This window comes from Aquimarina hainanensis, assembly GCF_042684685.1.
GTDB lineage: Bacteria > Bacteroidota > Bacteroidia > Flavobacteriales > Flavobacteriaceae > Aquimarina > Aquimarina hainanensis.
The window spans coordinates 115,343-173,013 of the sequence record NZ_JBHULX010000003.1; the positions used below are offsets into that span (position 1 = coordinate 115,343).

Genomic DNA, 57,671 nt, shown 5'->3' on the forward strand with positions numbered 1-57,671 from the left:
GGGAAAAGATAGAAAAAAGGGGAAAAATCCCGATTGACAAGCTGTAAATAACTGATAACTTTGTAGTACCTTTTTGAAAATAAGGAGGAGAATACTCATTTTTTTAGCATAGCGTCTAAACCACTTCGGAAGATACATTATATAAAAAATGATTTGTAATTCCGGCGAATAGTATCCCTGGAGTATATAGCATTCAGTGATCGAGTAATTATTGATATAACTAAAAAAATATGGCTACACTTACCACAACTGATATCTCTATAGGGGGTAGCATTATTACTTCCTATAAGGAATTAACAATTCATCAATCACTAGGGGCGCATCATCAGCTCACTCTCTCATGTAGAACAGATGTATTAGAACAACTCTCAGAAGAACTTATTGGAGGGAGTAAGGATTTTCTAGGAGAAGTGATTACAGTTCGTATTGCAGCATCAGAAAATTATCGCCGGTATAGAGAATTTCTTTTTAAAGGGGTAATCACAAGAGTAGAAACCCTAAAACAACACCACCAATCTGGCAATCATATATCCCTTACCGCCATGAGTACCTCGATTCTGGCAGAAGATGGACAACATACGACATCGTATTTAGAGCTGGGATTGACAGCGATTCTTGACACTACCTTTAGCGGTTATGATGTCGGTAAACTCGAAACGGCGTTTGCTCCCAGACAATCGGATACTGTTCATTATAGTGTGCAAAAAAATGAAAGTAACTTTGCTTATACTGCACGATTAGCAGCAACTACTAATAACTGGTTCTATTATGATGGGGTAAAGCTGGTTTTTGGAGAGCCTTCTAATGAAGAAACCCATTTGATTTACGGACAGGACTTAGCACATTTCGGGATCAGCTTAGAACCCTTACCCAATTCATTTAGTTATCAGACTTATGATTATCTAACAGGTGAATATTATCAAAAAAATAGCAGCGAATCTACGAATCTCCCTTCTGGGTATCACTCCCTGACCACTAATAAGGCTACTGCGCTTTATCCCAAAGTAACAAAACGATACCATCATCTATATACTGATGATCGATTACAACAACGATTTGACAATCAGGTAGAAAACCATAGTCATGCTATTACAGCCAGACAGGTAATTGCTAGTGGAGTAAGTGATAACCCGGGAGTACAATTAGGTAGGATTATCAATGTGGAAGGATATGGACGCTTTAGAGTTATTAGTCTTACCCATAACAATATAGAAGGAGGTAAATATAGAAATAGTTTTGAAGCTATTGCTGCGGATATTGATGTATATCCACTGATGAATATATTTGATATGCCAGCAAGTACGATCGAAATGGGAGAAGTAATTGACAATGTTGATCCACAGGGGTTAAGTAGAGTAAAGGTACGGTTCCCCTTTCAACAGCAAGGGAGTAGCACTCCATGGATTCCGGTAGTTACTCCTTATGCAGGAGCTGATAAAGGATTTCACTTTATTCCAGAAATTGGAGAAACTGTCGTATGCCAGTTTGAAAACAACTGTGCAGAACGCCCTTATGTAACAGGAAGTATCTATCATGGTCAGGCCCAACCTAACAGTTATCAGAGTGATGCTAATAATATCAAAGCCATCAGAACCCGTAGCGGTCATACCATCGAACTCAATGATACTAAAAACCGGGAGATGATTACTATAACAGACAAAAACAGTAATATGATCACTATTGATACAGCGAATAATAATATCGAGGTTTCTGCAATGGAGAAAATGACGTTGAATGCTAAAAATTTTGAATTAAATGTTCAAGAGAATGCTACATTCAATATTGGAAAAAACACAGAAATTCACACAACAGAAAACTTAGATGTTTCTTCAAAAAACACAAATGAAATAATAGAAGGAGAAAAACATACTCAGGTAGGAGGCGTTTTAACACAATTATCAGCAGAAACAGAGATACAAAGTGATGGAGATCTTACGATATCAGGGGGAGGATCAGCTTCTTTCAATGGAGGAAGTGATGTGAAAATCAGTAAAGGATAAAAGGTATGTCTAGGCGATTATTTGATTTTACAATAAAAGAATGGCAAGGCTCTTTTCCAGAAGAAGGCGAGTACAATTTTGTTTTTTCTGCTACCATTGATAAAGAAAGTAATTCGGGTACTACTAAAAAAATCAAAAGAGAATGTACCGTTTTTTGTGAATCAAATGATGATAATGGATTCTCTAGAACAGTAAAAATAAAAACAGCTACTCTTACTATAGAGGCAGGCTCAAAAACTTCTTCTACAAGTATCCTATTAAACAAGTTCTTTTCTATTTATAACAATAGTACATTAAAAGTAAAATTTGACGGAACAATTATTGGGATAGAAAATTATTTAAGAATCAAGGAAAATTGGGAAATACTAAAAGAAGAAGTCGAAGAAAATTATAAAGGAAGTAGTATAAGGCGATTTATTCGTTCTGTGGATAATAGATTAGAAACAGAAGAAAAAATGATAGTAGATATTTCTAGTTATGAGAATTTCGGATTGTTGTTTTATGGGATTTATGGAAAGTATGATAACCTATCTCCCGTTAATCGAAATATTAAATATCTAGGAATTAAAAAACTTTTTTCTATTCAAGAAGATAGTACGCTTACAGAAATTAATGATACCAGTATAATTATTACACTAAAAGGAAATATAAATACGACCAATGAGTTAACCTATTCAGGAGTATATCAAATAAATAATACGAGCCAATGGATAGAAAAAGCATCGATAACTACTACAGAGTTTTATAATGGGATAGAATTTTTTAGCGAATTTTATTTAGAACAAAAGAAATAGCTATGGCAGAAAAATATGTAATTGACGGGGCAAAGATTAAGTGCTCATTATGCACTAAGCCAGAAGGTAAGTTAATGGTGACTTCGAATCAAATTAAGTTACAAGACAAGCTATGGGCTACTGAGGCAGATAAAGGAAAACCAAATCTAATGTTCCAGGGCAACTGTACTAAATTCAGTAACAATCCTCCTCCTTGTGCAGGAGTAATTGCACCCATTCAATGGCAAAACACTGCTATGGGAATCACAGTTGATGGAAAAAAAGCATTGCTAGAAAGTTCTACCATAATGTGCGCTACAGGTGGTGTACCGATTACAATCGAGGATACTGCTCAAAAGGATACTCCAACAAATATTCCGCCACTGGCTCCATTGGAAGATGTAAAACTGGTCGTTGGAGTTGATGGTCCTTTTATTGTCGAAGAAAATAAAGAGGATAATGAGTAAAGAAGTAATAATTGGTAAAGAGTATGTTTTCAGTGTTGCAAAGTTCAATAAAGATCTAAGTAATGCAGACAAAGAAAAAGTAGAATGGGCTTGGAAAAAAGAAGGAGGAGAAATACAATACTTCGAAAAACAAGGGTATATAGATGATAAGGGAAATGTTTCAAAAAAAATATCATTTGATAAGAATCTGGCAGGAGAAAAAATATATATCATGCCTTTTTTAGAAGAGCCCGATCGATCGGTTAGTGTAATTGTCCAAGTACTGACACCCGTTTTAGCAAAAGAAATTATTATCATTACAGGAACAGAGAAAGAATCCGAAACATTTGGTAATAAACTGATGTTTATGGCGCAAACAGTAAGAGAAGTAAGAGTAAATTATTCTAATCAAAAATACCTTACTGTTTTATATTATCCGGATGATTACTCTAATGAGCAGATTGATGCATTTAAAAAAGCAATTTTAAGTTTCAATGATAAGACTGAAATTATAGAAATTGACACTCGTCAGAAAATGATTGATTATATTAATACCAAAACTATTGATGCAAGTAAAAATGACCGGGAACTTCCTAATGATAATAATGATCTTGTAAAGATTGATACGATTAAAATTTTCTCCCACGGTATGCCAAGTCGTTTTACGTTTGGGTTGGGGTGGCCTTTGGTACCCGTTGAAATAAACAATGTGGATCAGGAGTTTAATAAAACTCACGTTTCTTTATTACAAAAAGAAGCCTTTATTGCCGAAGCAAAATTATATTCGTTTGCCTGTCGATCAGGAAACAATAGTACACAACAGTCTTTTATCGGTCCTGGATACAATGTAGTATATTATCCTATAAACCCTAGATCTTTAGTAACTACAACTAAGTTTTTTGAAACCAGAACTGAAGCACAACGTTTTTTTGATAGTAAGAATTCTGGCATGATTAACAAGGCTATTAGGATAGAAACTGTTCCAACACCCTTTGAACAAGCAAAACCACAAGAAAGTTTAGCACAAGACATCGCCAATCATTTAGATATTAAAGTCTATACTTACCTTGTACGATCAAATTATAGTAATACTTGGAACGAAGGAGATGATCAAAAATATCGTGATCAATACGAACATTATGAAGATGAAGATGCTCATAATCCGATCAATCCAAAAGATTGGTATAGAGCATATAAATCAGGAGGTTGGGATGAGGTAATATGGAATCCAAAGGGAGCATATGGACCTGTTAAAGCGGGAGAAACACCAAAAGGATTACCCAGAAAACTATACTTATTTACAAAAAACTCAAAACCCGTACCTCAATGAAAAAGATAACATTAATATCATTTATAGGTTTAATTTTTTTGGTTCTATTATATTGGGGAGTATCTGTCTTTTTTACGAGTATTACCTTTTCTTCTCAAATGGAAGTATCAGGAGATCCTTCGGTATATGAAAAAATACAATATGAAAATTGCTCAAGAAAAAATCAGCAAAGTAAAGATCTAAAAATCAGGTTTTCCTATAAATATCCCCTTGTTCGTTTTAAAGGAAAACTAGAAGTGATTGACAGAAACGACACTATTAACAACCCCGAAGGAAAACTTTTGTTCTCAGGTAAATACAACAACAAAATTACGATTAAAAATCTTTGTTATTCAGTAGATGATGAGGCTAGTCTATATAAAGGACTAGAATTCAGATTTAGTGATAAAGAAACCGTTTGTTGGTTTTACGCAGATACTGGAGGTAAGGGGTATCCTTTTCTTCAATACGATGAAGTAGAAATAAAAATTGATTGGTTCTCTATACATCCAAGTAAGCCATACCAAATGACTCCAATAGAATGAAGTATAAATTATTGATAGTATTTGGTGTTTTGGTCTTGATCTTTTTGGGTATTAAGATGATTAAAAAAATTAACGTTAATACCAAATATCAGGTGGGGCAAGTGATCGACAGCCTACATAATGTAAAGGTGTATTATAATGGAGGAGTATCACATACTGATGGAAGAAACCTATCACCAGATGGATATAATTTGGGGATTAAGTACCAATGTGTAGAGTTTGTAAAAAGATATTATTATGAGCACTTAGATCATAAAATGCCCGATACCTATGGTAATGCCAAAGATTTTTTTGATGAAGCATTAGAGAACGGTACTTTAAACAAACAACGGAATTTATGGCAATATCATAATGGAGCTATTATAAAACCAAAAGCAAATGATATTATTGTTTTTAGTAGCAGTTTCTGGAATCCATATGGTCATGTAGCAATCATTGCAGAAGTAACCAAAGATAGTGTTACTATAATCCAACAAAACCCGGGACCTTTTGGAGAAAGTAGAGAGCAATTAGTGTTAAAGTATGAAGAAAAAAAATATTATATTGATAATGATCGTGTTTTAGGATGGTTGACATTGGATAGATAGAAAACATACCTGTTTATAAATGTATTATAGAAATGAGTCAAGAAGCAGAAAAAATAAGTAATTACGAGAGCGAAGCCGTCCAGAAAAATAAAGCTGCGATGAAATCTAAGTTTGCTGAACGGTATCAACGTATGCAGGACAGAAAAAATGATCGCGGTGTAGCCCCTAATTTTAATACGTTTGTGACCAATGCTGTAGAAAAGGTTGATTTAGAATATACAGGAAAGAATGAGGTTTTAAAAATACGGCTATTAGATCATAAAGGGGCAGAAATAAAATATGGAAAAGAAATCCATAACGATCAAGAATATACCTATGAAGTCACAAAACTTGATGAAAAGGATACGGATAATATAGAAAGAGATTTAAAAAAGGTACGATGGTGTTTTTGGATACCAGATATTAAGGGGTTCGATAGTAAACAGGCAAAACATTTAATAACTATAGCCAATAACCCTGAATCTAAAGCTGATTTTTTATCCGGAAATGATACAGCAAAAATGAATGCCATAAAACAGCATGGTATATTATATGCAAAAAAAGAGATTGTAGAAAAAAACGGTAAAAAAACAGCTCTACTCAAAGTGAAATTTTCTAAGTGGCTAGATGGTTATAAAATAAAAATGGAGGCATATCTTAGTGCCAAAAAAGGAAAAGGAGATACTGTAGCTACCAGACTGCTTACCGCCAACCCTGAAATAATCGCAGCCCATTGGCTCAATGCAGCAGGTAGAAAAATAACCTATACCGGATACCAACAAGAAGTATATTTATACCTCAAAACTTTGGGACTACAAGGCAAAACATTAGAAACACAAGTGTTTGATCAGGATATACACCCCAACCCTGTACCACGAATAGGCACAGACGATCAAGTAGAGTGGAAAAACAACAAGATAAAAATAGAAAGCCGTGAAGTCATCAAGCAGTTTAAAGTAGGTAACAAAAACAGATACAAAGAAGCCCAGCAAGACGAAGCTGTAGAAGAAAACCCTTTTATAGGATTATACGATTTTAAAAACAAAATAGGATATAACCTAGAGTTATATATACATATTGCCAATAGCGAAGCACTAGATATTGAAGGGGTAAAACCCAAATACGGGCAATTAAACCTAATCCCCGAAGAAAAGATCATTACCGCCTTTTTTGCCGAAACCGAAATCGAAAAAGTACAAGCTGATGCGCCAGAGGTAAAAGATAAAAAGACTGGTAAAAGTAAGTTACCTCCCAAAGCCAAAGTACCATATTACAAAAAAGTAAACGATGGTGTGATAGGACAAAAAATACAACTCGTAGCAGAATGTGCCAATCTTGAAGGAGAAGAAGTAGTGTTTAAGATATATGAAAAAGAACCGTTGTTAGTAGAAAAAGGAACAGCTCTACCTGTATTGCAAAATGATGCAGAAGTTACCGAAATTAAGGCGGTAGTAACAGATGGGTATGCGGTTGTGGATTTAGAATTAAGACAAAAAAGTGATGATGATTTTAAAAAATGGCTAGCCACTTTAAAAATTGATGGAAAACCAGAGGACAGAAAGAAAACACACTTTTGGGTTAAAACTCACGTAGAAGACGTAGAAATACCCATTAACAAAGAATTTTTGAAGCGAAGTGCTTTTCAGGTGATTAGTACTAACTGGCATGAACCGGTTGATGATCCACAGATTGCTATATATAATCAGCATGGTATTAAAAAGGCAAAAAGTAATACTTTTGGTTTGGGAAGAGGAAGGTTTCACTCTGGGTTAGACATATTTTCATTGGAAGGGTCAAATGTATATGCCTGTTTAGATGCAGAAGTTTTTGAAATACAAAAATGGGCAAGTAAAGACAAAAGTGGTTATGGACATAATATAACTCTGAAAGTAAAAAATCCACAAGAACTTAGAAACAGAAAGAGAGAATATAAAAAAGCATTTTCAACGGATTTAGATAAAAAATCTGGTTTTGATGAAAACTCAAAAACCTTTTTATTAAGATATGCTCATTTGGAAGATATTTTGGTGAAAAAAGGACAATTCGTAAAAGCAGGAGATATTATCGGTAAGTCTGGAGTTTCTGGTATTGCAATTGGGACTCACGACCCTCATTTACATTTTAATATTTACAGCTCGATAAAAGCTGAAAAATATCTGGTTAATCCTGCATATTATGTTTATTGGAAAGAAATAAACGATTTAACCGAAGCAGATAAAAAAATTCAAGAAGACAGAAAAAATGAAAAGTACAAGCCTAATCCTATTCCCAAACTTTCTAAATTAAAATGATAATGAAGTATTTATTTATTTGTTTATTTATTTATTTGTTCGTTGGGTGTAGCGAATTAAAAAATACTAATAAGCATAGTAAGCAAGAAAAGACTATTTCAGAAACTACAATTGTTACTCCTGATTCTTTAAATATAATAAAATCTAAGGCAGATTCTAAAACTGTCGATACTTTACAAATAGGATCTACATTTTTTAAATATGATGCTTTTGTTGGTTATAAATATATAACATCAGAGCCCTATGAATTTATAGAATTAAATAATGAAAAGAATTCTACTCAAATAATGATTTATTTAAATTCTAATAAATACTATGCGATTTTAGTGTCTGCTGAAGATAATGTAGAAAAATATGATTCGGATTGGGAAAAAATAAGTAAAACAGTTGTTGATATAGTTTCATACCAATCAAAATATGAGTTATGTTGGTATCTTTATGATGGAAATACCCCTCCCGCTGGTAGATTTGGAATAGGAATAAAAACTAATGAAACTTCAAAATTAAATGAATATTCTAATTGCCAGTTATATAAAAAATATAAAGTTTTTGATGTAGATTATAAAAAAGGCAAGATTAAAGAGGTAAATACAAACGATTTTACTTTTTGTTGCTCAGATGGGTACTAAATCTATTATTATGAAAAATGTCTTAGTCAGCTTATATATATACTCTTTTTTACTCCTTTTAGGTTGTAACAGTAAAGTTGTCAATAAGCTGATGCGCCAGAGATAAAAGATAAAAAGACTGATAAAAGTAAGTTACCTCCCAAAGCCAAAGTACCATACTACAAAAAAATAAACGATGGTGTGATAGGACAAAAAATACAACTCGTAGCAGAATGTGCCAATCTTGAAGGAAAAGAAGTAGTGTTTAAGATATATGAAAAAGAACCGTTGTTAGTTACTAAAGACAAAGAGTTATCAGTACTACAAAACGGTACAGAAGTAACTGAGATCAAAGCTACAGTAACGGATGGATATGCCGTGACAGAGGTAGAATTGCAAAAGGTAAATCAGGGTAAATATAAAGATTGGGATAAAATACTAGATCCCGATACAGGGGATTTGAAAACCACCTACCTTTTTATAAAAGTAAGTTGTGAAGGTGCAGAATTACCTATTGTAGATAAACGTTTTTTGAATAGAAATGGTAGGGAGTTTAAGTTAAGAACAGCAACTCATTTATATGAAATATGTAGTAATGGTCAAATCACAAAATACCATAGAAATGAAGCCGGTAAAGGACGATATTATTATATAGATAACTCAGATACTAAACATTTTTTAGGGCGATATATTTATAAGAAGATTAAAAGTAAATATTATTATAAGAGTAAAAAATATGGAGATAAGTATGTCAATCTAGTTGATTTTAGAAATGTTAAAAACTATCACAATGGGAATATTAAATTTAAAGTTACTTTAAACACAGAAAGACCATATTTAAATGAAATCACCCTTGCAAGTGTTTTTGGAGCAATGCTTGAGTGTGGATATGATGATTTTACTTATAATGGTTTTAGTCTTAAAGATGGAGCCCCTGGAATTAGTAAAAGCCATAAAAATGATTATAATGGGGATTTTAGATATTTAAGAAAAGATAAAAGTGGAAAAAATGTATACCTTAATAAATCAAGTGAGAAAGGAGATCCATGTGGTTGGAAAGGAATGGACGAAGTAAGACAAAATAAATTTAATGATGCTTTGTACAAATTTGGATGGAAAGATATGCTCTCTTGGAAATACAATAATAAACTACTTAAACACTGTAAACATTATAAAAACCATCATCATCATTTGCATGTACAAGATTATAAACCCAACTTAACTATTAAAAAATGAAGAACTTTTTTATAATCATATTAATAGTATTTAATGGCTGTAAAGAAAAAAATAGAGTTACAGCAGATAACATTATAACTGAAAATTATTCCGATTCTTCGAATAAGGAACTTGAAAAAGAAATAGACCAAACAAAATTCATTGATACATTATATGTTACTGCAAAAAATGGTTTGATTATTAGAGATAAACCTATTATAGAAGGAGTGGAATTAGGTGTTTTACCTTATGGTAAGGAAGTGTATGTTCTTAGTAAAGAAGGAAAAAAAAAATCTATTAATGATAATGGTAAAAGGATTTTAGGAAAATTTATTCCAATCTACGAATATGTCTCTGATGATACAAGTTCAACAAATAGAAAAGTATATGTATTTGATGGATTTCTTGGAGAAATAAAAGATATTAAACTTGATAATTCCATGCTGTGTGACACCAATTTCTATAGCTATAATGGAATTAGTTACGAAGAGAAATGCGTTAAAAATTCTGATCTTGAGTTAGAAGTTCTGATTAAAAATAGTGATGACAACACACACACATTTAATTTACTTGATAGCACAGTTATAAAGAAAGTGAATGGTGTATTGAAGATTCCAATAGACGGTACAAAAAAATACGTCACTTTTGTAGACAATAATGTAGACAATGATGGTTTTAGAGAATATACATATTACAGTTTCTCTAAATCCCTAAAAAGGCATATTGTCCTTGTTACCTATTATGAAGGCGGAGAATTCTTTTTGGTAAACCCTGAAAATAGTGAAGAAAAAATAAAGTTTATTGGATATCCTTTTGTATCAACTAAAAATCGAAGTATCGTGACTTTTAATGCAAATCCTTATGAAAATAGTGGTGATTTAGAAATATTTAAAATTACTGATGATAAAAATATAGTAAAAGTTTTTTCTGGTAGTTTTAAGAATTGGATGCCAGTTGATCAAGGAAATATTGAATGGATTAAAGATAACAGTATAATTATTAAAGTTTCACATTCAAAAGTGTTTTGGGATGCATCAGGAGATATTAATACAAAAAATATTCAGTCGATTAAGATTTCTTGGTAATAGAAAATACTTAGGTATTTTTTTGCCGAAACCGAAACAGAAAAAGTACAAGCTGATGCGCCAAAGGTAAAAGATAAAAAGACTGGTAAAAGTAAGATACCTCCCAAAGCCAAAGTACTATACTACAAAAAAATAAACGATGGCGTAATAGTTCCAAAAATACAACTCGTAGCAGAATGTGCCAATTTTGAAGGAAAAGAAGTAGTTTTTAAGATTTTTGAAAAAGAACCGTTGTTAGTTATTAAATACAAAGAGTTATTAGTACTACAAAACGGTACAGAAATAACTGAAATCAAAGCTACAGTAACAGATGGGGATACGCTTGCGTGGACGGAAAAATAAAAATGCACAGAATGACAAAAAAATCGGCTGGTTTTAAAATAAAGTTGGTAGGTAAGTATAAGGGAGAGCATATTCGTTTTAATTATATCCATTTAATGCAGTTTGAGAAAACTAGATTTAGATTTTACAATCAAAATAGTAACGGAAAACTTGGAGATCATGGATGGTTAAATTATAATGATTTTGCTACGACAAAACAATTTACAGATCCAAAGAAAAAGGAAACCTATACCATACACTATGACAATGGAATCTTAAAAATTGATCAAAATGAAATTGACGTAGAGTTAGCATTAAATATTAAGAATGAATACGATCTTAATATCAAAACTTTAAAAGTAAAAAAAGGTCAAATTATTGGGTATACAGGTTCTACGGGAAATTCTTATCAGGGTAAAAAAGCTAATCACCTACATTTTAACACCTATATTAATTACAAAAGTGTACTGCCTTATGAGGAATTTAAAGAATATTTTAATTTAGATATCTCAGGAACTGAGACAAGCAAAAAACAAGATGGGGTTACCCCAAGTAGTAAATGGTAACAGTTGAATTATGAGAACGTATTATATATTATATATCGTATTTATTTTTCTTGCAAGTAGTTGTAAAAAAGATAAAAAACAAGCATTAAAGAATGTATCCGAATCGGTAAAGGTTGATTCAACGATCTCTCAGATACAGGAACTGCAAAAAACTAAATCCTTAAAAGAAAAGCTAGTAGGGCAAAATTGTAAAGATGCACATGATTTAGCAAGGGTTGAGGGACATTATATAACTGGAGGTTTTTTAATTGGAAGTACTTTCAATGAAGAGCATATTGTGGATGGAAAGACGTTTAGTATTACTGGAATCAGAGGTAAAAAAGGAGAAAAAAAAAATCACAGTACATATTTAATGTTAAAACAATCTTATGAAGATGAAAGTTCCTCTTGTAAAATTGTTGATATCTTAGAGGTAGAAAAAGCTACTGATATATTTAAGAAGTATCCCGATAAGGATATCGATATTTTTTCAGATGTTTTACTCAATGGTAATAGAGCACCAGAATTACTTGCTTTAGCAGAATATGAGGAAACAGATATAATGACCAATGTGTATAAGGTTTGGCGTGCTAATCGTAAGACAGGTAAATTTGAAGAAGTAAAGGACATATCTGGTATTACAGTTGTTAATGAGGATTATTAAAAAAGTTAAATGAAATCATCCACTTTATTATTTCTTTTATTCCCTTTTTTGTTTCTTACAAGTTGCAAATCTGATAAACAACAATCACTTAGTCCCGAACCAGTTGAAAAGGATACTAAAAGGTCAGAAAAAAAATCCTATTACCAAAATGGTAAATTAAGAACGGTAGAAGTATTAAATGATGATAAAAGTCAAGTTATTGAAACTAAACTTTATGATTCAATCAATGGCAACTTGCTTACCGTTTTAACTCCTGCATCTGCAAAGACCAAGCTTAATGAATGGTATGAACAATATTTTAACCAAAATGATATTCTTCAAATAAAATATGGTGATTTGAATAATAATGGTATCGCAGAAGATGCAATTGTATTAGTAAATCGAGATGAGTCAAGTTATGTAGAGTGTTTTGTTTTTATCAAAAACAAAAATGGAGGTTTTATAAAAGAAGGGCAAAACTTTGATATTGCTATTCATCGTGATTCAATCTCTACGGAATTTTTAGAGCAAGGTTTCAAGTTAAATACGAAACATAGTTTTGAACACCAATGGGAACGTTCTGTTTCATTTAAAAGAGAAGGGCAAAAATGGTATTTGGATAAAGATGTATTTACCGATTATAAGGACAAAAATTATGTTTTTATGCCAAAAGAGATAATAGAATTAACTGATTTCAACCCCAAAAAGAATCTTCCAAAAGAACTAGGCATTAATCTTGAAAATGAAAACGAAGAACGTGAGGTGGTTGTGGTTTCTTCTGTTGAGGAGTTACTAGATGGTATTGATAACTATACTACAATATATTTAAGACCTGGAGAATACAATTTATCTACAGTAAATGATTATAAGAGAAGAACAACTGAAGAAGGAATTGTAGATAATCAAATTAGATCTATCGAAGAGCCTGTTGATGAAAATAGAAAGAGTAATAGTCAACTTTTTATTTATGATGTTAATAGCTTATCAATAATAGGTTTGGGCAAAGTAAAAGTTACTACAGACCAAGATCATGCTAGTGTTATAGAATTTCAAAACTGTTATAATATTCTATTAAAAAATATAGAGTCCTACCATAATGTAGAAGGATATACTTGTAGTGCTCCCGTAATTTCTTTTAATGAAAGTAAGGATTCTAAAGTAAGTTATTGCCTTCTAAATGGAAGCGGAGAGACAGGAATTGCATTATACGGTTCAAAAAGTATAGAGGTAGAAAACACAATAATGACTAACTGCTCTAGAGAGGGTATTTATCTTAAAAATTCTAATGATTGTTATTTCTATAATTGTAAAGTCATAGAAAACAATACTAAATCTGATGGTAATATCATCGATTCTCAAAGTAGTAATAATATAGTTTTCAAAAATTGTGTCTTTGCAAATAATAATTTGAAACAAGGTGCAGCTCTTGAAACGAGAAATGATACACTTGTTTTTGACAAATGTGTTTTTAAAAATAATATTTCAGGGATGTTTTTAAATATTAAAGATCGAGATCATGAATCCCCATCTCGAATGTTTATGGTACACTCAAAATATAGGGATACTACGGACTACAAAGAATACATAACAAAAATTAACGATTCTTTTTCCGTTTCCGTTAAGCAAAATGGAGAAAAAGTGAAGATTGTTGATAATGTAGTTATGTTAAAAAAAGAGCCTTTTGATCTAGAAATTTATCAACCTAAAGATTTATTAATTCGATTAAATATTTCTTCAAGTGATACTATATTTAATATTCTTAAATCAAACAAACATTTTAATCAGGTAGAAAGTTTAAAAGTTCCTATTTTACATTCGATGACAGTTGATTTTTCCGATCAAAACTCATTATATGTTAGTGAAGATGGTTTTATGAGTTTGTTTTATGATAATTCCGAAGAAAGTACATATTCCAAAAAAGCTATCTTTAATAATAACCATTATGTTTTGACTAAAATTGTTGATTCTTTTTATCCTAATGATAATTTGGATAAAAAACTGTCAATATCGGAAATAGATAAGGATTTATTTTTATCTTTTATTTATCTTATTAAGATATCTAAACAACCTAGTTATAAAGGTTATATTGAAGGTCAGCGATTTTTCTTAAATATAAAATGGATTAACTAGGGTGTCTTAACGCTGTAGACTAGTTTCAATAATCAAGACAATTAGAATAAAGAATTAAATGTGACACAACTCTTGAATGCATCACTTTGCTATTAAGTTACATTGTTGTCTTAGTGTGTTTTATACTTCAAAAGGACATTTTTTTAACACCCTAGTTTTACTATTTTCTATGATAGATCTTTAAATATGTTATTTTTAAGTTCATTATCAAATTTGTAGTGGTAGAAACAATGTATTTAACATGAAATTATGTAGTAGATTTTTAGGGTTTGATTTAACCTTAAAATTCTTTTTAAAATCCAAAACTGTATGACTCAGAGAAAGGTAAAATTGAAAAAGCTGAAAAAGGTATCAAAACCTCTAGTCTATTGTCTTTGAAAAAAGGTGATAATGATTTAATAAAAGTATTTTATTCGGATCAATTCGGAAAAGAAATTGATTTATAGGAGTAACCAAAATTTGCTCTTGCAAATAAACGATGGCGTAATAGTTCCAAAAATACAACTCGTAGCAGAATGTGCCAATTTTGAAGGAAAAGAAGTAGTTTTTAAGATTTCTGAAAAAGAACCGTTGTTAGTTATTAAATACAAAGAGTTATTAGTACTACAAAACGGTACAGAAATAACTGAAATCAAAGCTACAGTAACAGATGGGCATACGCTTGCGTGGACGGAAAAATAAAAATGCACAGAATGACAAAAAAATCGGCTGGTTTTAAGATAAAGTTGGTAGGTAAATATAAGGGAGAGCGTATTCGTTTTAACTGTATCCATTTAATGCAGTTTGATAAAACTAGATTTAGATTTTACAATCAAAACAGTAACGGAAAACTTGGAGATCATGGATGGTTAAATTATAATGATTTTGCTATGGCAAAACAATTTACAGACCCAAATAAAAAAGAAACCTATACCATACATTATGATAATGGAATACTAAAAATTGATCAAAATGAGATTGATGTAGAATTAGCTTTAAAAGTTACAAGAGATTTAGATGTGAAAAAAGGTCAAATCATAGGGGATACAGGTTCTACAGGAAATTCTTATCAGGGCAAAAAAGCGAATCACTTACATTTTAACACCTATATTAATTACAAAAGTGTACTGCCTTATGAGGAATTTAAAGAATATTTTAATTTAGATATCTCAGGAGGAGAAACCAGTAAAAAGCAAGACGGGGTTAGCCCAAGTAGTAAATGGTAATAATTTTTGATATGATGAAAAATTCTTATATAAAAATAGACCAGAAGTACTAAAAAATGTGGTTGATAGTAGTATAGATTCTCAAAAGAAGAGAGTAAAAAATATGGGGCTTTGTTTTATAGGTGGTTTAAAGTGTAAGTTGAAGACTTCCTGAGACCAAACTCACATGACAGCAATCCATTCCTACGGTATAGTTACTATAAATAACTTCTTGGTTGTTAATAAATCCTTTGAATTGAAGGTGTCGTTGTTGATGTACTCCGAGAACTCCGTCTTCTACTAGTGGATATTGTCCAAGTTCCTTTGCCGCTGAGAGCTCAGAAGGAGAAAGAGATAAAGTCATGTCTGTTCCATCGATTCTATTGATAACCTTAAAACTATCCAGGGCTACAGGATTTTGATGTTCATCTGTGATGGATACGTTAATTCGTATAAATATAGCAGTACAGACTATGTTTTCACAATTAGTATTGGCATCATCATCATCGTTATTACAGGAAAATTGAGAAAGGATACTTAGTGAGCATAGTACAACAATAAATAGTTTAGGTAATTTAATCATGGTTTATAGTATTTATTCTAAAGATGGGTAAAACGCGAAATGGTTGCGTTAATAGTATCGAAAGAAGAAGTGGGAATTATTAATTTTGTGTTTTCTATGCTAATAAAATAAAAACGTTTATCGTCTGGGGTGCGTTGCTTTTATTTTTTCGATTCGTATGCTAACTGCGCTCGGATGTATGCATTCAGATCGGTTCTTTTAACCTCAAGATTTTTTTCGATAGCCCTATAATAATTGTCATCAGTTACTCCGCTAGACATTAGATCTTTTAATGAATCCCATCCTCCTTTTTCCCATATCTTTTTTGCAATAAGCCCTCCCAGAACGTAATGGTAAGAGGTTTGATGGTCCAGATTTGTCAACTTAAGCATTTCTTTCAGGTCTATTTCCGGATGTTGTTGCAGATAGCGATTCGTACGTTTTATATGCCAGCTCAAGTCTTTTCCACGACTACCTCCCAGAAAAGTAGCAATACCTTCAGAGGTCCAGAAATGCTTATCAGGAAAATGTTGGCCAATTTGAAGATGAAAAACTTCGTGTACATAGTATTCTCCCAAACCACCACAATATACCTTGTCATCAGTAGCTTTTCCTCCGGGAATTGATTTTCCCCCCATGCCAAGGTAATAATCGATCCCTTTTAATACCTGGATTTCGTCATAATCATCTGCGAGAAAATATTCGAAAGGTTTTATGGGAACAGCAAAATGCTTACAAATAGCAGTGATGAAATTTGTTAATTTTTGGGCTTTTTGGTAATTAAATGAGTGGTATTTGGGGTAATAAAAATCGACAACCCCAACAGTTGTACAATTCCATTGTTGCTTGTTATGAGAGAGAGCATTGTAAAGTTTGTACCTTCCGTTTTCTTTTTTAGCGATGTAGTTTACTATTGCCAGAATATATGGAGTTCCATCCTCTTTGTAATAAGAAAATTGAACTTTAATCTGACAGACATCATTTTTGAATTTTATGCTCAGAACATGTACAGGAAATCCCATATAAAGCGAAGGGGTAAATTCACTTTCTAAAAAGTCAAAATTTTTATGATTCAGTTGTTCTTCTGTATTCCAAAACGGGTTTTCTTTTTGATCTTTAGAAGTCGAATTCAGGTAGTTTTCAATTAAAGAAATGACTTCTTTTGTTTCTGTATCAGTACTATCTACAATATGATTATAGGTCACTTTTTGAGCAAAAACATGAGTGCTGAGAATAAAGGAAATAATTGTGATTCTGAACAGGTTCATTTTGTATATGAAAGGTGTTTTTAGTGGTGTTTTTGCAATCTGTTGGTTGCATAGGAGGAACTGTTATTGATTTACGCTCTTATCTTTTTCTTATTTAGTTGGTCCAGGATTCTTTCTCAGAAACATTCATAAATGTTTTCCCATCATAAAGGCTGATACCTTCCCATGTACCAAACCAAAGTTGCCCTTTAGCATCTGTAAAAATGCTTTGAATTGTATTTGTTGCTAATCCGTCTTTAGTGGTGAATTGAGTAAAAGTTGTTCCATCAAATTTGTATACTCCATGGTTTTCAGCAGAGAACCATATATTCCCATTTGTATCTTCAGAAAAATTATAGGTTTCCATACCTTCAATCACTCTATTTTTAGTATAATTAATAAATGATTTTCCATCATATTTGCTAATTCCTCCAAAAAAAGTGCCTATCCAAATATTTCCTTCACGGTCTTCAAAAATGTCTGCCACGTGATTGTCTGCCAGACCATTTTTTTTAGTAAAGAATTTAAAGGTTTTTCCATTAAATTTACTAATACCATAACCATCAGTGGCAAACCAAATATTTCCTTTTATATCAATGAGAATATCGCAAATTCTTTTTTCTGATAATATTGGTTTTGTATTAGGAATATGAGCTTTTGGAACTTCAAAAGTTTTAAAAGTCTTTCCATCAAATTTACTCACACCTCCTACAGAACCTACCCAAATGGTTTGATCATTATCTATTGCTATTGTCCAAACTTCAGAATCGATCAACCCTGCTGTTGTATCATAAGTAGTAAATTTTTCTCCATCGTATTTTGTCAAACCTCTCGAAGAGCCAAACCACATAGTACCATCTTTAGCTTCGATGATGCTTCTGACAGCAGTACCAATTCCTGTTTCTTCTGCAAATTGCTCAAGAGTTTCTCCATTGTATCTTGCTAACCCATCTCCGTTGGTTCCAAACCATATGTGTTGCTTTTTATCTTGATACATTACCCTAACAAATTCACTGACTATCCCTCCTAAATTAGCATGTGTTTGTGGGAAAACACTGCTTCGATGGTATGATGATACAGCTGGTTGTTCAACTGTCTTTTGTATAAGTGAGTTAGCTTCTTTTTTTTTGCAGGAAACTACTAATAGCAGAAAAATAAGACCTGATAAAACCCACTTAAAAAATATATTACTTTTACCCGTAATACTGCTGAAATTTTGCATACATATTATCTTAATAACACAGATTAATGAGGTATCTGCACATTTTATTCCTTCTAAACTTATAAAAAAACAATTTGTCTGCAAAAAGAAAAAACATACCACTAACGAATGCCTTAAGTGGTATTGTTGCCTACTTCGTAGCTAGGTGATTGATAAATTCATTTATAAAATACATCATTTGTTGTATACATTGCTTAGTCAAACAGTTTATTTACATTCAATTTGTACATTTTTCCTATAGGGATGATGTGTTCACCAATAAAAATTCTGTTTCCTTCAACACTTTTGATATGTTTAATAGCAACAGCAAAGGACTTATGTACCTGTAGGAAATGACCTTTTGGTAATGATAAAATCACATCAGAGATTTTTTCTCTCACTGTGATCTGGTCATGACGAGTAATTACTTTGGTATAATTTCCTGCTGCTTCTATGTATAAAATACTATCAATAGTTACTTGTGTATGTTTTTTACTACTACGAAGAAAAATACGTTCATTTGTTTTTTCAGTATGATTTTTTGAGTGTTCATTTACCAGGGGAGGAATCATTTTATTTACAGCTTTTAGAAAGCGTTCAAAACTGAAAGGTTTTAGCAAATAATCTACTATATTTAGTTCATATCCTTCTAGAGCAAACTCAGAATAGGCAGTAGTTACAATAATTTTGGGAGGAGTTGATAAGGTTTTTAAAAAATCAAACCCCTTTAGTTTGGGCATATTTAAATCCAGAAAAATTAAATCTACCGTATGCCCGTTTAAATACTGTAGTGCTTCCAGAGCACTGTAACAGTTTTTCTGTAATTGCATATTGGGCAACATATCGCAATACTCCATAATAATTTTATGCGCTATATGTTCGTCGTCTATGATGAGGTATCGTATCATATTACTGCCAAGGAGAGTTTTACTGTATATTTATTTTTGGTTGTGGCAATCGCTAGCATATGTTTATTCGGGTAGACCAGCTCCAATCTTCGTTTTAGATTTTTTAGTCCGATACCTTGTTCTTGTGTTGCCTCTGAAAGATCAAAATTATTTTCGATATCAAAGATAATCTCTTTCTCATCAGCGGTTAGTTGTACATAAATATAGGCATCTTTTTCCAGAGTCTCCAATCCATGTTTATATGCATTTTCTAAAAGGATAATAAACAATAAAGGCATGATTCGGGATTCCTGATTAATTACTTTATGATGGAACCGGACATCCGTTTTTTTATGATACCGGATTTCCTGAAGGTCGATGTAATTTTCCAGGTATACGATTTCTTCTTCTAGGGTTACCCATTCTTTTTGACCTTCGTAAATACTATATCGCATCATATCGGATAGTTTTAATACCATCATCCGTGCTTGAGAATTTTTATCCATTATTCCGTATAGGTTGTTGAGGGTATTAAAGAAAAAATGTGGATTTACCTGGCTTTTTAAATGAAGTAATTCTGTTTTTTTCTTTTCATGTTTGAGTTTGATAATACTTTTTATTTGTCTGAATAGCCAACGACAGCTTAAAAAACATAAAAGAATAAAATATAAAAAACTAAATAGAACAAATTGCTCATTATCGCCAAAGGCATCATTAAAAATAAGGATGAGCAAAGCTGTAAGTATCAGCAATGTTCTGGTGACCCATTTCGGAATCGATCGCCAGATATTCGTAATAGAAAAATTCATCTTCAATATTAGCCAATAAAAGAACGCTTAACAAATTAGTTGATGAACATATCATTTTCGGGGATCAACGTCATCAGAAGAATTATCAAGGTTTTTTAAACACGCTGAAGAGATGTATATCGTCTTAGAAAAGATGTTGATCACAATTAGTTGAGGAGGGGAGATGTATGGGGTAAGTTCGACAAAAAATCAATTAATATGAGTGAACTTATTATTTCTAAACTATCTAAAACATATCCAAATGGAATTAAGGCTTTGCAGGATATTTCATTAGAAATTCCCAAAGGGATGTTTGGACTCTTGGGACCTAATGGTGCGGGAAAATCTACTTTGATGCGAACTATTGCAACGCTTCAGGAGGCTGATCAAGGTACTATTACTCTGGGAGGAATAGATGTTCTCAGGCAAAAAAATGAGATCAGAAAAATTCTAGGCTATTTACCCCAGCAATTCGGGTTGTATCCTAGAATAAGTGCCGAAACATTATTAAATCATTTGGCAGTGCTGAAGGGAATTACAAATAGAAGTGCACGAAAAGAGATGGTAGATGCTCTTCTGAATAAAACCAATCTTTATGAGGTAAGAAAACAAAACCTCAGTGGCTATTCTGGTGGAATGAAGCAACGTTTCGGAATTGCACAAGCATTATTGAATAACCCTCAATTGTTGATTGTAGATGAACCCACTGCCGGATTGGATCCTGTCGAAAGAAATCGTTTCTATAATCTATTGAGTGAAGTAGGAGAAGATACTGTTGTGATTCTTTCTACTCATATTGTTGATGATGTAAAAGAATTGTGCAATCAGATGGCAATTATTAACCAGGGTCAGGTTTTACTAAAAGGGAATCCCATAGCGATTATCAAAGAGTTAGAGGGGATGGTTTATCAGAAATCGATAGAAAAGCAAGAACTGGTACAGTATAGGCAAGAATATCAGGTACTAAGTGAGCGGTTGTTTTTAGGAAAACCAATTATTCATATCGTTAGTAATCAACACCCTAATAATGGCTTTACGGCTGTAGAAGCGGCTTTGGAAGATGTGTATTTCTCTAAAATTAATTATTAAACGATTGGCTATGTTATACGAAATATTCAAATTCGAAATAAAATACCGAATAAAAAGAGCAGATACGTATATCTTTTTTGCGTTTGTTTTTCTCTTATCACTTGTTGGGGTTGATTTTGTTTTTCAAGGAGTAGAACTAGGAGGAGTTAAGAAAAATGCCCCATTGGTTATAGCCAAAACGATGGGGGCAATCACAGGACTTTTAATGATTGTTACTTCTATGATTACAGGGGTTTCTGTCATTAGGGATTATCAATATAATACAGAAGCGATACTATACACCAATCCCATTACAAAGCGCGATTATCTGTTGGGAAGATTTTTAGGTTCCCTTACTGTATTATTATTTATATTTAGTGGAATGCCTTTTGGAATGGCACTGGGGGAATATGGACCCTGGCATCGCGAAGAAGACTTGTTGCCATTCCAGTTTATTTCGTATTGGCAATCTTATGTAGTAGTAGCGCTACCAATGATATGTTTTGGAGCGTCTTTATTTTTTATTAGTGGAGCTTTGAGCAAAAAATTATTGGTGGTGTATACTCAGGGAGTTGTGTTTTTTGTCTTGTTTATGCTTACAAAAGCGATTACTAATGAAGATCTGCAAGCGATCTTAGACCCTTTTTCCTTAACAACGTTAACCAAAATAACAGCATTCTGGAGTGTTTCAGAACGAAATACCACATTGATTCCACTTACAGGAGTGATGTTATACAATAAATTGCTGTGGGGATGTCTGGGAGTTGTCATTTTTGTAGTAGGATATCGTATTTTCAATTATAATCTAGTAAAAGAAAGAAGAAGTAGCAAAAAGAAAAAAGAGGTAGATATCAAACAAGTGCATAAAGATTTCTCCAGTACGATCATTCCGCAAGTTGAAATTGAACAAGGAGGAAAGAGCCTATGGATACAGTTGCTGGAGAGTACCTGGTTTTATAGCAGATCCATTCTAAAAGAAACGTCATTTTGGACCATTGTTATTTGCGGAATGGTTATCATTTTGATTAATTCCATTAGCCTGGGAACCGTATATGAAGTAGATAGCTACCCGGCAACCTATTTTATTGTAGAAGAATTACTGGAGATGTCGATCTACTTTTTTGTAATTATGCTGGTATTTTATTCGGGAGAATTGATTTGGAAAGAGCGGAGCAACAAGATCAATCTGATATGTGATGCGACACCTGTAGCGAATATTGTCTTATTAGCAGGAAAATACCTCGCTCTTTTATCTCTTTATACGATTATTATATGGTCTCTTATTATTTCGGGAATTATTTTTCAGGTTTCCAGAGGGTATTTTCATTTTCAATTAGAAGTTTACTTCTATGGTTTTTTTATTGAGGTTTTTCCTTTTTTAGCACTTTATACATGTATGGCTTTTTTCTTTCAGGTATTGATCAATAAAAAATTTGTTGCAATTGCTGCCGTATTGCTCTTTTTTATTTTAAATATCTCTTCTACATATTTCGGGTTTACACATGATCTATACAAATTTGGAGGAAGCCCTTTACCTTCTTATTCGGATATGAACGGTTATGGGCATTTTTTGACCCCATATCTGTGGATAAAAGCATATTGGTTAGTATTCGGGTTGCTGCTACTTATTATAACTTCTGTTATATTGGTAAGGGGAGGAGAAAGCAGTTTGCGAAAGCGAATAAAAGTAGGGAAAGCACAAATCACGAAACCTCTTTTGCAGTTTTTTGTAGGGAGTACTTTTGTTTTTATATGTCTAGGAGGGTATATATATTATAATACTAATATGCTAAATGAATACTGGACAGATGATGAAGAGCAGGCATTTAGAGTAGGGTATGAAAGGACGCTCAAAACGTTTGAATATATAGAACAACCTACTATCGTTGATGTACATTTAGAAGTCGAGCTATTCCCGGAAACGAGACGTTATTCTATCGAAGGGCAATACATGTTGGTAAATGCGAATGATACGCCAATCAAAAGCATTCATGTTCAGAAATTAATTGCAGCAAATGTCGCAGTTGATAACATTGTAATTGATGGAACGCGCCATGTATCTAGTACATATGAAGCGTATGGGTACTATATCTATGAATTGACAAGACCGATGCAGCCGAATGATACGGTTTGTATGACTTTTACACAAACGTATCTCCCCAAAGGTTTTAAGGCAGAAGAAGCTAATACCAGTGTGGTTCATAATGGAATCTTTTTCAGAAATACTCATATCCCAACCTTAGGTTACAATAGAAAATATGAAATACAGGATAATGATATTCGAAAAGAACTGGGATTATATCCGATTCGTAGCAAAGCGAAAAGAGATCATATATACGAGTTGAAAAATGCCAGAACGGGAGGAGATTCTAAGGGGATACATTTAGAAGTCATTGTAGGAACATCTGCAGATCAGATTGCAATTGCTCCGGGAGATTTGATCCGGGAGTGGAAAAAAGGAAATAGAAACTATTATCAGTATAAGACAGCGGAGCGAATTATTAATTTTTATAGTTTGCTTTCTGCCAGGTATGAAGTCGTTAGGGATGTATGGATGTCAGATGATACAGAAGTAGATTTGGAAATCTATTATCATCAGGCACATGCATACAATTTAGACAGGATGATGCTCTCCATGAAAAGATCATTAGATTACTTTAGTACTCATTTTAGCCCGTATCAATACAATCATTTACGTATTATGGAGTTTCCGCGTTATGAAAAATTTGCGCAGTCATTCCCCGGAACTATTCCGTTTTCAGAAGCGATTGGTTTCATGTTGGATATAGATGATACAAAAGACGTAGATATGGTATTTTATATTACAGCTCATGAGATTGCCCATCAATGGTGGGGGATGCAGGTAGAGGCAGCCAATGTTCAGGGAAAAAATATGATTTTGGAAACCCTGGCTCAGTATTCGGCATTAATGGTATTAAAAGAACAATACCCTAAAGAAAAAGTACAGCAGTTTTTATCTCAGCAATTAGAACAATATCACAAAGGACAATTAAAAGAGAAAGAGAAGGAGCTGCCATTGAGTTTAGTAGAAAATCAGGAGTATCTCTATTATAATAAAGGAGCTATAGCGATGTATATATTACAGGAAAAAATAGGAGAAGCTCATGTAAACCTGGCATTGCGAAACTTTATTCAAGACTGGCGTAGCCATACCGGGAATATCAAGCAGTGTAGTTCTCAGTATGCCACTACTTATGAATTACTGGAGTATCTTAGAGAAGCAACACCAATTTCACTATCTTATCTTGTTTATGAATTGTTTGAAACGACAAATGCACTTACTATAGATGTTAATTAGGGATCTTATATATTGAGGTATAAGCTTATTCGTTGGTTCCTGTTTTGCTGATCATTGATGTATCATCCAATACGAACATACCATAGAATAACCAGGGAAGGAATGTCATTCCATAAGCATATGCCTTCTTTTTTTGATGTTGCTTGCACAATTTGACATTGATAAAGAATCTGGGAATCATTCTGATAAATGGAATGAGTAATACAATAATCCACCAGCTAGGTTTTTTGGTAATATCTAGAAAGACGAGGTCTTTTAAAATTGGAATTAAGGAATACACTCCTTTTTTGTTATAGTACTCAAATAAAACGTACGAGCTATAATAAAAGATAACCAACATCGATAACATACACTGTGAGCCTAGGAAAGCGTATACAAAGAAATCAAAATGTAGTCCATAGAAAATACTTTCGAACAGATACCAGATGCTATCGATAGGTGATAAGAATACATCATCTATAATATTAAATGAAGGATGTCCTAACATGCTGAAATCCATAAGGCTTGCCAAACCCCTGGTTTCCTGTGATGGACTAGCTGGATGTATGATGTTGTTCAGGTAATGAAAAAGCAAGTCATTACCATATTTCAATACATAGTTTATAACGATAAAGGATAACAGGGAGATTAAAAAAGCCTTGAAAGGCTGGTTGGTTTCCCTGATTTTGCGAATTAGCATAACCAAACAACCTATAAAGATAATTGCAGAGGTAAAGGGATTGAATAATAGTTGAAAGTATCCCGCATCTCCAGCGTTTTTGATATTAAAGAGGAGATAACAACATTTTTGTAAAAATGAGGTGAGTATAATAAAAATCAAACTGTATTTCAGAATGATATTCAAGTTGATCTGTAAAGCGGCTTCAATTTTTTTGCTTTTCGAAAGCAAAAAAATCAAGAAGATAATCGCTATAATCTCCAGTATGATGAAATCGACATATTGAGCATTTTCCAGTATGTAGATAAAAACCCAATTGTATATTTTTTTTATCAACGCTATGATTGTAATAAAAATAAGGCTGTATCTCAGTATGTTCGTACCATTCATTGTTTTTGTTTTTTTATAACTTTTAAGAGTATGTTCCTTTTTCGTTTATGAATAGGATCTTAAGTTATTAGGAGCCAGTATGGTTGTACAAGATACTTTAATTACCAGAAAAAAGAGCGATTTTTCTTTCAAAATAGGAAAATCCGAAGCATTTTCTTATTCGGCTAATCTGTCAATAATCATGGATGAGAAATAATTGACTCCTGTTCTAATACAATTGAGATCAACGGAGAAACTAGGAATGTGTGGCATTGAGATGATTCCTTTGGCAAAATTAGAACCTCCTAAATAGAAATATACGCCAGGGACATGTTGCTGGAAATAAGCAAAGTCATCACCCCGATAATCTGGCATTTCTCCATATAAACGAATTATATTTTCAGCTCCATACCGTTGAGCGATACTAGCTAGAGATTTTTGTGTAAGTAGCGTATCATTATTGACAGTAGCCCTTTCATAAGAAAAAGATACATCTATTAGATGTTTGGCAAATTTAGAAGTACGAATTTTTGATGTAACCTCCTGTATAGCATTTGTTAATAAGGTTGCATCACTAGCACCGATATAGGCTTCTATAGAGATTACTTTATCAGTCTTGGTTACTTCAAAGCTTTTAGGATTAACGAAGCGATAGTTTGTGAATATCGTATTAGGGTTAGCAAGACCAATAGTAGGGTCAGATATGCTTTTCGGATTCCAGAACTTATCGTCAGGAGCTACATTTTGGAGGGTGGAAATAATTTTTTTACTGAAAGCGATAATGGCATCGTTTTCTTCCGAATTCCGAAAAGAAACTTTGATGGTTTTATAATCTGCAAATAACCATTCAGGTTTGGTTGCGATCATTGTTGTTTCCATAGGAGCTAAATGAGCACCGTAGATTTCATCCGGGCTAATTAGTTCGAAAAGCCCATCATCAATCATAGCTTTAGCTCCCTTATAAGTTTCTTCTGCAGGTTGAAAAATAAAGGAGATAGTCCCTGTTAATTGGGATTTAATACTGGTTAGTACGTTTGCAATACCTAATGCAACCGTAGTATTCACATCATGTCCGCAAACATGGCTGGCTTTTTTATTAGTTGATGGATGTCCTGTTTTCTCATGGATATGTGCTGGGAGGGCATCTATATCCGCTCTCCATGAAATGTGTTTTCCTTTTTTACCAGTTGATAGTATTCCAACGACTCCATGACCTCCGATATCAGTTTTAACTTCAAGCCCTAGTGATTGTAAATGTTCCGCGATTTTTTGAGAAGTTCTCTTTTCGTTTCCGGAAGGTTCAGGATGTGTGTAAAAATCATTACGGATATTGACTAGTTGCTCAAAAATTACATCTGTTTTTTCTTGTATCTGATTATGGATAGATGGGGGAGTAGCTATATGTTGACCAAATGAGAGAACCCCCAAAAACAAGAATTGAATTGTTACAACGAAGTTGCGTAAGGTTTTACTTAATATCATTTTTACTTTTTTTGATTACTAGAGCAAAGGTATGAAATACAGTAAGTTACTACCTGACACATTTGTGACAAAATTATCTTTTTGAAATTTTGCTCCTGATTCTACTCAATGATTGTCTCTCTATCCCGAGATGAGATGCTAAGTGTGATAGGCTAATTCGGTTGATAATATCTTGATTCTGTGCAATAAAATCTAAGTAGCGTTCTTCGGCGTTTTTGAATAAAAAGCTTTCGACCCTGTCCGTTTGTACGGTCAATACATATTCAGCGATGAGCCTTCCGTACATTTCACTTCTTTTGAATTTGCGATACCCTTCCTGAATTTTTTCATAAGGTAGTTTTATGATAATGGAAGGCTCCAGGCATTCGATATAATACTTAGAAGGTTGCTGTCTTATAAAAGCAGGATAGTCTGTTGCGTATTTGTTTTCATTGACAAAACCTGTTGTTATTTTATTACCTTTTTCGTTGATATAATATCTTCTCAAGAGCCCTTTACATACAAAACCAATTTCTTTTTGAACTTCTCCACATTTAAACAAAAAAGCTTTTTTTGCATAGGTTTCTACCGTTAAATATGAACGCATGAAAGCCAATTCTTCCGAATTTAAATCTGGAAATGATTGGAGAAATGAAACTATATACTGGTCGAACTCTTCTTGCATGTAGTTTGTGTTAGTTGTTTTATATATAGTTGTTTATAGTCTGTTGTGAGCGTGTATGCAAATATAAATGAAACTAAAAACTTTACAGAAACTTTAGAAGAGTTTTAAAGCGAATTTCAGTTTCTTTTCTCCTTTATATTGACCATGTAAAATACAATGTTATTGATTGCTTTTTTTCGTTGAATTTTTTATGAGATTGATACAGTCAATATACACTTTTTCAAATGGGATATCACCTTTGGGGTCATATTCAAACAATCGCTTATAAACTTCTTTTCTGATATCTTTGCATCTCTCGAGAAAGAAATCGTTACCTGCGTTGTTTTGATCAAATTTTTTCATCATTATCGCCTGAATGGGACCAACAATCATATGATCGACCTTATCCATAATTTGAATATCACTGCAGTCTGAACAGATTATCTTGTATTGTGCTAAATCACCAATATGTTTGTTGAGTAGTTTATCTGTAAAAAGGTGAGAGGTTTCGTGATATAAAATACCACGTCTATCGTTATTTAATTCCAGAAACTCATTACCCATATTTGATTTTTCGGGCATTTCGCAAATATTTCCTAAAATATATGCTCTTTTTTTAGAGTTGTATTTGTCATAGAATGAAGTTGCTCTGTTATTGGCATTGTTGGTTAATTCTACAAAGACATGCAATTCTAATCCGGTGCCATTTTGTTGGTAAAAGCGCATTACTTTATCAAAAATTTTTTCTTCGGAGACCTGTTTTTGAATTTTTGATAGCGCCTTAGCGTAATAACTCTTATTGTCGTTAAAGAACTTATTAAAGTTTGATTTTTGATAGAAATCGATCATAAACGGTGTTATGGAATCCAGAGTTTCTTTGCTTAGTCCGATAGATTGTAACTCTTTGTTATAGATAGGGTTAAACTCAAATTGTTTTAAGTCGTTAAACATCAAACCGATAGCAGAGAAATCAATTCCTATTGTTTCATCTTCATAGATCCAATTTATTATAGGGTGTTCCTTAAAGGGGAGAAATTGCGCATTGACTCTTTTTAAATATGCTGTGTGACAAGGTCGAATATCTTCTGACAGATCATCCTGAACAGCAATGTTGAATATTGTTCTAAAAAATTCAGTTCGCTCGTCTATTTTGAAAACCACTTTGTTCTCTGTATCAGTTTCTGTTGGTATTGTATTGTTTATTTTTTTCTCTTTGCAACCAAAGAGGAATAAAACAATTAAAAAGTGGAGTTGTACGTATATTTTTTTCATTCTTAAGCTTTTATTTTGTTTTGTTTACCCAACTTAGAAAATCCAGGAAAACATCATTCCAATAGTCTTTAAATCGACCATGCTCTATTTCTAATCCAAATGCATGGTCCAGACCAGGGTATACTTTAAAAGTAAGATTGTTTTTCTGGTGTCTTATAAATTCGATTGGAATTAAGTATGCAGATTCTATAGCAACAGCTTGATCTTTTGTTCCGATAGCGGCAAATATTGGTTTCTCTATACGCAATAAATTTTCAACCGGGGGTTCTGAAAAATGACTCCATCGTTTGTAACTATTATCTTTTCCCTGCCAGAATTTATCCGTTGCATTTGGGTTTGACATGATATCTTTTAAATCATTGAATAATGAATCTATTTTTGTGATGGCTTGTTCTTCTGTCAAATTTCCTTTGTCAACGTCTTTTCGTATGAAAGTTACAAAGTCAATAAACTGTGTATTTCCCCCTCCAGACCAATATCCAAAATGGGTGATTTTTTTATTAATAGTCCCTAACTTGGCCGTAACATCACTTCCTTCTGAATGACCAAGCACGATTATTTTTTCTATTTGTTTGCTATATGTTTTATATAAGTCATTGATTACTAAATCAGCTTGGTTTGTTCGGTACTCGAGTGTTTGATTTTCAAAATATGATTTGGGAATGGAAAAAGGAGGATCTTTTTGGGTTAAAAAAGGGAATCCTTTACGAGAGATAACAACGAATAAATAATCCTTCGGGATTGTAGCAAAGTCAAACGGTATTGTGGTTCCAATCGCAGTTTTTCCATTTCTCTTTTTGATTTGATATAAGGATTTTGCACTTGATCCTTGTAGGTATAAAAAGATGGTATTTATGGAGTCTGTATGTTGTGTTGAGTAGGTGTGATAATGTATTGTATCATTCTCGGTATGTATAGAATAATGCTTATAGCTATCTAATATACTATGTTTTTGTGCTAACAGTGTTATATTGTTAGCCATAAGCATTATAGCCAGTATTAATGTTTGTTTCATTCTCAAAAAGGTATGCTAATGTCTACTATATCTGTCCTGACTAGACAAAATGTTACCTTTTTTTATAGCTGTTTTTTATTCCAGATTTAAATTAAACTGATAGTTGAACACTGTCTCTGTTTGTTTTTGTGATGGATTCCAGAGGATTGTAAAGAATTCCGTTTCTTTTGAAGGAAATACCCGTTCATTGGTACAATGATAAATCATGGTGATTGCTGCCTTATCAAAATACCCTAGTTCGATAGTATCGGGAGCCTTTGATATTATTAGTTCTAATGTGTTGATGCCAGATTTTAATTGTTTTAATTCCAGATTTCTACCAAGCCGTGTTGTTTCATTGTCGAATTCATGAATGACGGTCCCATTAAGTTTAAGGGTTCCCACAAGCCCTGAGACTGTTCTCACTTCTATTTGATGATATTTATAAGTAGCATCATTTTTTGTTTCTACCTCAATAAGCTGAGGATCAGATTGGGCTGAAGATGTAATTTGCATAAGTGTAAAGAGTATGATTGATATTGTTTTTAACATATCGATTGGTTTATTAGTAATTAGGTATTGAATAAAGTTTTGTACCTGTTTGATGTAGTATGATTTTTTAATGGATCTTTTTTTTGAATAGTAAGGAGTTATAAAGAACCTACATATGGGGACTATAAATATATCATTTCTTTTCTTTTCGCATAATTTTTTCCATTTTACGCCCTTTTGCTAGTTCATCCACTAGCTTATCTAAATATCTGCATTGTCTATACAATTCAAACTCATCTTCTATTTCCTCTATTCGATACCCACAAATAACCCCTTTAATCAAGTGTGCATTGGGGTGTATGTTTGCTTTTTCAAAAAATGTTCTAAATGTCACTTTTTCTTCGATAAGTATTTGTAATGTATTTTTATCAAAACCAGTTAACCATTCTATAACCTGATGGAGTTCTTCTTTGGTTCTGCCATTCTTTTCTAACCTGCTTACATAATGAGGATAGATCGAAGCAAATATCATATTAGCTACTTTTTCATTTTTTTCAGCTGTAACTTTCATTTTGTTTGATTTTGAGTTCATTGCTGCTGACGTTATTTTATACACGTCAGTTAGGGCTAATAAGTTAGTATTTTTTCAGTTAGTTTTGGAGTAAGGTGATAAAAAAACACTTTCTGAATTATGGTTCCGTATTCAGTTTCTATTTTAGAAATACCGTTAGTTTTATTATTACTGATAGAAATCTCTGCACCTGGTACTGATATACCTTTCCAATAGTCAATAACCTTAGCACCAGTATTGTCAAATAAAACAAACTTATTCTCAAGGAACTTACTATTTGAAGGAGCTATTACCGCTAGCCCCAAGCCTAAATATATTTGTTGACTAGCGACTACTTTACGGGCTTTTTCATACAATTTATTTTCATCCTCTTTTAGTATCGTACTATTCCCTTCTGCCTAAAAAACTATTTTGCACCGGCTTTTGCTTCTGCGATACTTTTATCAAATAAATATTGATTTAATTTCGAAGTGTTTTTTCTGGTTTCTGTTATAACATCATTTTCGGTTTCTTTGTTGTTTAATCCTTTAAGATTATCTAATGCAGAAATAGAAGCAATCCGAACAGTTTCGGAATTAGATTTTTGAAACGGTACTCTATAGGTACCATATAACAATGTCGATCCCAAAACAAGGCTATATAAGGGTTCCTTTTTTTACTCTTTAGATTAATTCACCATTTTGACTATGTTTGTAGGCCATGGGTCTTCGAATTCATAACCATCTCTCCAAAGTGCAATTTCTTTATCCGTAAGAAAGCAAGATTTTAGTTTATCGGTAAACTGATTTACCTGTGTCTTATTTCCAATAACGGTCAGGTCACAGTGTCTATCACCAAAACGACCTGATTCTTTGGCAAGCTTTTCTTTTAGTAGTTTTATCTCCATTTCGGAAAGACCGTGATTCTCATCTTCAACAACTCCTGATCGCCATGAGCCAATTAATTCCAAACTAATTCCTCCTGCTGCCTGATTCCATAACAGCGAGTGCTTATCACGACTGGCGAGCCAGAAAAAACCTTTACTGCGATAAATCCGCTTATCGAGGTATTGATGGCAGATGTCCCAAAGGCGTTTGGGGTGAAATGGACGATCATCCCTGATAACTTTTGTCACTAAATCATAAGGTCGATCGGCTTGCTCTTCGGATTCTAATATAGGAGTTATCTCCTCAATTAACTGAGCTACCTGAAAATAATTGTAGGGCTCAAGCTCAAACAGAGATTCGATAGCGAGTTTACCAAAGAGTACGGAATGTGTTGAAGCCAACGGATTAATTTCCTGAATATATGTGGCGATATCCTGTAGCTTGTTTTTTTCGATTCTATCGGCTTTAGTCAGGATTAAATGACTGCAAAACAAGATTTGTTCAACCAATAAATTTATGGGGTCTCTTTTGCCTTCCATTAAATTCTGCTGCATCTGAGGAATCAGAGTTGCTCCATAATTAAAATCATGTGCCAGCATTAAGCTATCAACAAGTGCGAATACTCCTGTCAACCTAACTTTCGTTTGCCCCTTGAAATATTTAATAAGTGGCATTGGGTGACAACTTCCAGAGGTTTCAATAATGATTAGTTCTGGATTTTGTTTTGATAGCAATTTGTGGATTGCCTGATCAAGTTTTTTGATTCCTGTTTTGCTACTAAGAACACAAGAATGGATAGATTCTAAGGTGCTGCTATCATCTTCTACGAGATCTGTATATCCTAGCAACTCTCCATCCACATCTAATTCACTCATGTCATTTACAATAGCACAAGCAGCTATGTTCTTTTTTTTTGATTGCGATAGCAAGCTTCTAAAAAGTGTTGTTTTACCTGATCCAAGGAATCCATTAAGGATGACGACTGGTACTTTTTCAGATGTGCTCATTGATTTTTGTTTAGAGTGTTGATAGCTAATTTATTTTTTCTAATTCTTTATATATAGCAGTTGCTATTTTTTAATAATATGGAACCTTTTTTGTCTGTTACATTTGTTTTATGAAAGGAGCCTATGAAATACACAAATTGTGCTTATTGCAAAAGTGTTGCTAAAAATAGGCATATTTTATACAAGGACTTAAAATTTATGAATAAAAGTAGTCGAATCATCTTCTATTAAATAAATCAGAGGCTAAAGAATTCTAGCAAATACCTAAGAGAAGTATTCTCCCTGGATTTTACAGCACTGCTTTTGATTTTTAACTTTTGAAAGAGAGAAGAAATGTGTTTAAAGTGATTTATCTCTTGCTATAAGCTTATTAGTACAGGAATACCAAATTGCATCTTTGCTTCCAGGTTCATAAGGAGCAAGTCTATCGAATTTCATTCCAATTTTTTTCATTACGTTGATCGAAGCTGCATTTTCTTTCATCGCTATTGCAATAATCTTTTCTAATTTAAGAGTATCAAATCCGTATTGTAGAATGGCACGAGCTGCCTCTGTTGCTATTCCTAATCCCCAATATTCGGGTAAAAACCTATAACCGAGGTCAATTTCGTCAAACTCTGGCAGGTATGCTAATCCTGCCCAACCGACACATTGTTGTTCACTTTTCAGGATAGTAGCCCACCTGCCAAATCCATATCTTTTATAGTTACTAATTCTTCCCTTTATTGCTTGTACGATTTCTTCCACAGACTGTACTACAGGTTCTCCCGTATACTGTTGTACAATTGGATCAGCATGTAGCCTGAATAAGGCTTCCTTATCATCAAGTGTAATCTCTCTTAATACTAACCTTTCTGTTTCTATTAAAACGCTCATTTTATTATTTAAGTGGGGTATATGCGTATGAGGACATAAATTAATAATTATTTTCTTAGCATGGATTATCTTATTATACAGAGTTCTTTAGTATATGGTTTATGATTTTTGCAGCTTGTACTGGTTTTTCCAATGGAAATAAATGCCCTTCGTCAAGTGTAATCATATTAAAATTCGGGAACTTTCTTTTCCACCATTTGGCATCTGATTTTCTAAACATATTGCTTTTGCTTCCATAAATAATTGTTCCATTTAGTTTTTCTATCCCTGCAGGAAGTTTGGTGTATGTACTTCGATATATTGCTGATTCTATTTCTTTCGAAAAAGCCAGCTCAACTCCATTTTCTGTTTTTTTTAACCCATATTGAATATAGTCAGCCAGGCAATTTTTATGGAGTCCCTGAAATATACTTTTAGATTCAAAATACTCTTTGGCTTCATCTCTTGATCGAAAAACAGATTTTCTCTTTAAAGTTCGTTTTGCAGGACCGATGTAGCTGGATAACCCTATTTTTTTCATAATGACTATTAATCGTCTCTTCCAGGGGTGATAGAGAATAGGTTCTAAGACGATTATTTTTTTGAAAAGATGGGGTTTTAAAGACGCAGCAATGAGCATAAGAACACCCCCTGTAGAATGTCCAATACCAATAATAGGTTCGTTATACTTTTTTTCGATTGAATCAATTAATTCTAAGGCTAGATTCTCGAGGTTTTCATCTAACTTAAATTGGTTATGTCCCATGAGGTCAACATAATGTATATCGGCACTTTCAATCGAATTGAAAAGGCAATTAAAGCATTTGGCAGGAAAACCATTTGAATGGGCAAACTGTATCAGGTGTCTTTTCATTTTTATAGTCTTCTGGATATATTGATCTTATATAAAAGTAGTAACGAATTTATTTCTTGTTACCCATAGCTTTTATTTCATCAATTTCCTTTTCAATCAATTTTTGGTTAATTATGCTTTTCTCAATTATCACTTTTTGTTTCGTTTTTTTCCAAAAAGGAAATATGCCGTTAAATGAAACACTTAATTCAGAAAACTCTCCATTTTTACTTTCGATTTCAGTTTTGGTCTTATAATGAAATTTACCTTTGTAATATTCTGTGATTCTCTTTCTTTTTGTGAGCGAATTTAATAATAGGTCTATAATTTCATTAATATCATGAAATTATGGATTAAAATGCAGATGAGAAACTCCATTCCCAATAGTCAACTCTCTATCATCACAAGAAAACCAAAAATTAGTGCCTGTTATAGAAATATAGGTTTCTTTATATCCGTCATCATATTCCTCAATAGTTATATTTAACTTGCCACCCAGATGCTTTTTTAAGAATGCCTCTGTTTTTTTGAAGATGACTTGATGCATTTTTAATTATTTTTTAAACTATTCAACAGTTTTTTCCAGTTGTATTTTTCTTTATTAGCATTATTCCATTGTTCCAGATCAGAAAGCATTGTATCAATTTTATTTTTACTAATCCATTGGCCATTGACAAAGACTCCTGAAATTGTACGGGTATGACTAATATCTTTTAAAGGGTTTTTATCAAGTAAAACTAAATCAGCGAACTTAGCAATTTCTATGGTTCCTATTTTGTCTTCAATCCCAAGCCATTCTGCACCTAACCTTGTTGCAGAAACTAACGCTTCTTCATTGGTTAATCCTGCTTTTACTAAGAATTTGAGTTCATCATGAAGAGAAAAGCCCCAAACAATTCCCGAAATACCGGCATCAGTTCCTGTTACCATAGGCACAGCTGATTCTTTAAAGGCTTTGATGATAAGTTTATGAAAGTCAGCTTGTTTTTGGAAGTGTTCAATTAATTGTGCAGAAGCTCCTTCAAATTGATTTGCAGTCAACCATTTACTTTGCATTAATGGGTGTACATATTTTAAACTAGTTAAAGATGCGACATTGTTCAGGGATTTTGCCTGTGCAATAATAGATTCCATATTGGTTAAATTAGGAATTAGCCAGGTGCCATTTTCTTTAGCCAGTCGAGCAAATTCTTGAGCCTTTTTATAACTATAATCATCAGTTTGTTTAGACAATTCTTCAGCATGAGCGATCAGACCAAAGTGCGGAATAAAAAAATCTTCAGCTGGTTTTCCTTCAAATGCCACTGGAATATGTCCCACAACTTTCATGTCTTGCTTTTTGGCTTCATCTATAACTGCTTTAAAGGTTTCTTCATTGAGCCAGGTATATACTTTGATGAATTCATATTGCTCTTCTTTAGCAATGCGTACTGCATTTCTTCCATCAGAAGGGGTATTAGCTGTTGTATTTGATTTTCTTCCGCCAATTACTTTGGCCAGAGCTATTCTCGGACCGATTACATTACCTCGTATAATTTCATTACGTTGCCCTATATGTTCTGGTCTTGCACCTAAATCAAACACTGTTGTAACACCATTAGCAATATACGGAGTCATATTATTTTGAGTGTCATAGCTTACTAATGGTCCTTTTGTTGGGTATAATACAAAAGGACTTCCATCAGCCAGAGAATGTACATGCATATCGATCAACCCGGGAATAAGCCACTTTCCTGTTCCGTCAATTATTTGCGAATTTGCAGGAATAGTCCCGTTGATTGACTGTATTTTTTGATTGTGAATTACAATAGTTGCATTCGGGATGATTTTATGGTCAGTTGTCATAGGAATTATATTCACATTTTTTATGACATAAGCAGGATTCTCTGATGGTGATTTGTACTGTGCATTTAGATTAGCAATGAGAAATGCTAAGATTAGGAGATTTAAATATTTCATTTTGATTTTTTGATTGATGATCATATCAATGAGACGGGGAATTCTTATTTTGGTTACACTATAAAAGACGAAAGTATTTAGTACTTCAGTGCTTTTTAATGTTGTTTAGGGGTTATTTGTAATTGTTGATCCTTTGCTCTTTTCTTTGAATTGATTGAAAGGGTTGATTTCTTTCTCATATTCCTATTTGCATATGATCTCCCTTTTTCCATCCCTCCGTCTTCAACATAGTTATGAGAGGAGAAACTAGGAGATACGGATTGTTATTTCTGAATCAATGTATCAATTTTGGGAGTTCCTGTTTCGAAATCAGTTTGAGGAGTGTCATCCAGGAGTCGTAAAATGGTTGTATTAATGAATTGTATCCTTTTATTAGCAAGTATCTACTCTAGTTTTTTAAATACTACTTTTACGGTGCTTGCTTTTGAATTTTTTAGATTTTTTTCGTTCCATACGGGAGGGAAATGGTATGCTGAGAATTGACCTTTTTTCTTTTCGATGATCAGATATCTATAGATTGTATTCCTGGGCTCAGAAGTATATCCGGGGATAACAGGTTTTGCTCTTAGCGTTAATGTATCATTTTTTATATACCAGTTCTCTAAATCTTCTTTCATGTTATCAAACAATTGAAGCTTTTTATCTACGTATTTTCCAGATCCCATGATTCCTGTTCCATCCATATTCAATTTGATAGAAAAGACCCAACCAGAGAGGCTTGGCTCTGTAACCCATTCGCCTGTGAAAAAAGCAGTTTTTTCTTGTCCCAAAAGCGGATGTACTATGGTAATAATAAGAGCTGATAGAAATACTTTTTTCATGTTTTTTATTTGATTAAATCTTTTTCCAAAATGAGCATATGTTTGCATTGTATTTCGTTTTCGAAAATTGGGTTGGGATACTTCTCGACAAAAAAGTTTTTCAGAATTCTATCTATTTCAAATCCAACTTTCTGATAAAGTGTCAGCTGTCCGATGCTAGAGTTTCCTGTTCCTATTATCAATTTTTTAAAGCCTGAGTCACGACTTATTTTTTCGGCATACGCCAATAGTGCTTTTCCGTATCCTTTTTTTTGTTGAGATTCCTTAATCGCTATATTTTTTATTTCAATGGTAGTCGCATTTATTTTATGAAGTACAATAACTCCAATGGTTTCCATATTAGACACAGCAATATAACAAGTTCCGGAAGCTAGGTAAGATTCGATTTGAATTCTCGATGGGTCTGCTAATTCAAGTAGGTCCATCGGGATTTTTTCTGAAATTGTTAAAGGTCTAATGTGTATATCTAATTGTGGCAATTTTTGGTTGTTTTTTTAATTGGTTTAAAATTTTAATTCTATGTATGCTGTTTCATGGGGTTTTCCCGGTGCAATTAAAAATTGAGGGTTTTCTGATAGTACATAAATGACACTTGCATAGGTGTATGTGTTGCTTAATACATCATATCCATCATGATCTTTGGAACTGAGCACTTCTTTTATTTCTTCAATACCGAACTCATTATTTTCTTTATTAAATCGTTTTTCAAATGATGGTAATCTCTGACAGAACCCTTTTGTATCGAAAAGAGTAAAACCATTTTCTTCCAAAGCTTCCAGGTACCAATTACTATAATCATTATTACTAAGAGGATGATTGGTGTGATATGTGAAATTAGCTTCTTCATATGGTTTGAATTCTTCGATGGAATTTGCTGAAGATTCTAAAGACGTTACCTGATGCAATCCTCCAATAAGATAATTTTGACCTGAGGCATGTTTAACTGTCTTTATCCAATTGATAGCTTCTGAATATTCATTTTTATCCAGAACACCTCTTACAATTGAACTAACAGGCAATCCTTTTGATTGAGAATTTAACTGCATCAGAATATTACAGTTTATAGAGACATTAGAATTATTCATACCTGTGATACCGATATGCCCGGGAATTGTTAATATCATTAATTCCTTGCCAGTTTCATCGGTAAAATTCATAACTGTTTGATACCCGTGAAAATAAGTAGGAATGTCCATATTTTGAGCAGCAAGAGTTGGATGGCTATTACTTTTATTAATTCCGATTGAACTACATTTATGAGCAAAGAGATATTTCGTACTAAAGAAGAATTCATCTCCAAGTTGGTGCATAAAAATAATTTCATGAGGAATCCCAGATCCATCAGAGATTCCTTTAATTTCTTCTAGAAGGTTTGGAGTCCATTTCTTCATAGAGGAGACAAAATTCGTTTTACTTAAAAATCTTTTTATAAAGGTTAATGGTTCCTCCTTGGTTGTTCTTCCAATGTCTGCTAATAATGAATCGGTTACTGTCTTTATTTCATCTTTTAGTAAACGACCGTGCTGAACCCCCCTTTCATATGGAGTACCCGAAAGATGTAAGATTTTTAATTTGCCATCAGCAACAATCTCTAACGGGGCAACTGTTTCTGCTGTGGTTTTCTGTTTTGTTTTATTATCTTTCTTATCCTGGCATTGACAAGAAGCTAAAAGGATAAAAACCAGAAAGATTATTTTATTCATGTTAATTGTATCTGTATTAGTGTTAGCGGCTATGTAAAAGTGTTTTAATACTTTTTTACATAGTGTTTGGACTCGTTTTTTTCTTGTTGATTAGTTTTTTAATTATCAGAATTTGACCTAAGTGATAATTGGTGTGTTCTATCATTACGTCAATATTGCGTTTATAGGTTCCATATTTCTCATAAACAAAACATTCTGAGAGTTTATCCTCTGTCATTTCTCCCACTATGGAGATTAATTTTTCAGCATCAGTACAAAATCGATGTGTCAACTTATTCCAATCTTCTTCGGATGTAATAGGAGGAGCATCAAAACTAAAGGCATCCCTTATTTCTAGAGGACCTCCTTGTAATACTTTTGTTACTCCATCAATATAGTAATGGATATGGAAAGTGAGTTTGGCTATAGAGTTTAAATCATAAACAGTTTCTATTGCATCTTTCCAGTCGATATTCAAGATTTGTTCTTTGAAGTTTGTTCCTGTTACCCATTTTCCATCAGTTAAAACTTCTCGTAGACGATTTGCTAAATACTCTGAAGTCTTCATGTGTTTACTTGATTACTACCAACGTTTACTATATGTTACGCAACAGGTAAAATGTTACCCGGTTTTCTGATTTTCTTTTGTGTAGGTCTTGAGTCTTTATAAAAATACAATAATCATTCGTGTGATGATAATTTTCTAAGTAGATAAGAACCAGTAATTATTTATAATAGTATTATAACTTATTTTGTTTAGCGTTTTGTTCAAACTCTAATTTAATATATTCATCTGATTTCCCTTTAGGGATTGACGGAGAATGCCATTTTTCATTCAAAATCATTTTTCCAATAAAAGCAATTTGACCAATATGATATGGATAATGAGCGATTTGCCGTGTTATGCTCTCGATTAATTTAACTTTTTTATTTCTAATTACAATTGGTGTGTGGAAATTGGTTTTATTAATACTGTTTAGGGCATTAAAAAGACAATCCCATCCTTTTTCCCATCGTTCAATTAATTCTGAATAGTGCAAGTGCTGGCTTGAAAATTCACGTTCACGATCTCTCCACTCTTTTTCTCCATCGCTTTCAAAAAAATCGGTCCATCGTGATAGCATGTTTTCCGACATGTGGAGTATGATGCATGCTATATCATTACTTTCTTCATTGTATTTCCAATACAAATCTTTTTCTGTCAATTGCAAAATTGTTTTATCCGCTACTTCTTTATAAGATCTAAATTGTTTTTTTATGTTTTCTAAGTATTCCTCTACCACTTTTTGTATGTTTTACTTCGCTATAACGGAGAGTATATAAATTGAGGAGATCCAAAGGAACTATACTTCCATATACAGCGTTATAGAATTGTTTCTGTTTTGTTTTAATAGATTATTTTTTCTTGTTTTTTGCCTTCAGTAGCCCTTGTTTCATTTTTTGATCAAAGTTAGCGTTTGGATATTTAGTAAGTCCCTGGTTAAAATATTTAATTGCATTTTCATAGTCTTGGTGCTTTAAATAAAATTGCCCGAAACGATGCTGCCAATATGCCGAAGCATATCTTTCAGTAGTTAATACATCTTTGAATTCAGTCATGAAAACATTAAAATATTTAAAATTATCTCTCTTCCAGGCTAACCAGATCAATCCATTTTTGGTGTTATCATCGATTTTTTTATTCCCCCAAAATCTTTTAGCGCGTTCGATAAAATAAGTAGTCAGGTAATCCATTCCTCCTAGATCTACATACTGCTGAATGCTCTCAAAAACCAGTGAGTCATAATTGTGATAATAATATTTCAACCCTTTGTACATTGCTAAATGTGCCAAAGTTTCATGTACTTCATCGTTAAACAAGCTGTATTTCCAAATAAGATTTTTAGGAGCACTCTTTTTTAATATTTTATGGAATGCTTCAGTTGAATTGATATAATAGATATCTTTTCTGGAATTCGCCATATATAGATAAGTATCTCTATCTGAGGTAATTTTTTTGACTCCTTCTTCTGAAGCATAGCCTCCATCAGTTATAATTGCTCCATTGAAGATATCATTCTTTTTTAAAATCAATTCACTTGTATAATAAGCAGCAGCTTCCCAACCAAAAATGAGCCGCTCATTAGTTGTCCTATAATTAGAATCGATAAAGCGAATAACTTCATTCACTAAAAAGTTAGTAAACTTTTGACTATCCTCTCCAAATAATGACCATCTGGATGAATCATTATCGTGAATACCTACAATAATCATTTCTGGAATTGCTCCGGGGGTGCGCAATGCTTTTTGAATTGATACTCCGCTAAAAAAATACCACTGTCCATCTAAGATATAAAATACGGGATATTTCTTTTTTGAATTCAAATATCCGTCAGGGGTGTAAATTTGAATTGTTCTATCCTCATTTAAGACAGTAGATTTAATGGTATGATTAATTCCGATTGTAATTGGTGAATTTTCCTGTGCACTACCTACTATATATATAAAGCAATAAATGATAAAAATTAATGAATGTTTCATGCCCTTTACTGTTTTATTTTGTTCATAGGTTTGGGTAAATATAAGTAATGGTTTTGTATAGCTGATCCGTTGTTCTTTTTTGAGCGTAAAAAACATTGGTTTTTATGTTTTTATCGTATTGCGGTCTGTTTTTTTATTCCAAAACCCTTCCCATCATAGAGCCGGCATTAAGTATGCAATGAGCAATAATTAGTGGCCATAAGTTTCGACCAAATTTTACATAGGCTATTCCCATAATTAGACCAATTATACCAACGGTAATTGATCTTTCAGAAAAATCATTAGAATGTCTAAAACCAAAAATTACAGCTTGTAGTACCACAGCAATTACAGTAGCGATAGATTTCGCAGAAAACAATTTTTCAATCCAGTTCATTAAAAAGCCTCTGTCTAACAATTCTTCTAACATTGACTCCAGTAGGATAAAAGGGATGATGAGAAAAAAATGCGACCAATTTCCTTTGAGATTCCCAAATTTAGAAACAGCACTTTCTGATGAGGTATCTGCTCCTAAGGAAAACGGTAAATGGTCTATTAAAATATTAAATGCGATTAATGAAATCATGGTAGTCGCAAGAATTAAAATTACAATTCCTAATACACCCCATAAGTTATTTGGTTTTCGCAAGCCTAATTCTTTCCAGGTAACATTTCTTGCTTTCATTCTCCATGTTGCTATCGCTAGGGTAATGAATGACCAAAAAAGACCATTGGCTATAAACCCGACCTGTGGGAGATAGATTTCTCTAACCAAAAACATTATAGAAATGTATACTACCAGATCAAAAAGAAACCCTTTGTAATCGGTTGGTTTTGTTTCAGTATTGATAGTATTGAGATTCATTTTGCTGTTTCATCTGTTGGTTCTTTATTAGACAACGTTTTTTCAAATTGTTACAATTCTAAATTTAATGCAGATTAACATGCAGGCTGTGAAGTGTAGAAACAGTTTGATAAGGTAGCTTTATACATTATGACTATTGTAGTAATCTTCACGGAAATGTAGCCTAATATGGGAATAAATATTATTCGCCAAGTTTGCTAAATTTTGATTTTCTAAATGTTCTTAGCATCTGTTTTTTATATAGGGGTCTGTCATTCGTCATATTTATTATAAAATCATATCCGTTTAAATATGTCCGATACATATTTTGCTCCATTATTTGTTTGTTATTTTGATAGATTTTAAGCGTGAATACTTCAAAAGGAACCCCGTCGATGGTTTCTTTATTAGAGGTAGAATCAACTGTTACCTCTTGTGCATTGAAAATATCATAGATATGCTTTTTAATCAAGGGGTACTTATCGTGCCACTCGTTTTTATAACTTTCCTTAAAGGGAATAATAGTTGATTGAAATTTTGAAATAGTGTTTTTGCGAAATGTTATTAATTTAATTTCCTTTCCTGTAATATTAGGAGTGATTCCTGATTCTTTTATCTTTTCTATTCCTTCTTTTATGTCTTTATCTAAATTTCTGGAACTTTCAATTTCCCAATTATCTATAAAAGCCATAGTCCAGCCTATTTCAGGAGTTGTGAAGGTTTTATTTTGTTTTGAACAACTTATAAAAATTGTGATTGCTATAGGAATTAATATTGTTTTAAATTTCATAAAGTTTAGTTTTACTCACCAAGTGAGATGCAAATGCTACGATATTTGTTGTGTCGAAATATTTTATAATAATTTCCCTTGAATGCTTTGTGGACTTCCTTCGGGGAGTTGCTTATGATATTATTTTGCTTTTGTCAGTGCCATTTTTACAGCAAGTCCGGTTAATATTGATGCCATAAACCATTTTTGAATCCGCAACCAAATAGGCTTTTTCGAAAACCAGGTTGCCATTCTAGCGGCAGAAATAACAATCAATAGATTTACTGTGAAACTTATAAGTATTTGAATAATGCCTAATTGAAAGCTCTGACTCAAAATAGTCCCATTTTCAGGTTTTATAAACTGTGGAAAAAACGACAGATAAAATACAGCCATTTTAGGATTTAGAACATTGGTCATAAAACCAATATTAAATAGTTTAATTGGTTTGTCAGCTTTTAAGTGCTGATGAACGTCAAAGATTTTATTTTCAGATTTTATTGCATTATACGCTAAGTAAAGAAGATACCCAACACCGAGAAATTTTACCACAATAAAAGCATAAGGAATCGCAAAAAATATAGCTGTTAAACCAAATGAAACCATCAGAATATGAAACAGGAATCCACTCATGACTCCCAAAAGAGATACTATTCCAGCATTTTTGCCCTGGGATAGGGATCTTGAGATCAAGTAAATCATATTTGGTCCAGGCGAAAGTACCATTAGTAAGGCTGCGAATCCAAATAAAAGAAGGTCATTAAACGGGATCATATTATTTTTATTTATTTCAGTTTTTTTAAACAGGATACATCTACGTTTTAGATTTGTAGGTATTCAATTTGTCAGCAATATATTTACTCTTTTTAAAAGGAATATGACCACTAGGTTTTCCATTTTTAGCCCACCATTCCTTATCTTGGATTTCATAGTTCAAGTATTCATCATTCAGTAGTCGTAACTTTTCTGTCATCGTCGCATCCGCACTTTGATCAATTTTAGTTCCGGAAATAGACCAATCCATTTTAATCCCCATTTCCAGTAACTCGCTTATTAATTCATAATTAGATTTAATTTCTGCCTGATATGTTGTTGTTAGATAATTTTGTAAAGGATATCGACCTTTATACATCTTATTAATATCTAATTGTAACTCTTCAACTAAGTAGTGAATAGTTGAGGCTTTTTTTGCATAGAGAAGTAGTCCATCCGTACTACAACCTTGTTTCAATAGAAAATCTAGCTTTAGTCTATCATCAACATATTTTTGTGGAATATTAGGATATCCATCTTCTGGCGGTTGTATATCTCCATAAATGGCAAAGACTTCTTTAAATCTTTGTAATCCCAAATCAGGATCATTTGGAGTGTAGTAAAAGTAATATTGAAATATCTTATTATCAGAATAATGAAGTTCTTTAAAATCAAAATCAGGATCATATTCTTCTTCATACCAGGAAGCAATGGTGAGTGAATTGAAAAACTCAGTAAATGAATTGGTATTGATTTTTACGATGCCATCTCCTCCAGAATAGTTTGCAAAATAGATCTGACCGTATTGATGCTGTTGCAGACTCATGAAATAGATCCCTCGATCGCCAAAAGCAAAAACCAATATTTCGTCATTGTTGAGGTTATGAGGAACAAAGTCTTCTGCTTCAATGTCATGAAGGGTATAGGTCATTGGATGTTTTTTCTGAATGATTATATCTCCAATGCTTAGAAATCGTTCAATGGACCATAGTTCAGCATCGTTTTCCGAATGTATTGTAGGATGGTTAGGGTAGGGGATTCCTCCATTATATTTAAGTAAAAAGGATTTAAAATCACTTGGGAATTTTTTATTCCATAATTCTTCTGCATCTTTAATTTCCCGAAGGGAAATGGTTGACTCCTCTTTGAATATTTTAATTTCTTTCATTTTCAACATGATGAAGGTTAACAGTCTTTAGTATGAAAAGCAGTGAATTTTTAGGGACTTATTTTTCTGATCAATACTGACCTTAAATTTATAAAACTCATTTTTATTGAAGTAGGTATCGTCTTATTTTTTATATGTGTAATGGTTGTAGGTTTAGGGTTTCCAAAACAAATCATTGATCTGTTGATGATATTTCACATCTGAAATTTTTAGAATCTCTTCTAACAAATCTGTTGAAATCGGTTTAGAGTTTGGATATTTAAAGTTGTTTAAAAAGTTTTTTAACGCAAGGTTCAGCGTGTTTTCTCCAATGAGTTGACTTAGTTCTACAAAGACAATAGCTCCTTTATTATAAGCAATATCGGTATGTTTTTTTGTAGCTTTTATTAGGGGAGTAGGCGCATGAAAACCTTTCTGAGCCTCGTAAATCTGCTTTTGTACAGCAAGACGTTCTATCATCTTATCATTTCCATGCATTTGTTTATAAATCATCATTTCGGTGTACATAGCCAAACTTTCGGTAAGCATGGCATATCCTTCTCGGTAGTCAGGGGCAATTTGATTGTTTCCCCACCAAAAATGAGCAACTTCATGACCCGCTAATTCATTAATCACGTCTTGATTATCACCTGCTTTTACATGGGCGTGAAATGCCATATTCTCTGTCATAAAAACAACTCCGGGATAAGCAGTTCCATTAAATCCCTGAGAAAAAGAAGAAATCTCAGCAAAAACAATTGAATCAAACGGATATAAACCAAAGTTTTTGTTGCAATACGCTAAGGTAAGCATAGTGTTCTTGATCAGTTCATCTACATTCTGATCGTGTAGAGGATTATAATAGACCTCAATAGAAACTCCTTTATACATTGCTTTTTTTACACTATATCCGGCAGAAGACAACGCAAAGCGAAATGGAATATTCTCGGCTTCATATTGAACATAGGACCTTCCGTTTTCGTGCCATTTTTTATGAAGCATTCCTGTACCGATAGCAATTTGGCTGTCATCCACAGAAATTTGCATTTTCAGATCGATAAACGTATCTATATAAGTTCTTTCGGCTTCCAAGGGTTTTATATCAGTCACTTTTCCTAAACCATATTTTTTACGGGTATCTTCGTCTTTAATTTCACGGTCTGCATCATAGCCGAAAAAGGGAAAATATTGACTGATCCGCATAAATGAACCATTATCAATAATTGCATTAAAAGGCTGGTGCCCGTTAACTGGCAGCCATTGATAATGAAGTGTAAACGAAAGTTGAGTGGAATCATTTGGTTGTATCGGTTGTTCTAGTATCAGTAGATTATCCGAGTTTTTTAACCGAAGTGTTCGATTTTTGGTTTGGAAGATCATAGATTGAATCTCGAAATCCTTTGGGATAGAAATCAACAAGGAATCCAGCGGAACAGCATGTAGATTTTTAATCAGATACTGTCCCTTGATGGTATAGGATTTTTTTTCTGGAAATAAATCAATTTCAGTGATAACATTTTTAATGGTTGGTTGTGGTATAGTTTCAAATTTTCTGTACAATTTTTCATAGTTTGCCATTTCAGATAAAAGAGTTTCCTTATCCTGTAAGTTGTAGCCGTTCAAATAGGATTTTGAAGACACAAGACCTATACAAAGCATGAGAGAAAGAAGGAGTAATCCAATCCATTTTTTTCCTGTATGTTGTATAAGAAAATGAGTTATAAATAGAACACTGAGCATTGAAAAACCAAAGATCAAACGCAATCCAAAAACAGGTAAATACGGACCGTATCCTATAAAATCACTATACGTACCGAGATAACCTGATAGGAATCGAAATAACGAGTTATGGAGGATGTAGTTTGAGATAGGCGTAGCAAAGAAGAAAAAGAATAGTATAGAAATGACTAATGCCAACGTTTTTGTAGTAGCCAAATTGTTGATGAATAGTAAAAAACCAAGCAGTAATAAAAGTGGAAATGTATTATATACAATCACACCCCAATAGGCATTCCAATCAAAAACAGGGTAGTTGTAAATGAATTGAAATAGGATGGCTTCAGCTAAAAGTAAAACAGTCAAAAAAGTAACTAATAGGGTGAGGCTACCAAAATGGCCTATCAATTTTTGATTGGAATAATAGGTGGTATCCTGAATAATAGAGAACCCCGAGGCTTCACTACACCAATAGGTATCATTTACAAAATACACCAAGACCAAAGCACCAACTGGATAAAAAATGCCATTAATGGTTTGCGCCAAAAGTCCTGAAGAGGCATAGTTCTCGGGAAATCGAATCCCCATATCAATATCGGAATATAATTCTATTCCAAGATAGAAGAGTAGGAGTACCGAAACGACTATCAATGCTGTACTTTTGAATAAGTATAAGGTGTCTATCTTAAAAAAAGAACCTATGGATTGCCAGGTTGATTTGATACTGAAAATGGGGTTTATTGGAGTAAAAGAAGAATGGATATGTGATAGTACTGCTCTTCTCATTTTTCTAGATACCTTGTTTTTTCTTGTAGACTTAGGAACAAAAGAAAATGTTCTGCAACTAAAGTAAATACCGATAAAAGAAAATGTTAAGTATAGTAAACGGTTTATTGCAAAGTAATGAGTAAAAGGAACTACCATTGTACTTCGCTGTGCAATGGTAAGATCTTTACTTTCCATAAAATAGGCAGATAGTCCAAAGGGATCTGTAAAGGCTGAAATCTTTTGCGCAAGTAGCGATTGTGGTAATGCCTGTGCCATAAAAGGAGCATTAGAAAATAGCATGATAATCATGTAGAGTATATACAATGTCAATCCGCATAAGGCAACCAATAGTTTATTCTGAAATTTTTGAGCAACCCAAAAAAGTAATGAGCAGACAAGTAGTGCGTTAAGGCACCCAAAGACGATAAAAGGATACACAAAATGCCACAAATAAAAACCACTGTTCTCAGTATGAGCTAGTTTTATTTGAAGCCCGATAGTGAATCCGGTACTAATAGTAAGAAAAGCTAAAACAGTTAATGTATAAAAGGAGAAAAATCGAGAGAAGGCAAAAGCTTTTTTCCGGACAGGAGTTGTAAATACAATGAAACCAAAATTAGCATCTTTCTCCTTAAATAATACAAGGAACACCAGAATCGTAGCAATAAAAATAAGTAATAGACTCAATAAACCTATGATATATCCAAGGTTATAAGGTGCGTTTATAGCAAGGTGTTTTCCTAATGAGATTTTGAATTGAAACCCTACAAAATAGCCTATGCTCAATAAAAGTAGTACTCCAATATAGGCAAATTTTTGATGAAAAACACTGAATACATCGTTGTTAATAACTGCTTTTACCATCATGACAAATAATTAAAATAAACATGTTCTAAAGTTGGATTTATCGCTTGAAAGCTATCGGGTTGTTCGTCGGCAACTACTGTGACATTCATCACGCGTTCTACTAATTGGGTATTGATAACCTTATAATTTGTTTCGATAGCTGATATATCGTTTTTTTCAGTTTCCTTACTCCATAATTTTCCTTGTAGTTGTTTGATAAAATCTTTCGGCTTTCCTTGTACAATAAGTTTTCCCCGCTTCATAATTCCCATGGTAGAGCATAAATTCCGAACATCTTCTACTAGATGAGTGGATAGTATAATAATGATGTCTTCGCTGAGATCACTTAATAATGTGTTAAAACGGTTTCGCTCTTCGGGGTCTAAACCTGCGGTGGGTTCATCTACAATAACAATTTTAGGACTCCCCAATAATGCCTGTGCTACACCAAAGCGTTGTTTCATTCCTCCCGAAAATGTATGTACGGCTTTGTCCTTAGCATCTAAAAGGTTTACCTTTTCTAATAGGGTTATAATTTGCTTTTTCCTTTTTTGTGGATGATTTATACCTTTTAACTTGGCTAAATGTTCCAGTAAATTGTAGGCAGATATCTTTGGATATACCCCAAAATATTGCGGTAAAAACCCCAGGTGTTTTTGAATCTCAATTGGATTTTCAACAATATCCTGGTTATTAAACGTTATTGTTCCTTCTGAAGGTTTTTGTAGTCCTACAATGGCTTTCATTAATGAGGATTTGCCTGCTCCATTGGGACCCAACAGCCCGAAAATTCCATTCTTTATTTCTATAGTTAAGGCATTAAGCGCCTGGTACCCGTTGCTGTAGACAAGGGATACATTGTGGATATTTAATGTATTCATGTTATTTTATTTTGGAGGAACTATTCTATATAATCAATAATATCACCAGGTTTACATTCCAGTACTTTACAGATAGCATCCAGGGTCTCAAATCGAATCCCTTTTGCTCTTCCTGTTTTTAGAATCGATAAATTGGCAGGAGTAATACCAATTTGTTGTGCCAAATTTTTGCTTTTCATTTTACGTTTGGCAAGCATAACGTCTATATTTATAATAATTGCCATACTTTATATATATAAGTCTTGTTCGTTTTGAAGATGAAGCCCTTGATTAAATATTTCCGATAGAATAAACACGAAAATACCGAGAAATATATGTAATGAAACAATTATAAAAACAGGTGTTTCCAATTCCACGAAAAGATAGGCGATAAACATCAAAATAATTGAGGCAAATAAGTTGTGCCAATAGAAACGTTTTAGATGTATAATATTTGATTTGGTAAAAATCCTTGGCTGGAAAAACACTTTAAAAACATTAGATAAAAAGAAAAAAAACAGTGTATAGAATAGTAACGGAATTAAGAATGAAAATATCCAGTATCTCCAGGTATCATGCAAAAGAAGAAAAGGGATATCAGTAAACGGGTATTCAATAACTTCCTGTTTTTGAGTGTAATGAATGTTTATGCCTAATGTTTTACAACCTATAGCATATGCTGTTGTTACAAAATAGAGAAATGCCAATAGCGAGGTCACTACATAGAGTGTTTTTGAAATAAATTTTGTCTTCTTCATTATCGATGATGAATAATAATTTACCTCAAAAGAACAAAAAATTATTGTAAAACGATAATTTTTTAAAAAAAAATATTAAAACATGCATTGATACTAAATTCGTGCAGACGTTTTGTGTATACATTATGAGAAAGCCGTTGAGGGACTTTCTATAAAATATCGAAAGGGTATCATCGAAGTGAATTCATTATGTGATGGGCTATATACTATTGGAAATTATATTTATTTCATTATTTGTTCCAGGTGATGTTCTAAATGTGTTACATAATCGTTCATCAGAAATCTCAAGTCAGAGACCTTATTTTTTTCGAATTCAATTTTATAATTCAGCGTTTTTTCTGTTTGTTTCGTAATTAAATTAAGAATTCGGTTATTGATTGCATTCCAGCACTCGACAATCTCTTTGGTGTCAGAATTTTGATAATCATTTGCTTTGACTAACTCATCTTGATTATATCCTCTGATCCGATAGGGTTTGTTTTCAAACTGAATTTCTGTAAATCTTTGAAGGTTGTTAATCCCAGAGTCAATTAAATGTCCTAAGATCTCTTTCTTTGACCATTTTTCAGTAGCTCCTTTCCGACTCATTTCCAATTCAGAAGATTGTACTAGATAGGCGCTTCCTTTTTTTAGTAATTGTTCGAGTTTATTAATTGTTTCAGTCATTTCTCAAGAGTAGTTAGCATTTTATATCAACTGTCGTCTCCATGTATTTATGATGCTGTGGTATGTATTTATTTTTTTGGTCTGAGGTTCTCTATTACCTGAGCATTTACCCAATACCTTTTTCCTATATAAGTACGAGTTCCATCTTTTTTTACTTTCCATTCTCCTCTGGTAAAGAATAGATATTTCCCGTCATAGGTCACATGTGGAGAGCTCTCCTGGAGTTTTGTATTTATTATTGGTCCCATATTTATTGGTGTTAACCAAGAACCATCTTTATGCTTAAAACTGATATAGATATCTGATTGTCCATAGCCGTCTTCTCGTTCTACATCCCACATTAAGTAGGATTCATCTGGTGCAATATAAGGATGAGCGATGTATTCTCCTGTATTAATTTCGGCATTCATTTTTACAGGGGCTTCATATTTGCCATTTATCAGGCGTGAATAACCAAGATTACCATGACCGTTATCTTCTTTTTTAAAAAAAGGAAAATAATAAGTTCCATTCGATGAAACCGACATACCATGTGCCTGTTCTTCTAAGAAGGTTCCCAGGCTTTCGGGGGCTGACCAACCCGAATCAATTCGTTTTCTATACTTTTTTCCAACATACATTGTACTGCCATCAGCGGAGAATTGTGGCCATTTTATATCGGTTTCAGATTCTTGTCCCCAACCATTGTCTTCATATCGAATAACAAAAAATGTTCGTTTTTTATATCTTCCGTTTTTTCTGGTAAAATAAAATTCCTTCATATCAGGTGAAAATATTCCTCCTTCGAACCTCCCTTCTGGAGATACTATTTTGGGATCAAAAAGAGTAGGAGTTAATGTAGGTGGTTCTTCACCAAAATAAGCACTTTCTATAAGGGGTGTTTCAACGTTATTTTCATTCTTATTCTTCGTCTTGCAAGCATTTAAAAACAGGATCAATAAAAGTATAGAAGATACAAAGCTGTATTTATTCATTGTTTAATGATTTCAAAATGTTTGGTATTGTGAGTTTGCGTAGTAATACAAATTGATTATGGATTTAAATGTACAGAATAGCAATAAGAAAACCCAAACTTCTCAACATTTAGTGGATATATGAATCAATTTAATTCTATATGTAATAGCAGCTATTGCCAGAAAATCATTGAAAACTGATATTTAGAACTTCGTATCGGTTTATTCCTGAAATGTGGTTCATATTTCTATGATAAGGACCACATCTGTGTATGGTGTTTAGAAAAAAGAAGGCTAAACATTAGTATATGGTCTGGTATTTTGTGTTATCTATCGCCTTACTATAGTTTATATTGTATTAGTAACACATTTAATTATTTGTACAGATTATTAATTGTATTAACATTCGCTAACTTTTTTTAATCAAATGACCTGTATCCTTGATTTTTATAAATTTATAAAGCAGCAAATCTAGTTCTTAATGTTTGGAGCAAGCCAAATATCGTATAGTGTCTTCTTATAGATACGTTTATTTCTACTTAGATGTTATAACCATCCATTATATACGAAAATTAAAAAAACGGTGTCAAGGAAACCATGAATAGCAATGTTGAACCATAGGTCATTCTTTCGGATATGAAAAATAACAGCCAACAGCATCCCGGTAATGCCGGCCACGATCTGCCCACTAATTCCTTGATAGGCGTGTACCCAACCAAAAATAAGCCCAAAGAGTAAAATATTACAAACAAGACTTATGTTGCTGGAACCGAAAAACTTCGTAAACTGGCTCATTAAATAGCCTCTAAATACAATTTCTTCGGCAAAGGCAGCTGATATCCAAACATACACTAGAATTTTGAGTATTTCTGGCAAGTTCCCAGTGTAAACTTCGAATACAGAAAAATCTATGGGATGTCCAGTAAAATGAGTTACCACGGGTACTAAAACGTAGTAATAGAATAGAAATAACAAGGTGCCAAGTAATGGAGCTGTTAGGAGTAAATTTTTTGCGCTAGACTTGTTCCACCGAAAACCTAAAGATTTAAAAAGGCCTTTTTTGTATTCTATTGCACTTGCGATTAATAGTAATACAGCTGCTATGGTCATTTGAAAATACCCTGATAGGTATAAGATATAACAAAGAGCGATAGTTACTATAGGGGTTAATTTTGTAGTTAAAAAGGTGTTGTTCATATTTTTATTCGTTTAGAATTGAAAACGAAATAACAACGATCCGGGAAGAAAAACCGTTGAAAAACAGTAACTTTTACTGAATGGTATCAAAAAAGGACCTGAATAATCAGCTTGATTTATATTTTATTTCCAAACCAATCTTTAAACGCCTGCTTTTTATACCTACTGATATTTACCTGAAAGACTTTTTGATTAGCAATTGTTGGTTTGAGCAATAACAATAATTTTCCATTTGCTATGGGTTGTATTTGTTCTATAGAACGAGCGTGAAGAATTGTTTGCCTATTAGCTCTGAAAAAACTGTGCATATTGATTTTGTCTTCTACTTCATTTAACGTAAAATCTGTGCTAATGGTTGTTCCATTTGTTTTAACGAGATATACTATTTTATTTTCAGTGAAAAAAAATGCAATTTCATTATACCCGATCAAAGTAATTTTGCCCGCGTGTTCAACTTTAAGCTTTCCTTTTATAGATGCAAGCTTCAACAGCTTATATACATCAGATGCGAATAAAATAGTAATTCCGAGGATACTTAATAGAAGTGTAATAGAAAACCCGGTCAACAGATGATAAAAATTATATGATTTAATACCATGAATCAATCCATTTAATGTAAAATAAAATATAGTATAGACGATTGAAATATATCCCAAGGTCGTGAATAAAAAGCGCAAAAGTATGCGAGTATTAATTTTTTCTACGAAGTGAGTTTTTTTGAAATAGTTAAAATTGAAATAAGCAATGCTTATAATGATACTTCCGAGAAGGATTGAGATAACGATGGGAAACCAAGGGAATTTATAGGATTCATTTAGAGGAAAGTTTTCAGGTGCTGTAAGGTGATTGACTACTATAGATAGTATTACAAGTACCAAAGCACTTCTAACCCAAAAAAATAAAAAATTATCTTTTTGCTTAAAGAAAATGATCATTTTTTTCATTGAAATTATAATCTGTTTTCTTATTTATAAATTTCTATACCCAGTAAGCCTGATATATATAACGATTCTTCTATAAATGTAATGTATTCTGGTTCTACATTTGATTCTATTTTTTCTATTAAACCTCCATTCAAGGAGTCCAGTACATATACGTGTGTTTCCAATTCTGGATCTTGCGCTATCATATATACTTTGTCTTCAGCTACAGTATATGAATTAATCATAAAGTTGTTCTTTCCAAATTCCCATGACAAACTCCCTGTTTTTAGATTATAACAGCTAATGCCTGGAATATCTTCAACCACAACAAATAAATTATTATCAAAAATAGTCTTGCACTGCCATGTAGCTTTTTTAAGCTCTTCAGCATCAAATGAAAGTAATAAATCGCTTGTGCTATTCCATTTTTTGATGGAAATCATTTTCGATTTGTTTGATTCTTCTATGAGCCAATTACTGTTTTTAGAGTTTATAACTCTTATTATTGATTTATCATAAACTTTTTTAGTCTCATTATCAGTTAATAGGAAAACACCGTCAGCTCCACTTAAAAAGATCATATCTTCCTCAATAAAAACAGTATCTACAAGATTGTCTAATTCTATTGTTTCACTTATTTCTAATAATGCTAAGTTTAATCTGCAGTAATAATTCTTATTATTTTCAATAGAAATTGATAAGAATTCTAAATGAAATTTCCGTTTAGGATGTATTCCATCACTGTAGATCCTGTATGGAGTTTCAATGACCTTTAATAATTCTCCTTCTTTATCTAAAACTCCTAAAATTTGTTTTTTTGTAGAGATATCAACAGCTCCATAAATAACATAGGCATCAGTTACCCAAATACTATGTGTACCTATAGGACTTGAATACTCAATTTCATGTTCCCATAACAATATTCCTGATAGTTTTTCAATAGCCAGAATAGTACTGTCCATCCTGAAATAGATATGATTAGAATCGTTAACTTCATTAAAAGCGACGTCAATAATATCTATTGAGTTTAACAACTTCATCATCTTATATCGTTATTGTTTTTTTATTGGACATTCATTTATTGCTAGTAAAATCTGGCTTAATACAGGTGTGATATGCAGCCACACTTGCCGTTTTAACTTTTATGGTAGGAGTATTATTTTAGTTGTTCAATTATTTGATTTGCAGTTTGTTTGATGATTTGATTTGCTTCGGGAAAACTCGAATTGGTGATTATCGAGATTCCATATTCATGCTCAGGGTAAATCATTAGCCAATTTTGACTTCCATAAATGCCTCCATGGTGCTCTATATGAGTTCCATTGGGATCATCAATTACATCCCAAAAATAAGCAAGCCAAATATTATCTACGTCTTTGAATAATTTTTTATGGGATCTTTTTACTATTGAATTGGATGCATTTAATTGCCATTTGATATAATGCAACATATCTAACGAATTAGATTTAACTCTCCCTGCGGCTCCCCAAAGATTAATGGGTTCTTTAAAATTAGGCATTAATTGATGCTTCTCATTGTAACCATTCGCCAAGAATCCTTGTTTGTCTTTGTCTAAATTGATAAAGGTGTTTTTCATTTTTGCAGGTACAAATAGTTTCGTCTTTAACAACTCCTCGAAAGGTTTGTTATAGATTACCTCCAACATATGTGCAACTAAATTAGGGGCAACATTAGAATAACTATACACCTTTCCTGGTGGTTCTGTTAGCTCTAATGATTTCAAATCAGCTAACAGTTTCTGTTTTTTATAGGTGGAGAGTATTTCTTTGGCTTTTGAATAGTTATCAAAATTAGGTGTTTGATATAAGGCGCTTACTTCTCCAATGTTTAGCGGGATACCACTTGTATGTGTGATGAGGTGAATCATTCGAATCGGTTCATCGTTATAAATCAGATTTCTATAATCTTTTCCTAAAATTTCATAAATAGGAGTATTTAATTCTATTTTTCCTTCTTCAATTGCGCATGCGACTAAATATCCGGTCATCGTTTTGGTGACAGAAGCTATCTCATACAGGGTTTCATTAGTTGGTTTGTTATGCTGATTTTTATCCAGTTCTCCATAATGACCTATATAACTTTCTCCTTTATAGTAGACAGCAATAGAAACCGCATTAAATCGAGTGTCTTTTAGGAATCTATCAGCTTCCTTATCAACGATTAAAGTCAGTGTATCCGTTTTGGATTGTGAAGCACAACTGTTAAGTACTAACAAAATAAGATATAATATCTCAAACTTGATTTTCATATGTTAGTTTTTTGATTACTCACAACGTTTAATATATGTTATAACGTTGTAAAATGTTACGGTGTTTTTCATTTTTATTGTATAAGGATTGCTAATTTTCTGTATGGTGAGTATTGTGTATAACCATAGATAGACCCGGTCATTTAATTATACAGCTGTTATAGTTGCCTCTGATGTGATGTTTCAAGGTTTCCTTATGTTATTTTTTAAATCATAATTGATTGATTTTAAAAAGTTTTTGTTTGCTGTTTTGTTGAGAACTTTAGTATAATACCAAAAAAGACAGGTGTGCAATACCCACTTACTCTTTGGTATATTTCCATGTATTCCCGCTTTGTTCAAAAACCATTTGTTTGCCATCTGCCGAAAAAGTAAATGATATCGACTCGGCATACATTTGTTCTAAAACAAACCGATTATTTCCTTTATAAACTAAAGGTTCTTTAAATTCATTTTTTATAAAGTTAATTAAAACATTCTTGTCTTGAATAAAAACAGTTTTTTCGTCAGGTTCATTTTGAGATACATAAACCCCTACAAATTTTTTTACATCATTTTCTGATATTTCTATAGGAGTATCATTTAAATACAATTTGAGAATTTCCTGATATACCCCATTAATATCGATTGTAGCACCGTTTGAAATTAATGTAAAGGCTAATTTTTCTCTGGCAAAATATATTGAAGTAGCTCTAAATTCATCTATACGTCCTCGATGTCCAAACCCATGTCTGTCATTTATTGTGTATCTAAAAAGACCCATTCCAAACCTGTCTTTTACATCCTTCATCAACTGTAGGTTTTCTTCTGAGAGTATTGTTCCGCTAAGTAGGCTTTCAAAAAAAGTATTTAAATCTTTCGGAGTTGAAACAATAGCCCCGGTTCCTTTAGCCGTCGATAAATTAGTTTTAGGGAATTCGTTCCACATATCATCGTAGGTATATGAATAAGATTCATTTGGATTCATTTCTTTCCCTACATATGTGTTATTCAATTGAAGAGGGATGCATATTTTTTCTTGTAAAAGATTGTTGTATGATGAATTATAGACTTTTTCGAGTATTAGAGACAATAGAAAATAGTTAGAGTTACTGTATTCCCCTTTACTATTTGGTTCAAAATTACTTTCGTATGCCGAGATTTTAGACACCATTTTTCTGGGGGATATATATTGTGTTCTGTTTTCAAAAAACCATTTGTCTTTTGTGTAGCTCGGAATTCCGCTTCTGTGTTGTAATAAGTGAGCAATGGTAATCTTTTTTGCGTTTTTTATATTTGGGAAATAGCTTTCTATAGTTTCGTTTAACTTCAGTTTATTTTCTTCAATAGCCTTAAATACTAAAGTAGCTGTGAATGACTTAGTAACTGAACCAATACAATATTTCGTATGTATACCGGCTTTCTGGTTTAATTTTATATTGCTAAAACCAACAGCATTCTTATACA

57 protein-coding genes (1 of these 57 cut by a window edge) are annotated in these 57,671 nt (G+C 32.8%); 17 read left to right on the forward strand and 40 right to left on the reverse strand.

Annotated elements, in window-relative coordinates; all coding sequences use genetic code 11:
* The first annotated feature begins 230 nt into the window (after positions 1-230).
* From ACFSTE_RS04600 to ACFSTE_RS04670, 15 genes are all read left to right on the forward strand, one after another.
* A complete protein-coding gene (locus ACFSTE_RS04600) occupies positions 231-2,000 on the forward strand; it encodes a type VI secretion system Vgr family protein (RefSeq protein ID WP_378255802.1) in 1,770 nt (589 codons plus the stop codon).
* A 5-nt stretch (positions 2,001-2,005) separates the two neighbouring features.
* A complete protein-coding gene (locus ACFSTE_RS04605) occupies positions 2,006-2,794 on the forward strand; it encodes a hypothetical protein (RefSeq protein ID WP_378255800.1) in 789 nt (262 codons plus the stop codon).
* 2 nt (positions 2,795-2,796) lie between these two features.
* Positions 2,797-3,240 (forward strand): DUF4280 domain-containing protein, encoded by a 444-nt coding sequence (locus ACFSTE_RS04610; RefSeq protein ID WP_176029610.1) that lies wholly within the window; start codon positions 2,797-2,799, stop codon positions 3,238-3,240.
* Positions 3,233-4,549, forward strand: a complete 1,317-nt coding sequence (locus tag ACFSTE_RS04615) for a hypothetical protein (RefSeq protein WP_378255798.1) — start codon at positions 3,233-3,235, stop codon at positions 4,547-4,549. Before ACFSTE_RS04610 ends, ACFSTE_RS04615 begins: the two co-directional genes overlap by 8 nt.
* Positions 4,546-5,073 (forward strand): hypothetical protein, encoded by a 528-nt coding sequence (locus ACFSTE_RS04620; RefSeq protein ID WP_378255796.1) that lies wholly within the window; start codon positions 4,546-4,548, stop codon positions 5,071-5,073. The genes ACFSTE_RS04615 and ACFSTE_RS04620 overlap by 4 nt, the downstream gene beginning before the upstream one ends.
* Positions 5,070-5,660 carry a CHAP domain-containing protein gene (locus ACFSTE_RS04625; protein ID WP_176029613.1) on the forward strand — a complete coding sequence of 197 codons (591 nt, stop codon included), beginning with the start codon at positions 5,070-5,072 and terminating at the stop codon, positions 5,658-5,660. The genes ACFSTE_RS04620 and ACFSTE_RS04625 overlap by 4 nt, the downstream gene beginning before the upstream one ends.
* A 32-nt stretch (positions 5,661-5,692) precedes the next feature.
* On the forward strand, positions 5,693-7,930 hold the full coding sequence (locus tag ACFSTE_RS04630; protein WP_378255794.1) for a M23 family metallopeptidase: 2,238 nt from the start codon (positions 5,693-5,695) through the stop codon (positions 7,928-7,930).
* Between the two features lie 2 nt (positions 7,931-7,932).
* Positions 7,933-8,559, forward strand: coding sequence for a hypothetical protein (locus tag ACFSTE_RS04635; RefSeq protein WP_378255792.1), 627 nt, complete (start codon positions 7,933-7,935; stop codon positions 8,557-8,559).
* 180 nt (positions 8,560-8,739) lie between these two features.
* Positions 8,740-9,774, forward strand: a complete 1,035-nt coding sequence (locus tag ACFSTE_RS04640; protein WP_378255790.1) for a hypothetical protein — start codon at positions 8,740-8,742, stop codon at positions 9,772-9,774.
* Positions 9,771-10,838 carry a hypothetical protein gene (locus tag ACFSTE_RS04645; RefSeq protein WP_378255788.1) on the forward strand — a complete coding sequence of 356 codons (1,068 nt, stop codon included), beginning with the start codon at positions 9,771-9,773 and terminating at the stop codon, positions 10,836-10,838. The genes ACFSTE_RS04640 and ACFSTE_RS04645 overlap by 4 nt, the downstream gene beginning before the upstream one ends.
* 353 nt (positions 10,839-11,191) lie before the next feature.
* Positions 11,192-11,725, forward strand: a complete 534-nt coding sequence (locus tag ACFSTE_RS04650; protein ID WP_378255786.1) for a hypothetical protein — start codon at positions 11,192-11,194, stop codon at positions 11,723-11,725.
* 10 nt (positions 11,726-11,735) lie between these two features.
* Positions 11,736-12,368, forward strand: coding sequence for a hypothetical protein (locus tag ACFSTE_RS04655; protein ID WP_378255784.1), 633 nt, complete (start codon positions 11,736-11,738; stop codon positions 12,366-12,368).
* Between the two features lie 9 nt (positions 12,369-12,377).
* On the forward strand, positions 12,378-14,477 hold the full coding sequence (locus ACFSTE_RS04660) for a right-handed parallel beta-helix repeat-containing protein (protein ID WP_378255782.1): 2,100 nt from the start codon (positions 12,378-12,380) through the stop codon (positions 14,475-14,477).
* Positions 14,478-14,942: 465 nt separating this feature from the next.
* The gene (locus tag ACFSTE_RS04665) at positions 14,943-15,158 is read left to right on the forward strand and encodes a hypothetical protein (protein ID WP_378255780.1); all 216 of its coding nucleotides are present in this window, start codon (positions 14,943-14,945) and stop codon (positions 15,156-15,158) included.
* 11 nt (positions 15,159-15,169) lie between these two features.
* Positions 15,170-15,682: a hypothetical protein gene (locus tag ACFSTE_RS04670; RefSeq protein ID WP_378255778.1), complete on the forward strand. Its 513-nt coding sequence runs from the start codon at positions 15,170-15,172 to the stop codon at positions 15,680-15,682.
* Positions 15,683-15,809: 127 nt separating this feature from the next.
* Here the strand turns inward: ACFSTE_RS04670 and ACFSTE_RS04675 are convergent, their stop codons facing one another.
* From ACFSTE_RS04675 to ACFSTE_RS04695, 5 genes are all read right to left on the reverse strand, one after another.
* On the reverse strand, positions 15,810-16,244 hold the full coding sequence (locus tag ACFSTE_RS04675) for a hypothetical protein (RefSeq protein WP_378255776.1): 435 nt from the start codon (positions 16,242-16,244) through the stop codon (positions 15,810-15,812).
* A gap of 140 nt (positions 16,245-16,384) precedes the next feature.
* Positions 16,385-17,491 carry a hypothetical protein gene (locus ACFSTE_RS04680; protein WP_378255774.1) on the reverse strand — a complete coding sequence of 369 codons (1,107 nt, stop codon included), beginning with the start codon at positions 17,489-17,491 and terminating at the stop codon, positions 16,385-16,387.
* Between the two features lie 94 nt (positions 17,492-17,585).
* Positions 17,586-18,692: a ligand-binding sensor domain-containing protein gene (locus tag ACFSTE_RS04685; RefSeq protein WP_378255772.1), complete on the reverse strand. Its 1,107-nt coding sequence runs from the start codon at positions 18,690-18,692 to the stop codon at positions 17,586-17,588.
* Between the two features lie 194 nt (positions 18,693-18,886).
* Entirely contained in the window at positions 18,887-19,579 is a 693-nt protein-coding gene (locus ACFSTE_RS04690; protein ID WP_176029619.1) for a LytR/AlgR family response regulator transcription factor, read from the reverse strand.
* Complete coding sequence (locus ACFSTE_RS04695) at positions 19,576-20,367, reverse strand: sensor histidine kinase (RefSeq protein ID WP_378255770.1); 792 nt, start codon at positions 20,365-20,367, stop codon at positions 19,576-19,578. Before ACFSTE_RS04695 ends, ACFSTE_RS04690 begins: the two co-directional genes overlap by 4 nt.
* Before the next feature lie 198 nt (positions 20,368-20,565).
* Here ACFSTE_RS04695 and ACFSTE_RS04700 point away from each other — a divergent pair, with 198 nt between their 5' ends.
* Together ACFSTE_RS04700 and ACFSTE_RS04705 are read left to right on the forward strand one after the other, a co-directional pair.
* Positions 20,566-21,435: an ABC transporter ATP-binding protein gene (locus ACFSTE_RS04700; protein ID WP_176029621.1), complete on the forward strand. Its 870-nt coding sequence runs from the start codon at positions 20,566-20,568 to the stop codon at positions 21,433-21,435.
* 10 nt (positions 21,436-21,445) lie between these two features.
* The gene (locus ACFSTE_RS04705; RefSeq protein ID WP_378255767.1) at positions 21,446-24,733 is read left to right on the forward strand and encodes an ABC transporter permease/M1 family aminopeptidase; all 3,288 of its coding nucleotides are present in this window, start codon (positions 21,446-21,448) and stop codon (positions 24,731-24,733) included.
* Positions 24,734-24,758: 25 nt separating this feature from the next.
* Here the strand turns inward: ACFSTE_RS04705 and ACFSTE_RS04710 are convergent, their stop codons facing one another.
* The 35 genes from ACFSTE_RS04710 to ACFSTE_RS04880 form a co-directional block, all read right to left on the reverse strand.
* Entirely contained in the window at positions 24,759-25,781 is a 1,023-nt protein-coding gene (locus tag ACFSTE_RS04710) for a DUF5684 domain-containing protein (RefSeq protein ID WP_378255765.1), read from the reverse strand.
* A 156-nt stretch (positions 25,782-25,937) separates the two neighbouring features.
* Positions 25,938-27,242, reverse strand: a complete 1,305-nt coding sequence (locus ACFSTE_RS04715; protein ID WP_378255763.1) for a M20 metallopeptidase family protein — start codon at positions 27,240-27,242, stop codon at positions 25,938-25,940.
* A gap of 73 nt (positions 27,243-27,315) precedes the next feature.
* Positions 27,316-27,906, reverse strand: coding sequence for a Crp/Fnr family transcriptional regulator (locus ACFSTE_RS04720; RefSeq protein ID WP_176029625.1), 591 nt, complete (start codon positions 27,904-27,906; stop codon positions 27,316-27,318).
* Between the two features lie 159 nt (positions 27,907-28,065).
* Complete coding sequence (locus tag ACFSTE_RS04725; RefSeq protein WP_378255761.1) at positions 28,066-29,157, reverse strand: DUF4932 domain-containing protein; 1,092 nt, start codon at positions 29,155-29,157, stop codon at positions 28,066-28,068.
* A 10-nt stretch (positions 29,158-29,167) separates the two neighbouring features.
* Positions 29,168-30,172: a dienelactone hydrolase family protein gene (locus tag ACFSTE_RS04730; RefSeq protein ID WP_176029627.1), complete on the reverse strand. Its 1,005-nt coding sequence runs from the start codon at positions 30,170-30,172 to the stop codon at positions 29,168-29,170.
* A gap of 75 nt (positions 30,173-30,247) precedes the next feature.
* Positions 30,248-30,703, reverse strand: coding sequence for a hypothetical protein (locus tag ACFSTE_RS04735; RefSeq protein ID WP_176029628.1), 456 nt, complete (start codon positions 30,701-30,703; stop codon positions 30,248-30,250).
* A gap of 133 nt (positions 30,704-30,836) precedes the next feature.
* Positions 30,837-31,214 (reverse strand): DUF2200 domain-containing protein, encoded by a 378-nt coding sequence (locus tag ACFSTE_RS04740; RefSeq protein WP_176029629.1) that lies wholly within the window; start codon positions 31,212-31,214, stop codon positions 30,837-30,839.
* A gap of 56 nt (positions 31,215-31,270) precedes the next feature.
* Positions 31,271-31,570, reverse strand: coding sequence for a hypothetical protein (locus tag ACFSTE_RS04745; protein WP_378297991.1), 300 nt, complete (start codon positions 31,568-31,570; stop codon positions 31,271-31,273).
* Positions 31,571-31,620: 50 nt separating this feature from the next.
* The gene (locus ACFSTE_RS04750) at positions 31,621-31,842 is read right to left on the reverse strand and encodes a hypothetical protein (RefSeq protein WP_176029631.1); all 222 of its coding nucleotides are present in this window, start codon (positions 31,840-31,842) and stop codon (positions 31,621-31,623) included.
* Between the two features lie 39 nt (positions 31,843-31,881).
* The gene (locus tag ACFSTE_RS04755) at positions 31,882-33,087 is read right to left on the reverse strand and encodes a CobW family GTP-binding protein (RefSeq protein WP_378255756.1); all 1,206 of its coding nucleotides are present in this window, start codon (positions 33,085-33,087) and stop codon (positions 31,882-31,884) included.
* A 339-nt stretch (positions 33,088-33,426) separates the two neighbouring features.
* Positions 33,427-33,963, reverse strand: a complete 537-nt coding sequence (locus ACFSTE_RS04760) for a GNAT family N-acetyltransferase (protein WP_378255754.1) — start codon at positions 33,961-33,963, stop codon at positions 33,427-33,429.
* Positions 33,964-34,036: 73 nt separating this feature from the next.
* Complete coding sequence (locus ACFSTE_RS04765; protein ID WP_378255752.1) at positions 34,037-34,816, reverse strand: alpha/beta fold hydrolase; 780 nt, start codon at positions 34,814-34,816, stop codon at positions 34,037-34,039.
* Positions 34,817-35,141: 325 nt separating this feature from the next.
* Positions 35,142-35,342, reverse strand: a complete 201-nt coding sequence (locus ACFSTE_RS04770) for a hypothetical protein (protein ID WP_378255750.1) — start codon at positions 35,340-35,342, stop codon at positions 35,142-35,144.
* Positions 35,343-35,344: 2 nt separating this feature from the next.
* Positions 35,345-36,754, reverse strand: coding sequence for an amidohydrolase family protein (locus ACFSTE_RS04775; protein ID WP_378255748.1), 1,410 nt, complete (start codon positions 36,752-36,754; stop codon positions 35,345-35,347).
* A 383-nt stretch (positions 36,755-37,137) separates the two neighbouring features.
* On the reverse strand, positions 37,138-37,575 hold the full coding sequence (locus ACFSTE_RS04780) for a hypothetical protein (protein ID WP_378255746.1): 438 nt from the start codon (positions 37,573-37,575) through the stop codon (positions 37,138-37,140).
* A 5-nt stretch (positions 37,576-37,580) separates the two neighbouring features.
* Positions 37,581-38,000 (reverse strand): GNAT family N-acetyltransferase, encoded by a 420-nt coding sequence (locus tag ACFSTE_RS04785; protein WP_176029638.1) that lies wholly within the window; start codon positions 37,998-38,000, stop codon positions 37,581-37,583.
* Positions 38,001-38,078: 78 nt separating this feature from the next.
* Positions 38,079-39,278, reverse strand: a complete 1,200-nt coding sequence (locus ACFSTE_RS04790; RefSeq protein WP_378255744.1) for a C45 family autoproteolytic acyltransferase/hydolase — start codon at positions 39,276-39,278, stop codon at positions 38,079-38,081.
* A 55-nt stretch (positions 39,279-39,333) separates the two neighbouring features.
* Positions 39,334-39,825 carry a DUF1572 domain-containing protein gene (locus ACFSTE_RS04795; protein ID WP_378255742.1) on the reverse strand — a complete coding sequence of 164 codons (492 nt, stop codon included), beginning with the start codon at positions 39,823-39,825 and terminating at the stop codon, positions 39,334-39,336.
* A 172-nt stretch (positions 39,826-39,997) separates the two neighbouring features.
* On the reverse strand, positions 39,998-40,540 hold the full coding sequence (locus ACFSTE_RS04800; RefSeq protein WP_176029641.1) for a DUF1572 family protein: 543 nt from the start codon (positions 40,538-40,540) through the stop codon (positions 39,998-40,000).
* Between the two features lie 112 nt (positions 40,541-40,652).
* On the reverse strand, positions 40,653-41,777 hold the full coding sequence (locus ACFSTE_RS04805; RefSeq protein ID WP_378297993.1) for an alpha/beta hydrolase: 1,125 nt from the start codon (positions 41,775-41,777) through the stop codon (positions 40,653-40,655).
* Between the two features lie 133 nt (positions 41,778-41,910).
* Positions 41,911-42,621, reverse strand: coding sequence for a CPBP family intramembrane glutamic endopeptidase (locus ACFSTE_RS04810; RefSeq protein WP_378255738.1), 711 nt, complete (start codon positions 42,619-42,621; stop codon positions 41,911-41,913).
* A 181-nt stretch (positions 42,622-42,802) separates the two neighbouring features.
* Positions 42,803-43,390, reverse strand: coding sequence for a hypothetical protein (locus ACFSTE_RS04815; protein ID WP_378255736.1), 588 nt, complete (start codon positions 43,388-43,390; stop codon positions 42,803-42,805).
* 120 nt (positions 43,391-43,510) lie between these two features.
* Positions 43,511-44,143 carry a LysE family translocator gene (locus tag ACFSTE_RS04820; RefSeq protein ID WP_378297995.1) on the reverse strand — a complete coding sequence of 211 codons (633 nt, stop codon included), beginning with the start codon at positions 44,141-44,143 and terminating at the stop codon, positions 43,511-43,513.
* Between the two features lie 40 nt (positions 44,144-44,183).
* Positions 44,184-45,290 carry an SMI1/KNR4 family protein gene (locus ACFSTE_RS04825; RefSeq protein ID WP_378255734.1) on the reverse strand — a complete coding sequence of 369 codons (1,107 nt, stop codon included), beginning with the start codon at positions 45,288-45,290 and terminating at the stop codon, positions 44,184-44,186.
* 153 nt (positions 45,291-45,443) lie between these two features.
* Positions 45,444-48,620: a M1 family aminopeptidase gene (locus ACFSTE_RS04830; protein WP_378255732.1), complete on the reverse strand. Its 3,177-nt coding sequence runs from the start codon at positions 48,618-48,620 to the stop codon at positions 45,444-45,446.
* Positions 48,617-49,480 carry an ABC transporter ATP-binding protein gene (locus tag ACFSTE_RS04835; RefSeq protein ID WP_378255729.1) on the reverse strand — a complete coding sequence of 288 codons (864 nt, stop codon included), beginning with the start codon at positions 49,478-49,480 and terminating at the stop codon, positions 48,617-48,619. Before ACFSTE_RS04835 ends, ACFSTE_RS04830 begins: the two co-directional genes overlap by 4 nt.
* A gap of 20 nt (positions 49,481-49,500) precedes the next feature.
* The gene (locus ACFSTE_RS04840; protein WP_176029649.1) at positions 49,501-49,704 is read right to left on the reverse strand and encodes a helix-turn-helix domain-containing protein; all 204 of its coding nucleotides are present in this window, start codon (positions 49,702-49,704) and stop codon (positions 49,501-49,503) included.
* A gap of 3 nt (positions 49,705-49,707) precedes the next feature.
* A complete protein-coding gene (locus ACFSTE_RS04845; protein WP_378255726.1) occupies positions 49,708-50,217 on the reverse strand; it encodes a DUF2975 domain-containing protein in 510 nt (169 codons plus the stop codon).
* Between the two features lie 222 nt (positions 50,218-50,439).
* Positions 50,440-50,883, reverse strand: a complete 444-nt coding sequence (locus tag ACFSTE_RS04850; RefSeq protein ID WP_176029651.1) for a DinB family protein — start codon at positions 50,881-50,883, stop codon at positions 50,440-50,442.
* 68 nt (positions 50,884-50,951) lie between these two features.
* A complete protein-coding gene (locus ACFSTE_RS04855; RefSeq protein ID WP_378255724.1) occupies positions 50,952-51,857 on the reverse strand; it encodes a hypothetical protein in 906 nt (301 codons plus the stop codon).
* Positions 51,858-52,382: 525 nt separating this feature from the next.
* On the reverse strand, positions 52,383-53,033 hold the full coding sequence (locus ACFSTE_RS04860) for a CPBP family intramembrane glutamic endopeptidase (RefSeq protein ID WP_378297997.1): 651 nt from the start codon (positions 53,031-53,033) through the stop codon (positions 52,383-52,385).
* A gap of 116 nt (positions 53,034-53,149) precedes the next feature.
* Positions 53,150-53,977: a LytR/AlgR family response regulator transcription factor gene (locus ACFSTE_RS04865; RefSeq protein ID WP_176029654.1), complete on the reverse strand. Its 828-nt coding sequence runs from the start codon at positions 53,975-53,977 to the stop codon at positions 53,150-53,152.
* 20 nt (positions 53,978-53,997) lie between these two features.
* Positions 53,998-54,999 (reverse strand): hypothetical protein, encoded by a 1,002-nt coding sequence (locus ACFSTE_RS04870; protein WP_378255722.1) that lies wholly within the window; start codon positions 54,997-54,999, stop codon positions 53,998-54,000.
* A gap of 113 nt (positions 55,000-55,112) precedes the next feature.
* On the reverse strand, positions 55,113-56,225 hold the full coding sequence (locus ACFSTE_RS04875) for a serine hydrolase domain-containing protein (RefSeq protein ID WP_378255720.1): 1,113 nt from the start codon (positions 56,223-56,225) through the stop codon (positions 55,113-55,115).
* Positions 56,226-56,526: 301 nt separating this feature from the next.
* A protein-coding gene (locus tag ACFSTE_RS04880; RefSeq protein ID WP_378255718.1) for a serine hydrolase domain-containing protein crosses the window boundary here: on the reverse strand, positions 56,527-57,671 show its 3' portion. The gene runs 193 nt beyond the window's last position; 1,145 of the gene's 1,338 nt are visible here — the last part of the coding sequence; its start codon lies beyond the right edge, outside the window; it ends in the stop codon at positions 56,527-56,529.

Coding starts and splice junctions, on each gene's coding strand:
- ACFSTE_RS04605 (WP_378255800.1), top strand. CDS start 2,006: ATGTCTAGGCGATTATTTGATTTTACAATAAAAGAATGGCAAGGCTCT.
- ACFSTE_RS04850 (WP_176029651.1), bottom strand. CDS start 50,883: ATGACTGAAACAATTAATAAACTCGAACAATTACTAAAAAAAGGAAGC.
- ACFSTE_RS04730 (WP_176029627.1), bottom strand. CDS start 30,172: ATGAAACAAACATTAATACTGGCTATAATGCTTATGGCTAACAATATA.
- ACFSTE_RS04680 (WP_378255774.1), bottom strand. CDS start 17,491: ATGAACCTGTTCAGAATCACAATTATTTCCTTTATTCTCAGCACTCAT.
- ACFSTE_RS04625 (WP_176029613.1), top strand. CDS start 5,070: ATGAAGTATAAATTATTGATAGTATTTGGTGTTTTGGTCTTGATCTTT.
- ACFSTE_RS04655 (WP_378255784.1), top strand. CDS start 11,736: ATGAGAACGTATTATATATTATATATCGTATTTATTTTTCTTGCAAGT.
- ACFSTE_RS04700 (WP_176029621.1), top strand. CDS start 20,566: ATGAGTGAACTTATTATTTCTAAACTATCTAAAACATATCCAAATGGA.
- ACFSTE_RS04810 (WP_378255738.1), bottom strand. CDS start 42,621: ATGAATCTCAATACTATCAATACTGAAACAAAACCAACCGATTACAAA.
- ACFSTE_RS04790 (WP_378255744.1), bottom strand. CDS start 39,278: ATGAATAAAATAATCTTTCTGGTTTTTATCCTTTTAGCTTCTTGTCAA.
- ACFSTE_RS04865 (WP_176029654.1), bottom strand. CDS start 53,977: ATGAAAAAAATGATCATTTTCTTTAAGCAAAAAGATAATTTTTTATTT.
- ACFSTE_RS04620 (WP_378255796.1), top strand. CDS start 4,546: ATGAAAAAGATAACATTAATATCATTTATAGGTTTAATTTTTTTGGTT.
- ACFSTE_RS04875 (WP_378255720.1), bottom strand. CDS start 56,225: ATGAAAATCAAGTTTGAGATATTATATCTTATTTTGTTAGTACTTAAC.
- ACFSTE_RS04725 (WP_378255761.1), bottom strand. CDS start 29,157: ATGAAAAAAATATACGTACAACTCCACTTTTTAATTGTTTTATTCCTC.
- ACFSTE_RS04840 (WP_176029649.1), bottom strand. CDS start 49,704: ATGGCAATTATTATAAATATAGACGTTATGCTTGCCAAACGTAAAATG.
- ACFSTE_RS04705 (WP_378255767.1), top strand. CDS start 21,446: ATGTTATACGAAATATTCAAATTCGAAATAAAATACCGAATAAAAAGA.
- ACFSTE_RS04685 (WP_378255772.1), bottom strand. CDS start 18,692: ATGCAAAATTTCAGCAGTATTACGGGTAAAAGTAATATATTTTTTAAG.
- ACFSTE_RS04695 (WP_378255770.1), bottom strand. CDS start 20,367: ATGAATTTTTCTATTACGAATATCTGGCGATCGATTCCGAAATGGGTC.
- ACFSTE_RS04670 (WP_378255778.1), top strand. CDS start 15,170: ATGACAAAAAAATCGGCTGGTTTTAAGATAAAGTTGGTAGGTAAATAT.
- ACFSTE_RS04715 (WP_378255763.1), bottom strand. CDS start 27,242: ATGATATTAAGTAAAACCTTACGCAACTTCGTTGTAACAATTCAATTC.
- ACFSTE_RS04740 (WP_176029629.1), bottom strand. CDS start 31,214: ATGAAAGTTACAGCTGAAAAAAATGAAAAAGTAGCTAATATGATATTT.
- ACFSTE_RS04855 (WP_378255724.1), bottom strand. CDS start 51,857: ATGAATAAATACAGCTTTGTATCTTCTATACTTTTATTGATCCTGTTT.
- ACFSTE_RS04785 (WP_176029638.1), bottom strand. CDS start 38,000: ATGGACCTACTTGAATTAGCAGACCCATCGAGAATTCAAATCGAATCT.
- ACFSTE_RS04690 (WP_176029619.1), bottom strand. CDS start 19,579: ATGATACGATACCTCATCATAGACGACGAACATATAGCGCATAAAATT.
- ACFSTE_RS04845 (WP_378255726.1), bottom strand. CDS start 50,217: ATGAAGAAGACAAAATTTATTTCAAAAACACTCTATGTAGTGACCTCG.
- ACFSTE_RS04735 (WP_176029628.1), bottom strand. CDS start 30,703: ATGTTAAAAACAATATCAATCATACTCTTTACACTTATGCAAATTACA.
- ACFSTE_RS04795 (WP_378255742.1), bottom strand. CDS start 39,825: ATGAAGACTTCAGAGTATTTAGCAAATCGTCTACGAGAAGTTTTAACT.
- ACFSTE_RS04815 (WP_378255736.1), bottom strand. CDS start 43,390: ATGAAATTTAAAACAATATTAATTCCTATAGCAATCACAATTTTTATA.
- ACFSTE_RS04660 (WP_378255782.1), top strand. CDS start 12,378: ATGAAATCATCCACTTTATTATTTCTTTTATTCCCTTTTTTGTTTCTT.
- ACFSTE_RS04710 (WP_378255765.1), bottom strand. CDS start 25,781: ATGAATGGTACGAACATACTGAGATACAGCCTTATTTTTATTACAATC.
- ACFSTE_RS04720 (WP_176029625.1), bottom strand. CDS start 27,906: ATGCAAGAAGAGTTCGACCAGTATATAGTTTCATTTCTCCAATCATTT.
- ACFSTE_RS04615 (WP_378255798.1), top strand. CDS start 3,233: ATGAGTAAAGAAGTAATAATTGGTAAAGAGTATGTTTTCAGTGTTGCA.
- ACFSTE_RS04755 (WP_378255756.1), bottom strand. CDS start 33,087: ATGAGCACATCTGAAAAAGTACCAGTCGTCATCCTTAATGGATTCCTT.
- ACFSTE_RS04675 (WP_378255776.1), bottom strand. CDS start 16,244: ATGATTAAATTACCTAAACTATTTATTGTTGTACTATGCTCACTAAGT.
- ACFSTE_RS04765 (WP_378255752.1), bottom strand. CDS start 34,816: ATGAAAAGACACCTGATACAGTTTGCCCATTCAAATGGTTTTCCTGCC.
- ACFSTE_RS04760 (WP_378255754.1), bottom strand. CDS start 33,963: ATGAGCGTTTTAATAGAAACAGAAAGGTTAGTATTAAGAGAGATTACA.
- ACFSTE_RS04770 (WP_378255750.1), bottom strand. CDS start 35,342: ATGCATCAAGTCATCTTCAAAAAAACAGAGGCATTCTTAAAAAAGCAT.
- ACFSTE_RS04780 (WP_378255746.1), bottom strand. CDS start 37,575: ATGAAAAAAGTATTTCTATCAGCTCTTATTATTACCATAGTACATCCG.
- ACFSTE_RS04805 (WP_378297993.1), bottom strand. CDS start 41,777: ATGAAACATTCATTAATTTTTATCATTTATTGCTTTATATATATAGTA.
- ACFSTE_RS04635 (WP_378255792.1), top strand. CDS start 7,933: ATGAAGTATTTATTTATTTGTTTATTTATTTATTTGTTCGTTGGGTGT.
- ACFSTE_RS04830 (WP_378255732.1), bottom strand. CDS start 48,620: ATGATGGTAAAAGCAGTTATTAACAACGATGTATTCAGTGTTTTTCAT.
- ACFSTE_RS04870 (WP_378255722.1), bottom strand. CDS start 54,999: ATGATGAAGTTGTTAAACTCAATAGATATTATTGACGTCGCTTTTAAT.
- ACFSTE_RS04645 (WP_378255788.1), top strand. CDS start 9,771: ATGAAGAACTTTTTTATAATCATATTAATAGTATTTAATGGCTGTAAA.
- ACFSTE_RS04610 (WP_176029610.1), top strand. CDS start 2,797: ATGGCAGAAAAATATGTAATTGACGGGGCAAAGATTAAGTGCTCATTA.
- ACFSTE_RS04600 (WP_378255802.1), top strand. CDS start 231: ATGGCTACACTTACCACAACTGATATCTCTATAGGGGGTAGCATTATT.
- ACFSTE_RS04825 (WP_378255734.1), bottom strand. CDS start 45,290: ATGAAAGAAATTAAAATATTCAAAGAGGAGTCAACCATTTCCCTTCGG.
- ACFSTE_RS04650 (WP_378255786.1), top strand. CDS start 11,192: ATGACAAAAAAATCGGCTGGTTTTAAAATAAAGTTGGTAGGTAAGTAT.
- ACFSTE_RS04860 (WP_378297997.1), bottom strand. CDS start 53,033: ATGAACAACACCTTTTTAACTACAAAATTAACCCCTATAGTAACTATC.
- ACFSTE_RS04630 (WP_378255794.1), top strand. CDS start 5,693: ATGAGTCAAGAAGCAGAAAAAATAAGTAATTACGAGAGCGAAGCCGTC.
- ACFSTE_RS04835 (WP_378255729.1), bottom strand. CDS start 49,480: ATGAATACATTAAATATCCACAATGTATCCCTTGTCTACAGCAACGGG.
- ACFSTE_RS04775 (WP_378255748.1), bottom strand. CDS start 36,754: ATGAAATATTTAAATCTCCTAATCTTAGCATTTCTCATTGCTAATCTA.
- ACFSTE_RS04820 (WP_378297995.1), bottom strand. CDS start 44,143: ATGATCCCGTTTAATGACCTTCTTTTATTTGGATTCGCAGCCTTACTA.